A 55195-nucleotide genomic window follows, 5' to 3' on the forward strand; every position below is an offset into this window, starting at 1 on the left:
CCCGGCAGCCGTGGCGTAGAGCGGGTGCCGAAAGCCATCGAATTAGGCTAGAATGCACGGCCTCTAAGCACACCCCTTCCTGAGGCTGTCCCGACGATGTTGATCCTGCGCGGCGCTCCTGCCCTTTCTGCCTTTCGCCACGGTAAATTACTCGAGCAACTGAGCCAGAAAGTCCCCGCTGTTACTGGTTTGTATGCCGAATTTGCCCACTTCGCCGATGTTGATGGCGAACTGACCGCCGACCAGCAGCAGGTGCTGGGCCGTCTGCTCAAGTACGGCCCGAGTGTGCCGGTACAGGAGCCGACCGGTCGCCTGTTCCTGGTCGTGCCGCGCCTGGGCACCATTTCGCCGTGGGCCAGCAAGGCCAGCGACATCGCCCACAACTGCGGCCTGCAGTCGATCCAGCGCCTTGAGCGCGGCATCGCTTACTACGTGGCCGGCACCCTGAGCGATGCTGACGCTGCATTGATCGCCGCCGAGCTGCACGACCGCATGACCCAGCGCGTGCTGGGCCAGCTTGAGCAGGCGGCCGACATGTTCAGCCACGCCCAGCCCAAGCCGATGACCTCGGTCGACATCCTGGCCGGTGGCCGCGACGCCCTGGCCAAGGCCAACATCGACCTGGGCCTGGCCCTGGCCGAAGACGAGATCGACTACCTGGTCAACGCTTTCCAGGGCCTGAAGCGCAACCCGAACGACATCGAACTGATGATGTTCGCCCAGGCCAACTCCGAGCACTGCCGTCACAAGATCTTCAACGCCAGTTGGGACATCGACGGCCAGGCTCAGGAAAAAAGCCTGTTCGGCATGATCAAGAACACCTACCAGATGCACAACGAAGGCGTGCTGTCCGCCTACAAGGACAACGCTTCGGTCATCGTCGGTAACGTGGCCGGCCGCTTCTTCCCGAACCCTGAAACCCGCCAGTACGGTGCGGTGCAGGAGCCGGTGCACATCCTGATGAAGGTGGAAACCCACAACCACCCGACCGCCATCGCCCCGTTCTCTGGTGCCTCCACCGGCTCCGGTGGTGAAATCCGCGACGAAGGTGCTACCGGCCGTGGCGCCAAGCCCAAGGCTGGCCTCACCGGCTTCACCGTGTCCAACCTGCGCATCCCGGGCTTCGAGCAGCCATGGGAGCAGCCTTACGGTAAGCCTGAGCGCATCGTCGACGCCCTCGACATCATGATCGAAGGCCCTCTGGGTGGCGCGGCGTTCAACAACGAATTCGGTCGCCCGGCCCTGACCGGTTACTTCCGTACCTTCGAGCAGGCCATCAACACCCCGCACGGCGAAGAAGTGCGCGGTTACCACAAGCCGATCATGCTCGCCGGTGGTATGGGCAACATCCGTGAAGACCACGTGCAGAAGGGTGAGATCACCGTCGGCGCCAAGCTGATCGTGCTCGGCGGCCCGGCCATGCTGATCGGCCTGGGCGGCGGCGCCGCTTCGTCGGTGGCGACCGGTGCCAGCTCGGCAGACCTGGACTTCGCCTCGGTACAGCGCGAAAACCCTGAAATGGAGCGCCGTTGCCAGGAAGTCATCGACCGCTGCTGGCAGCTGGGCGACGCCAACCCGATCGCCTTCATCCACGACGTTGGCGCCGGCGGTATCTCCAACGCCTTCCCTGAGCTGGTCAACGACGGTGGCCGTGGTGGCCGCTTCGAACTGCGTAACGTGCCCAACGACGAGCCGGGCATGGCCCCGCACGAAATCTGGAGCAACGAATCGCAAGAGCGTTACGTGCTGGCCGTCAGCGCCGTCGATTTCGAGCGCTTCAAGGCCATCTGCGAGCGCGAGCGCTGCCCGTTCGCCGTAGTGGGTGAAGCGACTGAAGAGCAACACCTGACCGTCAGCGACAGCCACTTCGGCAACACCCCGGTGGACATGCCGCTGGACGTGCTGCTGGGCAAGCCCCCACGCATGCACCGTTCGGTTACCCGTGAAGCCGAGCTGGGCGATGACTTCGACCCGAGCAAGCTGGACCTCGACAACGCCGTCCAGCGTGTTCTTAGCCACCCGGCCGTGGCCAGCAAGAGCTTCCTGATCACCATCGGCGACCGCACCATCACCGGCCTGGTTGCCCGCGACCAGATGGTCGGCCCGTGGCAGGTACCGGTGGCCGACTGCGCCGTTACCGCCACCAGCTTCGACGTCTACACCGGTGAAGCCATGGCCATGGGCGAGCGTACTCCGCTGGCGCTGCTGGATGCCCCGGCGTCCGGCCGCATGGCCATCGGCGAAACCCTGACCAACCTGGCCGCTTCGCGCATCGAGAAGCTGTCCGACATCAAACTGTCGGCCAACTGGATGTCCGCCGCCGGCCACCCGGGTGAAGACGCCCGCCTGTACGACACCGTCAAGGCTGTCGGCATGGAGCTGTGCCCGGAGCTGGGTATCACCATTCCGGTCGGCAAAGACTCGATGTCGATGAAGACCAAATGGAGCGATGAGGGCGGCGAGAAGAGCGTTACCTCGCCAATGTCGCTGATCATCACCGGCTTCGCCCCGGTCACCGACATCCGTAAAACCCTGACCCCGCAACTGCGCATGGACAAGGGCGAGACCGACCTGATCCTGATCGACCTGGGCCGTGGTAAGAACCGCATGGGCGCCTCGATCCTGGCCCAGACCTACGGCAAGATCGCTGCCCAGGCACCGGACGTCGACGATGCTGAAGACCTCAAGGCCTTCTTCGCCGTGATCCAGGGCCTGAACGCCGACGGCCACCTGCTGGCCTACCACGACCGTTCCGACGGCGGCCTTGTCACCACCGTGCTGGAAATGGCCTTCGCCGGCCACTGCGGCCTCGACCTGCACCTCGACCCGCTGACCGACAGCAAGGGCGACGTGCCAGCCATCCTCTTCAACGAAGAGCTGGGCGCAGTCATCCAGGTTCGCCAGGATGCCACCCCGGACGTACTCGCACAGTTCAGCGCTGCTGGCCTGGGCGAAGGTTGCGTCGCGGTGATCGGCAAGCCGGTCAACAACGGTGAAGTGTCCATCAGCCTGAACGGCGAAGTGCTGTTCGACGATGACCGCCGCATGCTGCAGCGCCAGTGGGCCGAAACCAGCTACCAGATCCAGCGCCTGCGCGACAACGCCGACTGCGCGGACCAGGAATTCGACCTGTTGCTCGAGGAAGATAACCCGGGCCTGTCGGTGAAGCTGGGCTTCGACGTCAACGACGACATCGCCGCACCGTACATCAAGAAGGGCGTGCGCCCGCAAGTGGCCATCCTGCGCGAGCAGGGTGTCAACGGTCAGGTCGAAATGGCTGCTGCCTTCGACCGCGCCGGTTTTGCCGCCATCGACGTGCACATGAGCGACATCCTCGCTGGCCGTGTCGACTTCGAAGCCTTCAAGGGCCTGGTCGCCTGCGGTGGCTTCTCGTACGGTGACGTACTGGGTGCCGGCGAAGGCTGGGCCAAGTCGGCGCTGTTCAACGCCCGTGCCCGTGACGCCTTCCAGGCCTTCTTCGAGCGTACCGACAGCTTCGCCCTGGGCGTGTGCAACGGTTGCCAGATGATGTCCAACCTGCACGAGCTGATCCCGGGCACCGAGTACTGGCCGCACTTCGTGCGTAACCGCTCGGAGCAGTTCGAAGCGCGTGTGGCCATGGTCGAAGTGCAGAAGTCCAACTCGATCTTCCTGCAGGGCATGGCCGGTTCGCGCATGCCGATCGCCATCGCCCACGGCGAAGGCCACGCCGAGTTCGCCAACGAAGCGGCACTGCTGGAAGCGGACGTTTCCGGTTGCGTGGCCCTGCGCTACGTCGACAACCACGGCAAGGTCACCGAAGCCTATCCAGCCAACCCGAACGGCTCGCCGCGTGGTATCACCGGCCTCACCAGCCGCGACGGCCGCGTGACCATCATGATGCCGCACCCGGAGCGTATGTTCCGCGCCGTGCAGAACTCGTGGCGCCCGGACGAGTGGCAGGAAGATGCCGCGCTGATGCGTATGTTCCGCAACGCACGGGTGTGGGTGAACTAAGGCGTGTACAAGCTCGCCTTCTTCGTCCCCGACAGCCATGTCGAAGTGGTCAAGGCCGCCGTGTTCGCCGCCGGTGGCGGGCGCATCGGTGACTATGACCACTGCGCCTGGCAAACCCTGGGCCAGGGCCAGTTTCGCCCGCTGGACGGCAGCCAGCCGTTCCTCGGGCAAGCCGGCCAGGTCGAGGTGGTGGAAGAGTGGAAGGTGGAGCTGGTGGTGGCTGACGACCTGATATCTCAGGTCGTCGCTGCGCTCAAGCAGAGCCACCCGTACGAGACGCCAGCCTATGAAGCTTGGCGGCTCGCCGAGTTCTAGACCGCATCAAGGCCATTCGCGGGCACGCCCGCGAATAGGCCCTACACGCCAGCCACAATGTCCTTGCCAGGCACCGGCCGCTTCAACCAGCCACAAGCCAGCAACCCCACCTCGAACAATACCCACATCGGCACCGCCAGCATCGTCTGCGAAAATACATCCGGCGGCGTCAATATCATCCCCACCACAAAGCACCCGACAATCACGTAGGGCCTGCTGCGCCGCAACGTGGCCACATCGGCCAACCCCACCCAGACCACGATGAACGTCGCCACCGGGATCTCGAACGCCAGCCCGAACGCCAGGAACAGCGCCAGGATAAAGTCCAGGTACTGGCTGATGTCGGTCATCATCGCCACGCCGTCCGGCGTCACGCTGGCAAAAAAGCCGAACATCATCGGGAACACCAGGAAGAACGCGAAGGCCATGCCGGCATAGAACAGCAGGATGCTCGACACCAGCAACGGCAGGGCAATGCGCCGTTCACGGCGGTACAGCCCCGGCGCCAGAAAGCCCCAAGCCTGGTGCAGCAGCAGCGGCATGGCCACGAACAGCGCACACATCGCGGTCAGTTTGAACGGTGTCAGAAACGGCGAGGTGACGCTGGTAGCGATCATGCTCGCGCCTTCTGGCAAAAAGCGCCGCAGTGGTTCGGAAATGAGCGTGTACAGCGTTTGCGCAAAGGGGAACAGGCCGGCGAACACCAGCGCCACCAACGCAAGGCAACGCACCAGGCGTTTGCGCAGGTCGCGCAGGTGTTCGGTCAACGGCATGCTGGCCGCCGGGTCCATGGCAATACTCATGAGGCGTTTTCCTTGGGCAGGGCGACCGTGGCTGCATCATTGGCCGGCTCCGCGTTCAGGCTTATGCCTTGGCGGATTTCCTGCTCCAGGCGCTGTAATGGGGCGCTGTCGAGGTTCGGCATGTCGATTTCGCGTTCTACCTGCGTGCGCAAGGCGTGCATGGCTCGGCGCGCCTGACCCAGTCCGCGCCCCAGGGTACGCGCCGCCACCGGCAGGCGTTCCGGGCCCAGCACCAGCAACGCGACGATGCCGACCAACAGCAACTCGCTGAAGCCTACCTCGAACATCAGGCCTGACGATCCGCTTGAGGCTGCTGTGTGGCCTGGCCGTTCAGCGGCGCCTGCTGCTGTACCTGAGCCTGGCCAGTGGCATTGACATCGTTGTCACCGCCCATGGACTTGCGAAAACCCTGGATCGCCTCACCCACATCGCTGCCCAGGCCCTTGAGGCGCTTGGTGCCAAACAGCAGGAATACGATCAGCAGTACGATCACCAGTTGCCAGATTCCAATGCCACCCATTGCGACCACTCCTGTAAGGTCATGAAAAGGAAGGCTAATCCTGCCTCGTGTAGATGACGTACACATGACGGACGGGCATTGCCATCTACCTGCAACACACCGCGTGTTGACTGGCGTCTTTATTCTGCGAGCGAGGCACGCACGGATGGGTGGCAGGCAACAGCGGGGGGCGGCCCTGTTGATGGTGATGGTGGTGCTGGCAATGTTGGCGGCGGGTATGGCCTGGCTGGTGGAAGACGGCCGGCGTCAGGTGGATGAAGTGCGCCTGTTGCACCAGCGGGTGCAAGCGCGGGCCATGGAGCAGGCCGGCCTGGCGTACGCCGAGCAAGCCCTGCGCGACCCCGCCTGGCGGCTTAGCCCATTGTTCTGGCAGGCCCTGCGTGGGCAGCCGTTGAACTATGACTTTGGCGCTGGCCAGGCGCAGTTGCGGGTGCGCGACCAGCACACCTGCTTCAACGTCAATGCGCTGCTAGGTGCTGATGGCGAGCGAGCCGAGCGTCAGTTGCGCTATTTGCTAGGCGACGACATGGCGGCTGAGCGGCTGGTCGATGCGCTGGCCGACTGGCTCGACGCCGATAGCGATACCCGCCTGCAAGGCGCCGAAAGCGCCCAGTACCTGCGTCAGCAGCCACCACGCCTGGCGGCCAACCAGCCGATGCTCGACACCAGCGAGCTGAACCTGCTGCTGGAGCCGGACGCCAGTCGGCAGGGCCGCTATCCGATGTTGTGTGCCTTGCCGCAGGTTACCGGTTGGCGCCTGAACGCCAATGCGCTTGGGCTGGAGCATTTGCCGCTGCTGGAGGCGTTGTACGAAGGGCGCTATTCGCGCTCGTTGCTCAGCCGCATCATCAGCGGGCGGCCGGCGTCGGGGTATGTGGATGCAGGTGCCTTGCGTCAGGCGTTGGGGGCGGTGGATGACGAAACGTTCGAACGGCTGAGCGAAGGGTTGCTGCTCAACAGCGGGTATTTCCTGTTGCAGTTGTCGTTCGAGGAAGAGGGGCGGGCGATACGCAGCGAATTCCAGGTGGAGGCGTTGGGGGTGGTGCAATGGCATGCCCGGGTGCCGGCGCAGCAGGTGCGGGTGCGCAGCCGCGAGCCGATGGCTTGGTAGTGCTTGAGATTGCCGGGGCTGCTGTGCCGCGAAAGGGCCGCAAAGCGGCCCCCGTGCACAGGTCGATCAGGCAGTCCCGATCTCCCCGCCATCAATACGCTGAATCACCACCGTCGAAGCCCGCGGCCGTACCGTAGTCCCAGCCGGCGTAGCGTCGGTCGCCTTGTCGGTATATGGCCAGTTCCCCGGGTGCTGAATGTTCACGAACAGCGTCTTGTTGTCCGGCGTAAAGGTAATCCCGGTCACCTCACATTCATTCGGCCCAACGAAGAAGCGGCGCAGGTCCACCTGGTTCTGCGCGTTCACCGGCACCTGCTTGCCGCTGGCGTCTACCAGGTCGGTGGGGATCACTGCCAGCAGCTGGTCGTTGGTGTAATCAGTGAGGGTGCTTTCACCGTTGTCAGTCTCGAACCACAGCACGCCACGGCTATCGAAGCTCATGCCGTCGGGGCTGGCGAACTGGTTCAGTTCGGTCAGGCCGGAACGGTTGATATCGGCAGTACCGGCCGCGTTGGCGCCGAACACGAAGATGTCCCAGGTGAAGCTCAGCTGGTCGTCGCTGTCGTGCCAGCGAATGATGTGGCCATGGCGGTTCGGGCCGCGCGGGTTGGCTGCATCGACCTTTTCCGGGGTGCGCGCGCTGTTGTTGGTCAGGGTCAGGTAAACATCGCCGTTCAGCGGGTTGACCGTGGTCCATTCCGGGCGGTCCATCGGCGTTGCGCCCACGGCATCGCCGGCGCCACGGGTGTTGAGGATGATGCCTGGCAAGTCACCATACAGCGCACCCAGGGTGCTGCCGTTAGTGGTAGCGGTGTTCACATCCAGCAGCAGCCATACGCCGGTGCCGTCGGCATTGAAGCGGGCCACGTAGAGCTTGCCCTGGTCAAGGTACTTGGCACCGGTGGCCAGACGGTCGGCCGGGTTGGCGTCGGCGGCGTCCCACACGGCGGTGGACACCCACTTGTACAGGTACTCGTTGTTCGAGTCGTCACCCATGTACCACACCAGCGGCTTGCCGGCGACCGGCAGGCCTGGGGCGCAGCCCTCGTGGCGGAAGCGGCCCAGTGCGGTGCGCTTGGTGGCCAGGGTGCTGCTGTTGTACGGGTCGATTTCGACGATGTAGCCGTAGGTGCTGGCTTCGTTGCGGTAGTCGTCGGTGGCGCTGGCGCCTTTGACGGTGACGTCGAAACGGGCGAACTCGTCGGCCACCTCGGTGCTGTCACCGGCAGCGGTTTCCCACTTGTACTGGCCGCTGGAGGTGCCCACGCCAATGCGGCGCTGGTCTTCGGGGCGGGTACCCTTGTTGACGAAGATACCTGGCCAGTTCTCTTCACAGGTCAGGTAGGTGCCCCACGGGGTGTAGCCGTTGCCGCAGTTGTTGTTGGTGCCACGGCAATGGGTGCCGGCGGTGGAGTACTTGGTCTTGACGTGGTCGGTGCCACGCAGCGGGCCGGTGATTTCCATGCGCGAGGCGGTGGTGAAGCGGCGGTTCAGCGGGTCGTTGTCGACCACCTGCCAGCGTCCGCTGACTTTCTGCAGGCGCACCACGCCAGCCCCGTGGGCGTTGATTTCCTTGCGCACTTCTTCGACCGGGCGCTTGCCGTTCACGTCGGTGGTGGGGCCGGCCGGGTGCAGGGCGGCGGTGTCGATGTATTCGAAGTTGATCGCCAGCAAGCCGTCTTCCGAGCTGCCGTTGATGGGGAAGAAGTGCATGCCGTCATGGTGCATGCCCATGGCATTGGCCTGATCGGTCGAGGTGTTGCTGCCGTCGGACTTCCACGGGTTGCCATTGCTGTTAATTGGCGTACCCCAAGGCGCCAGCACATAGGCGCTGTAGCCGGCGGCCACCACGCAGGCGTCGGTGCGCGAGCCCGGGATGGACTGGAAGCCCAGCGCCAGTTTCGGGACCTCTGGTTCGGTAACAGGCGGCTCGGTCACCGGTGGCTCGGTGACCGGATCATCGTGATCGGAACCACCACCGTCGAAACAGCCTGTCAGGCCGGTACCGGCGATCATGGCGATGGCGGCGCCCAGGCTGCCGCGCATCACGCTGCGGCGGCTGAGGTAGGCGTCCATGACGTTGGCCATCGGCAGGTTGCCGCTTTGGTTCCGGTCCAGGTTGTCGCCGGTATCTCGACTCATCAGGGTGTCCTTATGTTGGCTGAGTTAGAGGAAACCGCGACTTTAGTGCGCAAATATGATGATTCATTGGCAGAAATGTTAACGGCGTTTTAAAACGGCCCGCTCTTAGAACATTCGCTGACAGATCAATTTGGAATGACTGTCGGAATTCTGCCATCAAACTGTAATGCCAACGCCGCAACATCCGGAGCCCTGAATGAACATGGATAAGGATGGCGGGTTCGATGGCAAGCAGCATGCACAGGCGCGAAGTGATCAGCTGGATGGGTGTCGGGGCCATGGCCCCGCTGCTCGGCGCCTGTTCTGCTTTCCCGGCACAACAGGGCGGTAACGCCCACCTCGACCTGCTGTACGTGGCCGATACCCTCGATGCCCGCCAACCCGGCCAGGCGGTGGTGCCGGCGACTCGCCTGGGGCCGGTCAGCCATCTGGGCCGCGCGCCTTGGATGACCGGCAGCAGCGCCAGCCTGGCCTACCCGCAACTGGCGCCGTTGCTCGATGCCAGCCAGGCGAGTGCAGCCCAGCTGGGCGGTTTTGCCGTGCTGGCGGCGCTGCTGGAACAGCTGCGGGGGGAGGCCGGTGCAGGTAACAGCCTGACCCTGGAAAACGGCCAGGGCTGGAATGGCAGTGGCCTGGCCTACCTGACTCAAGGCGAGAGCGGCGTTCAAGGCAGCCAGTTGCTGGGCAGTGAGGTGCGTGTCAGCAGCGATGAACGCGTGCTGTGGCCGCAGCGTAGCCATGGGCTGTATCGCCAGGCTAGCGCCATTACCTTGGGCGCCGGGCTGGCGGACGCGCAACGTCAGGCACTGGGGCTGGAGGCCTTGCACGTCTTCGAGCGCGGCGGTGCTCGCATTGCCGTGGTCGGCGTGACCGACCCTTACGCCCAGGACCAGAAAGCCTCCCTGAAACTGTGGTACCAATCATTACAACCCGTGTTCGAGCAAGCCCGGCGCGAAGCCGACCTGGTGGTGGCCATGGCCGACGTCGGCACAGGCCCTGGCTTGTGGCTGGCCGAGCGGGTGCCGCAAATCGACGTGTTGTTGTGCGCCCGTGGCCAGGACCTGTGGCCGGCGCCGGTCGAGGTCACCCAGGCCAGTGGCCGGCGCGTGCCGGTGTTGTTCGCCGGCTGTCGGGGCAGCGGCGCCTTCCGCCTGCGTTGTCAGCGAATGGCTGGCGCATGGCAATTCGATGGGCGTTTCTTCCCGGCGTTCGAACAGCAACTGTCACCCGCCGCGCAACTGCGGGTGGGGCAGCTGCAGGCTACCTTGCGCCAGCAACGCGCCGGCCATGCGGCCTGGCTAGACCAACCGCTGGCCCGTGCGCCACAGGCTTTGTGGCGCCGCGACACCCGTGGCGGCAGTTGGGACCGCTTGCTGCATCAAGCGTTGGCCGATGACAGCAGCATGCCCGTGCTGCTGCCGGGCCTGCGCTATGACTACCCGCTGCCCGCGGGTGCCCCCATTACCCGCGAACACCTGATCAGCCTGACCGGTGGCTACCCGGCCCCGGTGGTCGAAGCGCCGGCCCGGCAGGTGGAGCAAGTACTGGAGAACGCCGCAGAGCAACTGTTCGGCGACCCGCTACTGCTGGACAACAGCCAAGACCTGCCACGCTGGCAGAGCCAGGCCTGGGGGGTCAGCTACAGCCCGCAAGGCAAGCGCATCACCGGGCTGGAGTCGGTGCAGGGCCTGTGCCGCACTTTTGGCCTGCAGTTTCAAAGCCAGGCGGGCGAGCCCCTGTGGCAGCGGGTTGAAGCCTGGCTCGCCCGTCAGGCACCCGGCTGGCAACTAGTGCCGTTGCAATGGCCAGACGTGCGCTATGTGCAGGGGCACCCGGGCTGGCACCCACGGCAGTTGGCTTCGTGACGTTCGCTTCGCGCCTGCTCTCGGGCGCAGGCCTGACCTTGGCAGGCTGGCTGGCCGCCCAGTGCGTGCTGCAACTGAGCCGCCAGCCACAACCGGCGACAGCACCTGCGGTGGCTGTCGGTCCGTTGCCTGGGCTGATGGTCGGTCACTGGCAGGCGCCCATCGACGACGGTGCAATCGCCATTACCCGCCTGCCACTGCAATACCTCGGGGGCCTGAAGGCTGAGCCATTGGCCTCCAGCGTGGTGGTGCTGCGCTACGGCGAGCAAGTACGCACGCTGGCGCGTGGCCAACGCCTGGCGCCGGGGATCGTGCTGCAGGACATCGACAGTGATGGCCTGATTTTCAACAACCAGGGGCGGCGCGAACGCCTGCCCTGGCCGCCACGCCCCGCCGTGACCGGCTTCAAGCGGCAAGGATGAACGATGCCTGTTAGATACTGCGTGGCTGCTGCGTTGAGCCTGGTGCTGTCCTTGGCCTGCGCCGAAGAGCCGGTGTTCGATGACAACGGTACGCCAATGTACGAGGTGAACTTCGTCGACACCGAACTGGGCGAGTTCATCGACAGCGTGTCGCGTATCACCGGCACGACGTTCATCGTCGACCCCCGGGTAAAGGGTAAGGTCACTGTGCGCACCGTCGACCTGCACGACGCCGATGCCATCTACGACATCTTCCTCGCGCAGTTGCGCGCCCAAGGCTATGCCACTGTCGACCTGCCCAACGGCAGCGTGAAGATCGTCCCCGACCAGGCCGCGCGCCTGGAGCCGGTGCCGGTGGAGGCGGGCGGGCAGCAGGGTGAAGGCAGCGACAGCGTGGCCACCCGTGTATTCAATGTGCGCAACGCCGCCAACGAACAGGTGCTGGGTATCCTCAAACCCCTGATCGACCCGCGCGTTGGGGTGATCACCCCGTACCCGGCAGCGCACCAGTTGGTGGTCACCGACTGGCGCAGTAACCTCGACCGCATCGCCAGCCTGCTGCGCCAGCTCGACCGCCCGCAAGAGGCGCCTGGCAATGGCAGCACCCAGGTGATCTACCTGCGCCATGCCAATGCCGGTGAAGTGGTCAAGGTGTTACGCGGACTCAGCCAGGAAGGTGTGGTGCCGGCTGAAGAGGCGGGTGAAGGTGAGGGTAAGGACAGGCCCGCGGTGGCTACCAGTGGTGGCCCGGGCATTCGCCTTGAATACGAAGAAGGCACCAACGCTGTGGTCATGGTCGGCCCAGACAGCGAGCTGGCCGCCTACCGCGCCATCGTCGAGCAGCTGGACATTCGCCGTGCCCAAGTGGTGGTGGAAGCGATCATTGCCGAGGTGTCCGATAGCAGCGCCCAGGAGCTGGGCGTGCAATGGCTGTTTGCCGACGAAAAGTTCGGCGCCGGCATCGTCAACTTCGGCAGCAACGGGGTGAACATCGCCAACATCGCCGGGGCGGCTGCCAGTGGCGACAACGAGGCGCTTGGCGACCTGCTGTCCGCCACTACCGGCGCCACGGCGGGCATCGGCCATTTCGGCGGCGGGTTCAACTTCGCCATGTTGGTCAATGCGCTAAAGGGCAAGAGTGGTTTCAACCTGCTGTCCACACCTACTTTGCTGACCCTGGACAACGCCGAGGCCTCCATCCTGGTCGGCCAGGAGGTGCCCTTTGTCACCGGTTCGGTCACACAGAACAACGCCAATCCGTACCAGACCATCGAACGTAAAGAGGTCGGGGTGAAGCTGCGTATCAAGCCGCAGATCAACGTCGACAATAGCGTGCGCCTGGACATTGTCCAGGAGGTGTCATCGATCGCCGAGTCCAGCGCGGCCAGCGATGTGATCACCAACAAGCGCGAGATCAAGACCAAGGTCATGGTCGAGGACAACGGCCTGGTGATCCTCGGCGGCCTGATCAGCGACGAACTGAGCACCAGCAACCAGCGCGTGCCGCTGCTCGGTGACATCCCTTACCTGGGCCGGCTGTTCCGTTCCGACGCCACCAAGAACACCAAGCAGAACCTGATGGTGTTCATCCGCCCGCGCATCTTGCGGGACGGGCCAAGCCTGGCCGGGCTTAGCGAAGACAAGTACCGCACCTTGCAGCAGACCACGCCGCTGCAACTGCCGGACCTGGCCGAGGGCACCCCTTTGTTGCAGGTATTCCCCGCCAGCCGCGCGCGCCTGGAAGGCGGTGACTGGTGATGCTGCCTTACCGCCAGGCACGGCAAAGCGGGGTGGCCATGGCCCCGGCGGCCGAGGGCTGGCAGCTGTGGCTCCGGCGCGATGCCGACAGCGCCCAGTTGCAGGAGCTGCTGCGTGTACATGGCCAGCCCAGTGCGCTGGAATATCTGGAACCGGCCGTGTTCGACGAGCGCCTGGGCCAGTTGTATGAGGTGGGTGATGCCGCCACTGAAGCGCTGATCGAAGGCATTGGTGACCAGGTCGACCTGGACAGCCTGATGAGCGAGATGCCGCGTATCGAAGACCTGCTGGAAAGCGATGACGAAGCCCCGGTCATCCGTCTTATCAATGGCCTGTTTGGCCAGGCGCTGCGCCTGCGCGCCTCGGACATCCATATCGAAACCTTCGAGCAGAGCCTGGTGGTGCGCCTGCGGGTCGATGGGCACCTGCGTGAAGTGTTGCGCCCACCGCGAGCGCTGTCGGCCATGCTGGTGTCGCGGATCAAGGTCATGGCGCGCCTGGACATCGCCGAAAAGCGCCAGCCCCAGGACGGCCGTATCACCTTGCGTGCAGCAGGCCGTGAAGTGGATGTACGGGTTTCGACCTTGCCCGGCATTCATGGCGAGCGGGTGGTCATGCGCGTGCTCGACAAGCAGGCCAGCCTGCTGGCGCTGGATAACCTGGGCATGCCGCCCGCCGTGTTACAGGGCCTGCGCAGTTGCCTGGCGCGTCCCAACGGCATCGTGCTGTCCACTGGCCCGACCGGCTCGGGCAAGACCACCACCCTGTACGCCAGCCTCAATAGCCTCAACGATGGCAGCCGCAATATCCTCACGGTCGAGGACCCCGTCGAATACGCCATTGCCGGCATTGGCCAGACAGCCATCAACCCGCGTGCCGGGCTGACGTTTGCCAGTGGCCTGCGCGCCATCCTGCGCCAGGACCCGGACGTGATCATGCTCGGTGAAATCCGCGACCAGGAAACCGCGCAGATCGCGGTTCAGGCCAGCCTCACCGGCCATCTGGTGCTGTCCACCCTGCACACCAACAGCGCCGTGGGGGCGGTAACCCGTCTGCGCGACATGGGCATCGAGCCGTTCCTGATCGCCTCGTGCCTGCGTGGTGTGCTGGCCCAGCGCCTGGTACGGCGCTTGTGCCGTTGCGCCGTGTCGTACCCGCTGCAACCTGCCGAGCGTGAGCTGTGGCCAGAACTGGCGGCACTGGGCAGCAGCTACCACGCGGTGGGCTGCGAACAGTGCCAGGGCAGCGGTTATGTCGGGCGCCTGGGCCTGTACGAATTCATCGAGCTGGATGCCGGGTTGATTGGTCTGCTCTACGACGGCGCCAGTGAACTGGCCATGCAGGATTACCTGGCTGAGCGTCGCCAGAGCCTGGTGGCGATGGCCAGTGATTGCCTGGCCCGTGGCGAGACCAGCCTGGCCGAAGTGCTGCGTGTGGTGCAGGGTTAAGGCATGCCGACGTATCGCTACCAGGCCGTCGACCTCGCCGGCAAAGCGCACAAAGCCAGCCTGCAAGCCGACAGCGAGCGCCATGCACGCCAGTTGTTGCGCGAGCAGGGCCTGTTCGCCCGACAGTTGCAGCGCCAGGAAGCCGGAGCCCGGCAAGCCAGGCGCCAGCGTTTAAGCCGCGCCCAGCTCTGTGAACTGACCCGCCAGCTGGCGACCCTTATCGGGGCTGGCATCCCCTTGGTCGATGCGCTGGGTACCCTTGAACGCCAACTGCGCCAGCCCGCCCTGCACAGTGTGCTGGTGGCCCTGCGTGGATCGCTCGCCGAAGGCCTGGGCCTGGCCCGCAGCCTGGCGCGCCAGGGGGCGCCGTTCACGGGTTTGTATTGCGCACTGGTCGAGGCCGGCGAGCGTTCCGGGCGCCTGGCACAGGTGCTTACACGTTTGGCCGACCACCTGGAGCAGGTACAGCGCCAGCAGCACAAAGCCCGTACTGCGCTGATCTACCCCACCGTATTGATGGGTGTGTCACTTGCCGTGGTCGTCGGCCTGATGACCTTCGTCGTGCCCAAACTCACCGAACAATTCGCCCACGCGGGGCAAAGCCTGCCGCTGATCACCTCGCTGCTGATCGGCCTGAGCCAGGGGCTGGTACACGCCGGGCCGTGGTTGTTGGGGGTAGCGTTGATGCTTGGCGTGCTCGGCGGCTGGTTGCTGCGCAAGCCGCATTGGTGCCTGCGCCGCGACCAGTTGCTGCTGCGCCTGCCGCGCATCGGCAGCCTGCTGCAGGTGCTGGAAAGCGCCCGCCTGGCGCGCAGCCTGGCGATTCTCAGTGGCAGTGGCGTGGCCCTGCTCGAAGCCTTGCAAGTAGCCACCGAAACCGTCGGCAACCGGCGCATCCGGCTGGCTATGGAGCAGGTGCGCCAGCAAGTGCAGGGCGGCACCAGCCTGCACCGAGCGCTGGATGCCAGCCAGCAATTCCCGCCGCTACTGGTGAACATGGTCGGCAGCGGCGAGGCCAGCGGCACCCTGGCCGACATGCTCGAACGCGTGGCCGACGACCAGGAGCGCGGCTTTGCCCGCCTGGTGGATACCGCCATGGCGCTGTTCGAACCCCTGATGATCCTGGTGATGGGCGCCGTGGTGCTGTTCATCGTGCTGGCGGTGCTGCTGCCGATCATGCAACTCAACCAGGGCCTGCAACTGTGACGACAAGGAGTTTTGCCATGCTGCATCGACGCAACCGCCAGCGCGGTTTCACCCTCATGGAAATCATGGTGGTGATCTTCATCATCGGCCTGCTGATCGCTGTGGTCGCGCCCAGTGTGCTGGGCAACCAGGACAAGGCCATGAAACAGAAAGTGATGGCCGACCTGGCCACCCTGGAGCAGGCGCTGGACATGTACCGGTTGGATAACCTGCGTTTCCCCAGCAGCGAGCAGGGCCTGGCCGCTCTGGTGAAAAAGCCGAGCCAGGAACCACTGCCACGGGCCTGGCGCAGCGACGGTTATGTGCGCCGCCTGCCGGAAGACCCGTGGGGCACTCCGTACCAGTACCGCATGCCCGGTGAACATGGTCGGGTGGATGTTTACTCGCTGGGCGCGGACGGCCTGCCCGGGGGGGAAGGCCAGGATGCCGACCTGGGTAACTGGGAACTGTAAAGGTGCGCCGTCAGCGGGGCTTCAGCCTGATCGAATTGCTGGTGGTGCTGGCAATCGCCGGCCTGATGACGGGCCTGGCGGTGGCGGGGCTTGGCAGCGGTCAAGCCAATGTCGACCAGGCGTTGCAGCGCCTGGCGGCCGAAACCCGAGCGCAGGCCGCGTTGGCCCGACATACCGGGCAACTGCGCGGGCTGCGCTGGAATGGCCCGCGTCCGGAGTTTGTGCGGCGCGAGGGCAATGCCTGGGTCGTCGAAGCCGTTGCGGTGGGCGACTGGCCCAAGGGCCTGCACCCGGACTGGCCCGCCAGCCCGCAGCCGCGCCTGGTGTTCACGCCGCATGGCTGGGCACAGCCAGGCAGCGTGATCTGGCGCTGGGCCGATGGCAGCCAGCAATGGGCCTGGGGCCGCGATGGTCGCTTGCAGGTGGCGCCATGAAGCAACGTCAGCGTGGCTTCACCTTGCTGGAGGTGACCGTAGCCTTGGCGATCGCTGCTGTGCTGGCGGTGATCACCAGCCAGGTCCTGCGTCAGCGCCTGGCCGTGCAGGACAACCTTCAGCAGCATCGCCTTGGCCTGCTGTGCGCGCGTGAGCTGCAAACCCGCTTCGCTGTCGAGCAGTTCTGGCCTGCCGCCAATCAGGCTAACGGCGAGCTGAGCCAGGGCGGCCAGCCGTGCCATTGGCAATTGCAACTGCGCCGCACCGGCGTGCGCGACCTGCGCCGGGGCGAGCTGCAACTGTTCGCCGACCGTGACCAGCGCCTGCCGCTGGGCCAGTACACCGTGTTTCTGGAGCGCCCATGAAGCGCCGCCAGGCTGGCTTGACCCTGATCGAGCTGATGGTCGCCCTGGCCCTGACAGCCTTGCTCGGCATCATGCTCGCCGCTTTGGTCAACGGCTGGCTCAAGGTCCGCGAACGCCTTCAGGTCACCAGCCAGCAAACCTCGGTGCTGGACTTTTGCCTGGCCTTGGAGCGTCGCTTCGACAGCCCGGTGCTGCGCCGGGTCTATGACCAGCGCCTGCCCTTGGCCAGCCGCTGGCTGGACTGGCAACCGGCAAGCCACCAATTGCAATGGGTCGCCGCCACCGGCCTGCCAGAGGCCGAGGGCGGCTCGCGCCTGCAGCGCCAACGCTTGCGCTTTGAGGCCCGCGATCAACGCCTGCTGCTGGAAAGCTCGGCCGACTTGTACGCGGCCGCTGCCCCGCGCTGGATACAACGCGAGCACCTCGACCGGGTCAGCGTGATGAATGTCCTTTATTACCAGGGCGGCCGCTGGCTGACCTGGCCTTCTGACCAGCCCGCGCATCCCGGCCGTGGTGTGCGCCTGGAATTGCAGCGTGATGGAGCACCCTATGTCTGCACTTTCGCCCTCCCGTGGGGGCGCTCATGAAATTTGAATGGCGGCGACGAACGTCGGCTCAGCCGTGGTTGTTGCTGCGCCCCGGCGTTGTCTGGCACTGGGCACTGATCGACGGCGGCGTCGTGCAGCGCCAAGGGCAGGGTGAGCCACCGGCGAACCTGCAAGCCCGGGTTGCACTGATTCTGCCTGCCGAGGCGTGCAGCTGCTTCCGCGTACCGGCTCCACCGGGGCTCAAGCGTGAAGAGTGGTCGTTGCTGCTTGAGGACTGCTTGCTGCAACCGCCGGACGAAGTGGCCTGTGCCTGCCTGGCCCGAGAACCCGGGTACCTTCGTCTGCTGGTTGTGGCACGCCAGAAACTGGAGGGCTGGCGTGGGCAGTGTGCCGCATGGGGCCTGCAAGTGGAGCGTTGCTGGGCAGAGCTGCAGTTGCTACCTGCGGTAGAAGCAGGCACTGCCTGGCACTGGCAGCGCCCACCCGGCATGTCCTTGTACAAAGGGTTGGGCGAAGACGAACAGGAACACTGGCTGGCGTGGCCGGATGCACTGGAAGAAATGCCGCAGCAACCTTGGGCACACCTGCAAAAGGTGCCACTGAGTGGCGACTGGCCAAGTGCGCTGGCGCCCCTCGCTTCGCTGCCTGGCTTGTTCGAGCGTGGCCGCAAGGCACCTTCATTGCCTGCCGTTTCGCGTCCGCAGCAACGGCTGTTGGCTGCTTGCCTGGTACTGGCGGCTGTATGGAGCAGCCTGTGGTTGAGCCAGCAATGGCGCCAGGCGCAACTCTGGCGCGCCCAGGTCATTGCCGTGACAGGCGAACAGGCCAGCCCACAGCATGCCGCTCAGGCCCTCAAACGCCTGCGTGAAAGTGGGTTGCAACAGCAAGTGCGCACACGCCAGCTCGAAGACTTGCAGGCAACGTTGCAGGCGTGGCTGCGGGATCACCCCGGCTGGCGCCTGCAAGCCGTGCGCTTCGATGGCCAGCGCTGGCGCGTGCGGTTGGCGGGCGAGGGGGCCGCGCCACCTTGGCAAGACATGGCCAGCGCAGCGGGCGCCGCCGTGCAGGTGCTGAGTGGCGAAGTGATCTTCGACTTGGGAGCAGCCGTATGAGCCGCGACTGGATGCAACGTCATCGGTTGAAGTTCGCCTGGTTGTTGATTGCCGTGTTGCTGGCCTTCCTGGCCCTGCGCGGTGGCTTGGCGCAATGGCGCGAACTCAGTCAGTGGCAAGGGTTGGCTGAACAAGCCGCCAGTTTGCAGGGTGGCCCTGACTTGAGCATGGAGCGTTTGAAGCAGTCGGCCAAGGCGCGGCGGGTGGCGCTGGCCGAGGTTGATGAACAAGGCAAAACCTGGCACCTGCGCGGGCAGGTGGCCGATGAGCGGGCGCTGCAAGACTGGTTGCAGGCCCTGCGCACCGAAGGCGTACAGCCGCTGCAATGGGGGCTGGAGCAGGATGGCAAGGTGTTGCGCTTCGATCTGGTGGTGCAGCCATGAGCCGTAAAGCTGCGGCGTGGGTGCTGCTCGTGTTCGCCGTGACACTGCTGGTGGAGCCACCTGCTAGCTGGGTGGCGCGCGGGCTCGGCCTGCCAATGCAGGATGCCCGTGGCAGCCTGTGGCAAGGTCACGCACAACAGTTGGGGCCAGTCGGGCCATTGCGTTGGTCGGTGGCGCCTTGGCGCATGCAGGCCACTGCGCAGCTGGGGTTCCAAGGGCAAGCCTGGCAGCTGCGTGCCGAAGGCTGGCCTTGGCGTTGGCGGCTGGAAGCAGCGGCCATGGGGCCTCAGGCTACGGTGGCGGCTGATTACCGCCTGGCCGGGCAGTGGCAGGGCGCAGTGCAGCTGAGCGGGGTAGGGCGCCGGTGCCTGACCAGCGAAGGCCGCGTAACAGTGAGTGATCTGGCACTGAGCGAACCCTGGTCGCTGGGCCTGGGGCAGGGCTGGCTGGAAATGGACTGCCGCAGTGGCTGGCGCCTGCGTGGCAAACTGGCGCAGCAGGGGCAGCATCAGTTGGCCGTGGATGCTGACCTGCCAGGTCGTCGGGCGCAGCTGGTATTCGAGTTGCAACCGGAGGCTGCTTTGACGCCCTTGTTGCGGGGGGCGCAGTGGCTGGGGCCGCAGGCGTTGGCAGGTCAACGCGACTTGCGCTGGTAAACCTGTCGAAGCGGGTACTTGCTTGTAGGGCTAAGGCCGAATCTCGATCAACGTCCCATCCCGCACCAGGTCCCACACTTCCTGCATGTCACGGTTACGCATGGCAATGCAGCCATCGGTCCAGTCCAGGGTATGGAAGTACCATTCCGGGTATTCGTCGTTGATCGGCGTGCCGTGGATCATGATCATGCTGCCGGCACTCACCCCTTCGCGGGTGGCACGGGCGGCGTCGCTGACGTTCGGGTAATTGATGTGCATGGCCAGGTTGAAGCGGTCGCTTTGCTTGCGCCAGTCCAGCCAGTACAGGCCTTCGGGGGTTTTTTTGTCGCCTTCTCGCTCTTTGGCGCCCTTGGGCTGCTTGCCCAGGGAAATGCGGTAGGTTTTCAGCGGCTCGCCACGGCTGATCAGCTGCAGGCGGCGCTCGGACTTGATCACCAGCACCTTGTCGATCAGCGGTTGCATGGCCTGCTGCGAAGGCGAAGGCGTTTGCGCTGCCGGTACGGGCTTGCGGATGATGGTCTCGGTGAAGGCCGCCTGGGACACCGAGGTAACGCAAAGGCAGAAAAGGGCAAGCAACCAACGCATGTAACGGTATCCCTGAAGGCTTTTCTATGTAGAGGTCGTGGTCGAGACGTTCATCGGCGGCAGGTACTCATGGCCAATGGGGTAGTGATGCCCGATGCGGTCGCGATAGTAGCATTCTAGTGTGCGCGTGACGGTGCGAAAAGCCAGCTCGCCCCACGGTACCTCATGTTCTTCGAACAAGCGCACCTCCAGGCTTTCGACACCCACATCAAAGGCAAGGTCCGCCAGCTCGGCGCGGAAGAACACGTGCACCTGGTTGATGTGCGGCAAATCGAACAGTTGGTACAGGCTCATCGACCCGACCCGGGCGCAGGCTTCCTCGACCGTTTCGCGACGGGCGGCCTGGTCGAGGGTTTCGCCGTTCTCCATGAAGCCGGCGGGCAAGGTCCAATAGCCCCGGCGGGGCTCGATGGCGCGCCGGCACAGCAGCACCTGGCTGCCCCAGGTTGGCAACACGCCAGCAACGATGTTGGGGTTCTGGTAGTGGATGGTCTGGCAAGACTCGCAGACATACCGCAGGCGGCTGTCGCCTTCGGGGATCTGCTGTATGACCGGCTGGCCGCACGCGCTGCAGAATTTCATGTGTAGGTCCTTTTGCTTGGGGCTATCTTGGCGCGCCGGCAAGGCCGCCGCAAGCGCAGGGGCTTGGGTGCTTCGCGGCTTTGGTGCATCATGCAAGGCAGGCCTTGGATACGAGTGTGCGCAATGCTGGACGAGCTACTTCGCCGAATGAGCAACCACCAACCCGCATCATTGGAAACCGACCGGCGGTTCCCTGAAGCGGCGGTTCTTTTGCCCATTACCCGCAGCGAAGCGCCCGAACTGGTCCTTACCTTGCGCGCCAAGGGCCTGTCCACACATGGTGGCGAAGTGGCCTTTCCCGGTGGCCGTCGCGACCCGGAAGACCCGGACCTGGTGTTCACCGCGCTCCGTGAAGCCGAAGAAGAAATCGGCCTGCCGCCGGGGCTGGTGGAAGTGATCGGCCCGCTCAGCCCGCTGATTTCGCTGCATGGCCTTAAAGTGACGCCATTCGTCGGGGTTATTCCCGACTTCGTCGAATACCGCGCCAACGACGCCGAAATCGCGGCAGTATTCACCGTGCCGCTGGAATTCTTCCGCCAGGACCCGCGCGACCATACCCACCGTATCGATTACCAGGGGCGCAGCTGGTATGTGCCCAGCTACCGTTATGGCGAATACAAGATCTGGGGGTTGTCGGCGATCATGATCGTGGAACTGGTCAACGTGTTGTTCGATGCCGGCATCAGCCTGCACCACCCCCCTGAGCGTTACATCGAAAACTGAGCGGGGCCAACCCCGCCGTCTGCGTTCCAGCCTGAGGAGCAAGCATGAAATACCGCCTGGGCGACCTGCGGGTCGAGAGCCACCCCACCAGTTGGGCCGCACCCAACGCCACACTGATTGGCAACGTGCGCCTGCAGGCCGATGCCAGCGTATGGTTTGGCGCGGTACTGCGCGGGGATAACGAGCTGATCGACATTGGCGAGGGCAGCAACGTGCAGGATGGCACGGTGATGCACACCGACATGGGCTCGCCGCTGACCTTGGGCAAGGGCGTGACCGTTGGCCACAACGCCATGCTGCATGGCTGCACGGTGGGCGACTACAGCCTGGTCGGTATCAATGCGGTGATTCTCAACGGCGCGCGCATCGGCAAGCACTGCATCATCGGCGCCAATGCATTGATCGCCGAGGGCAAGGAAATCCCTGATGGGTCGCTGGTAATGGGCTCGCCGGGCAAGGTGGTACGTGAATTGACCGAGCAGCAGAAGCGCATGCTCGAAGCCAGCGCCGCGCACTATGTGCATAATGCCCGGCGTTATGCGCAGGAACTGGTGGTTGATGATGAGTGATGTTGCAGAGCGGCCGGTAGCCTCGCCGTGCGTGAGCATTTGTGCGCTGGACGAGCAGGATATCTGCACCGGGTGTCAGCGTACCGTGGCGGAGATTGGCCGCTGGGGGCGGATGGACAATGACGAGCGGCGGGCGGTGTTGAAGCTCTGCCATGAACGGGCAGTAGCCGCCGGCCTCATCCTGTAGGTTGACGCATAACCTGTGGGCATGCCCGCTCCCACAGGTTATGTGGTGCGGTGCCTGCGGGTTTACCCGCGAAGAAGCCAGCGGTAATCTGTAGGGCTTGCCCACAGACGACTCGCCATGTTCTATCTGATTGCCTACATCAGCAGCGTAGTGCTGATCAACTACGCCTTCTCTAGCGCCCCGCACCTGGACATCATCTGGTCCGCCTGGGGCGGCCTGGTGTTCATCCTGCGTGACATGGTGCAGACCCGCTTCGGCCACGGCGCCTTGGTGGCCATGCTGGTGGCCCTGGTGCTGTCCTACGTCACCTCGGAGCCGGCCATCGCCTTGGCCAGCGCCACCGCGTTCTTCATTTCCGAGCTGATCGACTGGCTGGTGTTCAGCATCACCCGCCGGCCGCTGCGCGACCGCCTGTGGCTGAGCTCGGCCCTGAGCATTCCGGTGGATACCTTCATCTTCTTCGGCATGATCGGCGCCCTGACGCCGGTGATAGTCGGCACCGCCATGGCCTCGAAGTTTGCCGGTGTCACCGCCGTGTGGCTGGCCATAGCATTTCGCGCCCGACGGGCCGCCGTTGCGGGCTGATGGTGTAGAATAACGGTCCTTTTTCAGCGGGCCGTACCAAGCCTGGTGCGGCCCCGGATGCCTTCGAGGACCTGAAATGACCCGTATCGGAACCCCCTTGTCGCCCACCGCGACCCGTGTACTGCTGTGCGGCTGTGGCGAGCTGGGCAAGGAAGTGGTGATCGAACTGCAGCGCCTGGGCGTCGAGGTGATCGCCGTCGACCGCTACGCCAATGCCCCGGCCATGCAGGTGGCGCACCGCAGCCACGTGGTCAACATGCTCGATGGCGTGGCCCTGCGTGCTGTGATCGAAGCCGAAAAACCGCACTACATCGTTCCGGAAATCGAAGCCATCGCCACCGCCACCCTGGTCGAGCTGGAGAACGAAGGCTTCAACGTGGTGCCGACTGCCCGTGCCACCCAGCTCACCATGAACCGCGAAGGCATTCGTCGCCTCGCCGCCGAAGAGCTGGAGCTGCCAACGTCGCCCTACCACTTCGCCGACACCTATGAAGACTTCACCAAGGGCGTGGCCGATGTCGGCTACCCGTGCGTGGTCAAGCCAGTAATGAGTTCGTCGGGCAAGGGCCAGAGCCTGCTGCGCAGCGATGCCGACTTGCAGAAGGCGTGGGATTACGCCCAGGAAGGCGGCCGCGCTGGCAAGGGCCGGGTGATCGTCGAGGGCTTTATCGACTTCGAATACGAAATCACCCTGCTGACCGTGCGCCATGTGGGGGGTACCACCTTCCTGGAGCCGGTTGGTCATCGCCAGGAGAAGGGCGATTATCAGGAATCGTGGCAGCCGCAGGCCATGAGCCCGAAAGCGCTGGCCGAATCGCAACGCGTGGCCAAGGCGGTCACCGATGCCCTGGGCGGTCGTGGTCTGTTTGGCGTTGAGCTGTTCGTGAAGGGCGACCAGGTGTGGTTCAGCGAAGTCTCGCCACGCCCGCATGACACGGGTCTGGTCACCCTGATTTCCCAGGACCTGTCGCAGTTTGCGTTGCATGCCCGCGCCATTCTCGGCTTGCCGATTCCGGTGGTGCGCCAGTTTGGTCCGTCGGCCTCGGCGGTGATCCTGCCGGAAGGGCAGTCGCAGCAGACCAGCTTCGCCAACCTGGGCGCAGCGCTGAGCGAGCCGGATACCGCCATTCGCTTGTTCGGCAAGCCGGAAATCAACGGCACCCGCCGCATGGGCGTGTGCCTGGCGCGTGATGAGTCGGTAGAGCAGGCGCGGGCCAAGGCGACCCGTGCGTCGCAAGCGGTCAAGGTTGAGTTCTGATCCGATTGGGGCCGCAACGCGGCCCCATTTGTTTACAGTTCGGTATTGCGGGTCTCTTTCAGGCACAACACGGCAATCAGGCTGATCACCGCCGCCGCCGACACATACCCTCCCACCCAGCTCAACCCACCCATGCTCACCAGCTTCTGGGCAAAGAACGGTGCCGCCGAGGCCCCGACAATCCCGCCCAGGTTATACGCCGCCGAAGCGCCGGTATACCGCACGTGGGTCGGGAACAGTTCAGGCAGCAGTGCCCCCATTGGCGCAAAGGTCACGCCCATCAGGAACAGTTCGATGGCCAGGAACAGCGCTACGCCCGTGGTCGAACCCGAGGTCAGCAGCGGCTCCATGGTAAAGCCCGACGCTACCGCCAGCAGGCCACCGACGATCAGCACCGGTTTACGCCCGTAACGGTCACTGAGCCAGGCCGACAGCGGCGTGGCCAAGGCCATGAACACCACCGCGAAGCACAGCAGGCCAAGGAACGTCTCGCGGCTGTAGCCCAGTGTGGTCACGCCATAGCTCAGCGAGAACACTGTAGAGATGTAGAACAGCGCGTAGCACACCACCATGGCCGCAGCGCCCAGCAGGGTTGGCACCCAGTACTTGGAGAACAGGTCGACCACCGGCATTTTCACCCGCTCGTGACGGGCAACAGCCTTGGCGAAGACCGGGCTTTCTTCAAGCTTCAGGCGCACATAGAGCCCCACCAGCACCAGCGCGGCGCTGAGCAGGAACGGAATACGCCAGCCCCACTCACGGAACTGCTCGTCGCTGAGCAGCAGGGCCAGGGTCAGGAACAGGCCGTTGGCAGCCAAAAAGCCGATCGACGGCCCAAGTTGCGGGAACATGCCGAACCAGGCGCGCTTGCCTTCCGGGGCGTTCTCGGTGGCCAGCAGCGCTGCGCCACCCCATTCGCCGCCCAGGCCCAGGCCTTGGCCAAAGCGCAGCAGGCAGAGGATGATCGGTGCCCACACGCCAATGCTGTCATAGCCTGGCAGCACGCCAATGGCGGTGGTGGACACACCCATCAGCAGCAGCGAGGCGACCAAGGTTGATTTACGGCCGATGCGGTCGCCGAAATGGCCGAACAGCGCCGAGCCCAATGGGCGGGCAAGGAAGGCAATACCAAAGGTGAGGAACGCCGCCAGCATCTGCGCAGTGCCCGACCCCGACGGGAAGAATACCGGGCCGATCACCAGGGCAGCGGCGGTGGCGTAAACGTAAAAGTCGTAGAACTCGATGGCGGTGCCGATAAAGCTGGCTGTGGCCACCCGTGCCGGCGAGTTGACCGGCGCGGCAGGCGCTTCGGCATAGGTGCTGCTGGTTGTCATTAAGTAGGTCCCTAACAGTCTGGTCCGGCTCCATGGGCTTTGCCCGCGACGGTGTGCAATGCAAAAGGGCAGGCACAGATGCGCGGACGCCGGAGCGTTTTGTTGTTGTGTGCGCCCGACTGACGATAGCCCAAGGGGGATAGGGGCGGGGCGGGCTCTGTTCGGGGTGTTGAAGCAGGGCCGCAGGGCGTGTCAGTGGAGCGGACTGGCCGTGTAGCGCCGGGTGCGGGTAGCAGGCGGGACGGCGGGGCTGGGTAAGCGTGAACCGAGTATAGCTATCGGGTCACGGTCCACACCAGTACCTTGCTGGCACAATTGTCCTCTGTTTCGAGGATTTCCAGGCGATAGCGGCCGATCTTCAGGCAAACGGCGCTTTCCGGGATGCTCTCCAGCGCCTCGGTCACCAGCCCGTTGAGGGTTTTCGGCCCGCCGTCGCAAGGCAGGTGCCAGCCCAGGGTGCGGTTGATTTCGCGTAGCGAAGCGGTGCCATCGATGACGAACGTGCCATCGGGCTGCGGGTGTACATGGGGGTTGTCCAGGCTTTGCTCGTCCTCGAACTCGCCGACGATCTCTTCGAGGATGTCTTCCAGGGTGACAATGCCCAGCACCTCGCCGTACTCGTCCACCACCACGCCCAGCCGGCGCTGTTGCTTGTGAAAGTTCAGCAGCTGCATTTGCAGCGGCGTGCTTTCCGGCACGAAATAGGGTTCGTAGCAGGCGCTGTGCAGCGCCTCCAGGGTCAGCTCGGCCTTGGGCAGCAGGTGGCTGATCAGCTTGGTGTTTAGGATCGCTTCAACCTGGTTGATGTCATTGTGGTAAACCGGCAGGCGGGTATGGCGGCTGACGATCAGCTGCTCGATGATGCGCTCGATCGGCTCGTCGAGGTTGATGCCGTCCACTTCATTGCGCGGTACCAGGATGTCGTTGACGGTGATCTTGTCCAGCGATTGCAGGCCGTCGAGCAGCCCGTGGCGGGGTGTTTCGTGTTCTTCGTCTTCGTCGAAGTCATCGACTTCCTGCGGGTGCAGGGCCACTGCGGTTGGTTGCACGCGGAACGGGCGCAGCAGCAGTTTGGCGAAGCCGTCCAGCAGGCAGGCCAGCGGCTGCAGCAGGGCGAGGGGCGCTTTCAGCAGGCTGGCACCAAGGCTGATGAACGCCTGCGGGTTGCGCCGGGCCAGGCGCCGTGGCAGGTACTCGGCAAATACCAGCAAGGTGAAGGTAGCGGCCAACCCCGCCAGCCAGAAGCCGTGCTCGCCGCTATGACGCTGACCCAGCAGGCAGGCCAGGCCTAGTACCAGCAGCTTGCCAAGGCTGGCACACAGCACCAGGGCCTGGGCCGGCAGGGCGGGCGTGCCGTCTTCGTGGCTGCGCAACGAGCCATTGAGCTGCAGGCGGGCGGCATCCACGGCAGTGAACAGTGCTGACCACAACAGGGCCAGTGCGAGGGTGCCGAATAGCGGTGCGTACGGCAGGGTGTCCATGGGCGGCCGTCAGATATGCAGGATGAATTCGCGAACCAGCTTGCTGCCGAAGTAGGCCAGCATTAGCAGGCAGAAACCGGCCAGCGTCCAGCGGATAGCCTTGTGGCCGCGCCAGCCGAGGCGGGTGCGACCCCACAGCAGTACGCTGAACACCACCCAGGCGACACAGGCCAGCAAGGTCTTGTGCACCAGGTGCTGGGCGAACAGGTTGTCGAGGAACAGCCAGCCAGAGATCAGCGACAGCGACAACAGGCACCAGCCGGCCCAGAGGAAGCCGAACAGCAGGCTTTCCATGGTTTGCAGGGGCGGGAAGTTGCGGATCAGCCCGGACGGGTGCTTGTTCTTCAGCTGGTGGTCCTGCAGCAGCAACAGCAGTGACTGGAATACTGCAATGGTGAACAACCCGTAGGCCAGGATCGACAGGAGGATGTGCGCGAGAATGCCGGGTTCTTCGTTGATCAGCGGCACCGTGCCGGGTGGCGCGAACTGCGCCAGCAGCGCGGTTATCGCACCCAGCGGGAACAGTAGCACCAACAGGTTTTCCACCGGTATGCGCAGGCAGGCCAGCAGGGTCAGGGCAATGACGGCTACGGCGATCAGGCTGGCGGCACTGAAGAAGTCCAGGCTCAGGCCCAGCGGGGTGATCAGCTGGAAGAACAGTGCACCGGCCTGGGCCAGCACCGCGAAGGCACCCAGCAGGCCAAGCAGGCGCTTGTCGGCCTTGCGGCCCTGGGCGAGGTGTGTGCCCTGGTAGATGGCCGCTGCTATATAGAGGCCGGCGGCGATCAGGTTGGGGATGAGGCTGGGTGAGGAGACCATAAGTCCTGGTTGGCGAGCCTTAAAGAGACGGAGTGTGGCATAGATTCCGCTGCTCTAGGAAGACTGGTAGGCCGTGTGGGAGCGGGCTTGCCCGCGAACAGGCCCTGGCAGCCACCGAATATCTCCCAGGCCTCCACCAAGGTGTGCGCCGCCGCCGCACTTCGCTATAATCGCCGCCTTGCTGTGCCCGGCGGGTGTGTATTTCCCCCAGGGCGCCTGACAAACCTCGGCTTTTACTGGGCCTGAAAGGATCACCATGTTCGAAAACCTGACCGACCGCCTGTCACAGACGCTGCGCCATGTCACCGGCAAGGCCAAGCTGACCGAAGACAACATCAAGGACACGCTGCGCGAAGTGCGCATGGCCCTGCTCGAGGCCGACGTTGCCCTGCCGGTGGTCAAGGATTTCGTCAACAGCGTCAAGGAACGTGCGGTCGGCACCGAAGTGTCGCGCAGCCTCACCCCGGGCCAGGCGTTCGTGAAAATCGTCCAGGCCGAGCTGGAAAGCCTGATGGGCGCGGCCAACGAAGACCTCGCGCTGAACGCCGCCCCGCCAGCCGTCGTGCTGATGGCCGGCCTGCAGGGCGCCGGTAAGACCACCACTGCCGGCAAGCTGGCGCGCTTCCTTAAAGAGCGCAAGAAAAAGAGCGTGATGGTGGTTTCTGCCGACGTTTACCGCCCGGCGGCGATCAAGCAGCTGGAAACCCTGGCCAACGACATCGGTGTCACCTTCTTCCCGTCCGACATCAGCCAGAAGCCGGTGGCCATTGCCGAAGCGGCCATCCGCGAAGCCAAGCTGAAGTTCATCGACGTGGTCATCGTCGACACCGCCGGCCGTCTGCACATCGACGCCGACATGATGGACGAGATCAAGGCGCTGCACGCTGCGGTCAAGCCGATCGAGACCCTGTTCGTGGTCGATGCCATGACCGGCCAGGACGCCGCCAACACCGCCAAGGCGTTTGGCGAGGCGCTGCCACTGACCGGCGTGGTGCTGACCAAGGTCGACGGTGATGCCCGTGGCGGTGCTGCGCTGTCGGTGCGTGCCATTACCGGCAAGCCGATCAAGTTCATCGGTATGGGCGAGAAGACCGAGGCCCTCGAGCCGTTCCACCCCGACCGTGTTGCTTCGCGCATCCTCGGCATGGGCGACGTTCTCAGCCTGATCGAGCAGGCCGAGCAGACCATCGACAAGGCCAAGGCCGACAAGCTGGCCAAGAAGCTGAAGAAAGGCAAAGGCTTCGACCTCGAAGACTTCCGTGACCAGCTGCAACAAATGAAGAACATGGGCGGCCTGGGCGGCCTGATGGACAAGCTGCCGAGCATCGGTGGGGTCAACCTGTCGCAGATGGGCAACGCACAAGGCGCGGCCGAGAAGCAGTTCAAGCAGATGGAAGCGATCATCAACTCCATGACCCCGGCCGAGCGCCGCGACCCTGACCTGATCAGCGGTTCGCGCAAGCGCCGTATCGCCCTCGGTTCCGGTACCCAGGTGCAGGACATCGGCCGGCTGATCAAGCAGCACAAGCAGATGCAGAAGATGATGAAGAAATTCTCTGCCAAAGGCGGCATGGCCAAGATGATGCGCGGCCTGGGCGGCATGCTGCCTGGCGGCGGTATGCCGAAGCTGTAAACCTCTATTCCGGGCGCTTGCCTTTTGTCGGGCAGGCGCCCAGAACCCCCGCCTTGGCGGGGCAACGGCCGCGGATTTCGCGGCGCAACCGGCAAATCTGGACGGTGGGGCAGGGCCTTGCCGAAAAAGTCATTTGCAAATGTCCGTGTATTCCCCGAGAATATGCGGCCTTTTGGGCACCCGTGTGCCTATTTGGCATTCAGATTTGCAGTACAAACTGCAACACCGACTATAGGAACGATGTTCACATGGTAACCATTCGTCTGGCCCGTGGCGGCTCGAAAAAGCGCCCATTCTACCACCTGACCGTGACCAACTCGCGTAACGCCCGTGACGGCCGTTTCGTTGAGCGCGTTGGCTTCTTCAACCCGATCGCATCGGGCGCCGAAGTCAAGCTGTCGGTCAACCAAGAGCGCGTCACCTACTGGCTGAGCCAGGGCGCACAGCCGTCTGAGCGCGTTGCTCAGCTGCTGAAGGACGCTGCCAAGGCCGCTGCCTGAACAGTATGAACGCGACGCCAGAAAAGGCTGATGACCTCATCGTCGTCGGCAAGATTTTTTCGGTTCACGGCGTTCGCGGCGAGGTGAAGGTGTATTCCTTTACCGATCCGATTGAAAACCTGTTGGATTATCCACGCTGGACGCTTCGGCACGAAGGCAAGGTAAAGCAGGTCGAGCTGGTCAGCGGTCGTGGCTCCCAAAAGGGCCTGGTCGTGAAGCTTAAAGGCCTCGAGGATCGTGATGAAGCCCGTCTTCTGAGCGGTTATGAAATCTGCATTTCGCGGAGCCTTTTGCCCAACCTGGCTGCCGACGAGTACTACTGGTACCAGTTGGAAGGCCTGAAGGTCATCAACCAGGACGAACAACTGTTCGGCAAGGTCGATCACCTGTTGGAGACCGGTGCGAACGATGTAATGGTGGTCAAGCCCTGCGCAGGCAGCCTGGATGATCGCGAGCGTCTGTTGCCCTATACGGCGCAATGCGTGCTCAACATCGACCTGGAAGCAGGCGTGATGCGGGTTGAATGGGACGCGGACTTCTAAACGATGGGTAACCTTCGCGTAGACGTCATCACGTTGTTCCCCGAGATGTTCTCGGCCATCACGGAGTACGGCATTACCAGCCGCGCGGTGAAACAGGGGTTGCTTCAGGTGACTTGCTGGAACCCGCGGGACTACACCACAGATCGTCACCACACGGTAGATGATCGGCCGTTTGGCGGTGGTCCGGGCATGGTGATGAAAATCAAGCCTCTGGAAGACGCCCTGGTTAGCGCCAGGCAAGCGACCGGAGCAGCGGCGAAGGTGATCTACCTTTCGCCTCAAGGCCGCAAGCTGACTCAGCAGGCGGTCAAAGGCCTGGCCGAACAGGAATCGTTGATCCTGATCGCCGGTCGTTATGAAGGCATCGACGAGCGCTTTATCGAGGCTCATGTCGATGAGGAGTGGTCGATTGGCGACTATGTGCTTTCCGGTGGCGAGCTGCCGGCCATGGTACTGATCGATGCGGTTACACGGCTGCTGCCCGGAGCTTTAGGGCATGTGGACTCGGCGGAAGAAGATTCCTTCACCGACGGTCTGCTGGATTGCCCGCACTACACCCGACCTGAGGTGTATGCGGATCAGCGTGTTCCCGACGTGTTGCTAAGTGGCAACCATGCACATATCCGGCGTTGGAGGATGAAGCAGTCCCTTGGTAGGACCTTCGAACGACGCGCCGATCTTCTGGAAAGTCGCTCGCTTTCTGGAGAAGAGAAGAAGCTGCTCGAGGAATACCTCCGCGAGCGGGACGATAGTTAAACGTATCGATGGTGGATCGCGTATCCATCTTAGGAGCACAGCATGACCAACAAGATCATCCAGCAGCTCGAAGCCGAGCAGATGAGCAAGGAAATCCCGACCTTCGCACCAGGCGACACCGTTGTCGTTCAGGTTAAAGTGAAGGAAGGTGAGCGTTCCCGTCTGCAGGCGTTCGAAGGCGTTGTTATCGCCAAGCGTAACCGCGGTCTGAACAGCGCCTTCACCGTGCGCAAGATCTCCAGCGGCGTTGGCGTAGAGCGTACCTTCCAGACCTACAGCCCGCAAATCGACAGCCTGGCCGTGAAACGTCGTGGTGACGTGCGTAAAGCCAAGCTGTACTACCTGCGCGACCTGTCCGGCAAAGCCGCTCGCATCAAGGAAAAACTGTCCTGAGGACAGTTTGCCCGGTGGCCGAGGCCGCCTAGCGAGAAAAAAGCAGCCTTCGGGCTGCTTTTTTGCGTTTTGAACCTTTGAAAGATGTGAATGCCATGACTACCCGAGACCAGGAAATCCAGCGCCGTACCGAGCTGTCGGTGACTCGCGTGACCAAGGCGGTGTTCCCAAACACCACCAACCACCACAACACCCTGTTCGGCGGCACCGCCCTGGCCTGGATGGACGAAGTGTCGTTCATCGCCGCCACGCGCTTCTGCCGCCTGCCGCTGGTGACCGTGTCCACCGATCGCATCGACTTCAAGCACCCGATTCCGGCGGGCTCGATCGTCGAACTGGTAGGCACGGTAATCAAGGTCGGCAATACCAGCTTGCAGGTGCAGGTGGACGTGTTTGTCGAGAACATGTACCTGGACGGCCGCGAACGGGCCATTCACGGTGTGTTCAGCTTTGTCGCCATTGACGAGGACAAGCGCCCGGTGCCGGTGCTCCCGGGCGCCTGAGTGTCAGGGCTCCGGGGCTGGCTCGATCAACGCCACCAGGGTCCATCCCGGTTGCGGCTGTAGCGGGTTGTCGGGGCTGGCTACATGTACCCAGCCATGCCCGTCGCGGGCGAACAGCAAGTGCGCACGCTTGCCATGCAGTGCCTGGTAGGCATCCCAGCCAAAGCCTTCGGTCAGGTTGGTGCTGTACAGTTCGGCGCCCTGATGCAGCCGGTTGGCCAGTTGCAGATAGGTCATTGGGCTGGCTCCCAGTAGATGCCCCCGATGCTCTTCGGCAGCTCGGTGCTTGTCGCTGCGTTGCTTCTCCAGGCCGCTGGCCAGCACGAACAGCCGGCCGTTACCGAAGTCATGGCGGAACCTTGCGCAGGCCAGGGCGTTGATTTCGCCAGCGGGAGACAGCCCCAGCAAGTGCCCGAGGCCGACCAGGTCCAGGTGTGCGTCGGCATGTTGCGAGGCGGGGTTGCCAAAGTAGGTCGGTAGCCCGTCCATGCGCGCGGCGCGAATGTTTTCCCAGCTGGAGTCTGTCAGCAAAACCCGACAGCCCAATTGCTGCAGGGCTTTGGCGATGGCCCGGGCCGGCTCGTTGGCACCGACCACCAGAAAACCACTGGGCGCCGGTTCGGCGACCTTGAGCAGGCGTGCCAGCGGCCTGGCCGTGGCGCTTTGCAGTACCACCGTGCCGATGATCACGGCGAAGGTCAGCGGCACCAGCAGCAAGGCGTCCGGGTGTCCGGCCTGATGCAGGCGGATGGCGAAAATCGCTGAAACGGCGGCGGCAACGATGCCGCGTGGCGCAATCCAGGCCAGCAGTGCCCGTTCCCGCCAACTGAGCGGTGAGCCCAGTGTGGCCAGCCACACGTTCAGTGGGCGTGCCAGCAGCTGGATCACCAGCAACAACGCCAGTACCGCCGGGCCGAGGCCCAGCAGGGCATGCAGGTCAAGGCGCGCAGCCAGCAGGATGAACAGGCCGGAAATCAGCAGTACGCTGAGGTTCTCCTTGAAGTGCAGGATCTGCCGCACATCCACCCCGCGCATGTTGGCCAGCCACATGCCCATCACGGTCACTGCCAATAGCCCGGACTCATGCACGATCTGGTTGGCGGCGATGAAAATACCCAGCACCGCCGCCAGTGATGCGAGGTTGTGCAGGTATTCCGGCAGCCATTGTTCGCGCATGATCTGCCCCAGCAGCCAACCCCCGGCCGCACCCAGGGCGCTACCGCAGAAAATGACCCCCGCGAAGGTAGTGAGGCTCTGGAACAGGCCATTGCCGTCTGCACTGGCGATGATGAAGCTGTACACCACCACGGCCAGCAGCGCACCGATCGGGTCGATCATGATCCCTTCCCAGCGCAGGATGTTGGCGATGGTCGACTTTGGCCGCACCACGCGCAGCATCGGCACGATCACAGTGGGGCCTGTCACAAGGGTCAAGGTGCCGAACAGAATCGCCAACGGCCAGTCGAACCCCAGCAGCCAGTGGGTCGCCAGGGCGATGACCAGCCAGGTGACCAGTGCGCCCACGGTGACCAGGCGATGCACCACGCTGCCGATTTCGCGCCACTGCGACAGGTGCAGGGTGAGGCTACCTTCGAACAGGATCAGCGCCACTGCCAGCGACACCAGCGGCATCAGTAGCGGGCCGAACAACGCCTCGGGGTCGAGCCAGCCCAGTGCCGGGCCGGCAATGATCCCGGTCAGCAGCAGAAACAGAATCGCCGGTAGCTTCAGGCGCCAGGCCAGCCACTGGCAGGCCAGTGCAGCGGCGCCGATGCCGCCGACGCTAAGTAGTATCTGCTCTTCGCTCATGTGGGCTCCCTATGCCTGCGCTGTTATGAAAGACTAAGCATCAATCCGCCGTTTGCCACCGAGTTTTCATGTCCGCCCTCGACCATCCCCTGATCGACCAGTTTCTTGATGCCCTGTGGCTCGAAAAAGGCCTGTCCGACAACACCCGCGTGTCCTACCGCAGCGACCTGGCCCTGTTCAACGGCTGGCTACAGGAACATTCGGTTTCCCTGCCGGATGCCGGCCGTGACCTGATCCTCGACCACTTGGCCTGGCGCCTCGACCAAGGCTACAAGCCACGCTCCACGGCGCGCTTCCTTTCCGGCCTGCGCGGCTTCTTCCGCTACCTGCTGCGGGAAAAACTGGTGGCCATCGACCCGACCCTGCAGGTCGAAATGCCGCAGCTGGGCAAGCCGCTGCCCAAGTCGCTCTCCGAAGCCGACGTCGAGGCCTTGCTGCAAGCCCCGGACCTGGGCGAAGCCATCGGTCAGCGCGACCGCGCCATGCTCGAAGTGCTGTATGCCTGCGGCCTGCGCGTCACCGAACTGGTCAGCCTGACCCTCGATCAGGTCAATCTGCGCCAAGGTGTACTGCGTGTGATGGGCAAGGGCAGCAAGGAGCGCCTGGTGCCGATGGGGGAAGAGGCGGTCGTGTGGCTGGAGCGCTATCAACGTGACGGTCGCGCCGAACTGCTCAATGGCCGCCCCAGCGACGTGCTGTTCCCCAGCCTGCGTGGCGAGCAGATGACCCGGCAGACCTTCTGGCACCGCATCAAGCACCATGCCCGGGTTGCCGGCATCGACAAGCCGCTGTCGCCGCATACCCTGCGCCACGCCTTCGCCACCCACCTGCTCAACCATGGCGCCGACCTGCGCGTGGTGCAGATGCTGCTTGGCCACAGCGACCTGTCCACCACGCAGATCTACACCCACGTCGCCAAGGCCCGTCTGCAGCAGTTGCACGCCCAGCACCACCCGCGTGGATGAATGTTTTTCATGTTCCGCCGACTGGTCCTTGCAAGGCCCTTCACTGGCGGTGTGATGTGGTAGGCTTGGGCGGTTTGCACCAAGGGCCGCACGGCCACCGCGTATTTTCCGCAGGTGGCGCCCTCCGGCCCCTGTCCGCCTTCAGGAGTTCCCATGCGCGTGACCCAGTTTTTCGCCGCCGCCGCGTTGGCGCTGGCCAGTACGTTTGCCGTAGCTGCGGCAACCGATAACAATGCCGGTGCCGAGCAGGCCATCCGTAAATCGTTGCAAAACCTTGAGCTGGAAGTGCCCGTGGAAAGCGTGGCCAGCAGCCCGCTCAACGGCCTCTATGAAGTGAAGCTGCAGGGCGGCCGCGTGCTGTACGCCAGCGCCGACGGCCAGTTCGTGATGCAGGGCTACCTGTTCCAGATCCAGGACGGCAAGCCGGTGAACCTCACCGAAAAAACCGAGCGCCAAGGCATCGCCAAGCTCATCAACGGCATTCCAGCCGCCGAGATGGTGGTTTATCCTGCCAAGGGTGAGACCAAGTCGCACATTACCGTATTCACCGACACCACCTGCCCGTACTGCCACAAGCTGCACGCCGAAGTGCCCGAGCTGAACCGCCGCGGTATCGAAGTGCGCTACGTCGCCTTCCCGCGTCAGGGCCTCGGCTCGCCGGGTGACCAGCAGTTGCAGGCGGTGTGGTGCTCCAGCGACCGCCGTGGGGCGATGGACAAGATGGTCGAAGGCGAAGAAATCAAGGCTGCCAAGTGCACCAACCCGGTCAGCAAGCAGTTCCAGCTGGGCCAGTCGATCGGCGTCAACGGCACGCCGGCCATCGTGCTTGAAAGCGGCCAGGTCATTCCGGGCTACCAGCCGGCACCGCAGGTCGCCAAGCTGGCACTGGCCAAGTAATCCAATTCAGTACGCCGTCGTCATGGGGTGACGGCATGTTTCACGGTCGGCAAACGTGCCGGCCGTTCAATGGGGAGTTCACAGTGAAACCGGTCAAAGTAGGCATCTGTGGGTTGGGGACCGTCGGTGGCGGAACCTTCAATGTACTTCAGCGCAACGCCGAGGAGATTGCCCGCCGTGCCGGGCGCGGTATTGAAGTGGCACAGATCGCCATGCGCTCGCAGAACCCGAACTGCCAGATTACCGGTACCCCCATTACCGCTGACGTGTTCGAAGTTGCGAGCAACCCGGAGATCGACATTGTCATCGAGCTGATCGGTGGCTACACCATCGCCCGCGACCTGGTACTCAAGGCCATTGAAAACGGCAAGCACGTGGTCACCGCCAACAAGGCGCTGATTGCCGTGCACGGCAACGAAATCTTCGCCAAGGCCCGCGAGAAGGGCGTCATCGTCGCCTTCGAGGCGGCCGTGGCTGGCGGCATCCCGGTGATCAAGGCCATCCGCGAGGGCCTGTCGGCCAACCGCATCAACTGGCTGGCCGGTATCATCAACGGCACCGGCAACTTCATCCTCACCGAAATGCGCGAGAAGGGCCGTGCCTTCCCGGACGTGCTGGCCGAAGCCCAGGCGCTGGGTTACGCCGAAGCCGACCCGACCTTCGACGTCGAGGGCATCGACGCTGCGCACAAACTGACCATCCTGGCGTCCATCGCCTTCGGCATCCCGCTGCAGTTCGACAAGGCCTACACCGAAGGCATCACCCAGCTGACCACTGCTGACGTGAACTATGCCGAGGCCCTGGGCTACCGCATCAAGCACCTGGGTGTGGCGCGTCGTACTGCCGAAGGCATCGAGCTGCGCGTACACCCCACGCTGATCCCGGCTGACCGCCTGATCGCCAACGTCAACGGCGTGATGAACGCCGTGATGGTCAACGGTGACGCCGCCGGTTCCACCCTGTACTACGGCGCGGGCGCCGGCATGGAGCCTACCGCTTCGTCGGTGGTCGGTGACCTGGTGGATGTGGTGCGTGCCATGACCTCCGACCCGGAAAACCGCGTGCCGCACCTGGCCTTCCAGCCAGACGCGCTGTCGGCCCACCCGATCCTGCCGATCGAAGCCTGTGAGAGCGCCTACTACCTGCGCATCCAGGCCAAGGATCACCCGGGCGTACTGGCCCAGGTGGCCAGCATCCTGTCGGAGCGTGGCATCAACATCGAGTCGATCATGCAGAAGGAAGCCGAGGAGCAGGACGGCCTGGTACCGATGATCCTGTTGACCCACGGCGTGGTCGAGCAGCGTATCAACGATGCCATCGTCGCACTGGAAGCCCTGCAGGACGTGGTCGGCAAGGTCGTGCGCATCCGCGTCGAACAGCTCAATTAATTTTGTTCTCGGGCCGCCGGCGCGGCCCGGGCCTTAGCATCGAAGGTTTGCACCCATGCGCTATATCAGTACCCGCGGCCAGGCACCGGCCCTGAATTTCGAAGACGTGTTGCTGGCTGGCCTGGCCAGTGACGGCGGCCTGTACGTACCCGAGAACCTGCCACGCTTCACCCAGGAAGAAATCGCCTCGTGGGCCGGCCTGCCGTATCACGAACTGGCCTTCCGTGTGATGCGTCCGTTCGTCGAAGGCAGCATCGCCGACGCCGATTTCAAGAAAATCCTTGAAGAAACCTACGGCGAGTTCGCCCACGCCGCAGTCGCCCCGCTGCGTCAGCTGAACAGCAACGAGTGGGTGCTGGAGCTGTTCCACGGCCCGACCCTGGCGTTCAAGGACTTCGCCCTACAACTGCTCGGCCGCCTGCTCGACCACGTACTGGCCAAGCGCAACGAGCGCGTGGTGATCATCGGCGCCACCAGCGGTGACACCGGTTCCGCCGCCATCGAAGGCTGCCGTCGTTGCGACAACGTCGACATCTTCATCCTGCACCCGCACCAGCGCGTGTCGGAAGTGCAGCGCCGCCAGATGACCACCATCTTCGGCGACAACATCCACAACATCGCCATCGAAGGCAACTTCGACGACTGCCAGGAAATGGTCAAGGCCAGCTTCGCTGACCAGTCGTTCCTCAAGGGCACCCGCCTGGTAGCGGTCAACTCGATCAACTGGGCGCGCATCATGGCCCAGATCGTCTACTACTTCCATGCAGCCCTGCAGTTGGGTGGCCCGGCGCGTTCGGTCGCGTTCTCGGTACCTACCGGCAACTTTGGCGACATCTTCGCCGGTTACCTGGCCCGCAACATGGGCCTGCCGGTCAGCCAGCTGATCGTCGCCACCAACCGCAACGACATCCTGCACCGCTTCATGAGCGGCAACCAGTATGTGAAGGAAACCCTGCACGCGACCCTGTCGCCGTCGATGGACATCATGGTTTCGTCCAACTTCGAACGCCTGCTGTTCGACCTGCACGGCCGCAACGGTGGCGCCATCGCCGAACTGATGGCCAACTTCAAGCAGGGCGGTGGTTTCAGCGTCGAGCAAGACCGCTGGACCGAAGCGCGCAAGCTGTTCGACTCGCTGGCCGTCAGCGACGAGCAAACCTGCGAGACCATTGCCGACGTGTTCGCCGCCACGGGTGAAGTGCTCGACCCGCATACCGCAATCGGCGTCAAAGCCGCTCGCGAGTGCCGTCGCAGCCTGGACACGCCAATGGTGGTGCTGGGTACCGCACACCCGGTCAAGTTCCCGGACGCGGTGGAGAAGGCAGGTGTTGGCAAGGCGCTGGAGCTGCCAGCACACCTCAGCGACCTGTTCAGCCGTGAAGAGCGTTGCACGGTACTGGCCAATGACCTGAAGGCCGTTCAGGCGTTTGTCGGCCAGCACGGTAATCGCGGCAAACCGCTGTAATCGTGTTTCTTTCTGGGGCTGCAGCGCGGCCCCAGAAGCTCGGAACTTTCCGTCGATCGCTTCAGAAATCCCCTATTCAGGCACGCTAAGGCATAGCCTAGATTGGCCGGTCCTCTCACCAGGAGCGGCTCATGCACCACACCTACGTGTTGATTCACCAGGCTCGCCCGTCCCACCAGATCCTTTTGCATCAGGCCCTCAATGCCCAGGGCGTTTTCGACGTGCGCATCAGCGCAAACACCACTCACCTCAACGCCTGCCTCGGCGCTGAGCGTCGCCCTGATTTATTGATCCTTGACCACGCCATGCCAACCCAGGCTGGCCTCGCCTTGCTCGCCCAGCAGCACCGGGCGCGTGCGCTGTTGTTCGTTGGTCAGCCCATCCCCAGGCGCCATAACCTTGCCCAGGCAGCCAGAAGCCGAGGGCTGTGGGTGCTCGCCGAGCTGCCCTGGCCGCTGTCGATGCCGCGCCTGCAGCATGCCCTGCAAACACTGCAGGCCCGCCCGAGGCAGCGTATTCAAACTGTCATCTCAGCCCCGCATGCTCACTGAAGCGGGCGCGGTTTGACGAACTTTCTGCAGCGCCTGCTGGTCAGTTCCTTTAGATCCCACCACGCAGCGAGTGATCCGGATGGAAAGAATCTGCAGCCTGCTCAACGACGCCCTGACCCCCTATCAGACCCACCTCGGCATCACCGATGCCAATGGCAATCGTCAGCTGACCGTTCATGACCGCCTCGCCGGCATCATCCTGCGACGCACGGTCAGCGAGCGCCAGTTGCAGGAGCAACGCCTGTTGATCGATCTGGTGGATGGCCTGCACCGTGACCTGCAGATTGCCGAAGGGCGCTTACAGCCCTGTGTGATCGCGGCATTGCAGCAGCGTCAACAACCGCAGGGAACCTTTGCCTGAGTGGTTTATCAGATATTGTAGGGGCAGCCAGCCAGTGCTTTGCTCCGGCGCTGGCAAGGCTGTCACGGGAAGTCCCCAAGGACTTTCGCTTGGCCCCGGGCGTCTTCCCCAGCGTCCGGGGTTTCTTTTTTCAGGTGATCAAGGGGCTTCGAAGAAGCGCTTGCTGTCTTCCAGGTAGTCTTCCTGCAACGACGGGTCCAGCCAGTGCGCATACAAGCCAGGCAGCACGTCACGGCGCAAAGCAGGCAATAGCTGGTTGATATGCGCTACCACTTTGCGGCCCGACGGATTGTCAGAGCAGGCGACATGGAGAAACTGATAGCGCTCCACCCCCTGGACAGGATGAAACTGATAGTCGGCCAGTGAGCCGCCTTGCTGCTGAAGCAAGTAACGAACTTCATGCCAGTAGCCGAGCACCAAGCGTAGGCGCCCCAGTTTTTGCATTTGCAGCAGGTTAGCTGTGGCGTCGTTGCCATAGTGCCGGCTAAGCGCAGTATCAGGTAGCTGCTGCAGAATGGCGTCGATCTGCGTGCCATAGCTACGTTCGGCAACAATGCCCAGTTTCACCGGCGCATTGCTCAGCAGGCCATGCAGGTCCACTTCCTGGTTGTCGAGGTAGGGCGCTACCAGTGCCTGGTTTTCCTTGCGCAGCACCAGGCCACCACTGAGCACACCCAGCGTTGGCATGGAAAAAAGCGCATATTTGGCCCGTTCCGGGGTCCACAGCAGGGTCGGGTCGCAGGTGAATGTGTTTCGGTCTTGCAGCATCTGGATGCCGCGCGCACGGTTGACCCGCACGATGGTGTGGTCGTACTCCGGCATCTGCCTGGTCAGCAGCGGCAATAGCTGGTCGATCACCCCTTGGCCTTTTTCCGGGCCTTCGAAAATGGTGAAGGGTGGCAGGTCGCGCACCAGCCAGAAGATGCGCTCCTTGGCGCTGGAAGGTTGCATGAGCAATGCGGGCAGTAGCCCGCATAGCAGGATCAGGTGGCGTAGCCAGTAGGCAGCGCGCATCGGCAAGGGCAGCGGCAGGCGTCAGACCGCGCCGGCCTGGCGCAGTCCGGCAATGGCCGCTGCGTCATAGCCCAGGCGGGTGAGCAGTGCCTCGGTGTGTTCGCCCAGCGCCGGGCCGACCCACTCGGTGGAGCCAGGTGTATCCGACAGCTTGGGCACGATGCCCGGCATGCGGAACGGCTTGCCATCCGGCAACTTGGCCTGCAGGAACATCTCTCGCGCCAGGTATTGCGGGTCGTTGAACATGTCCTCGGCCGAGTAGATGCGGCTGGCAGGTACCTCTGCCGTGGTCAGCACCTGCATCAGTTGGTCCAGCGGCAGGCTGTTGGCCCAGCGGTCAATCACCCCGTAGAGCTCGTCACGGCGCAGGTCGCGCCCATCATTGGTGGCCAGGGTAGGGTCATCCGCCAGGTCGGTGCGGCCAATCGCCAGCATGAAACGTTTGAAGATGGCATCGCCGTTGGCGCCAATCTGCACATGCTTGCCGTCGGCGCTGGTATGGATGGAGGAGGGTGTGATGCCCGGCATGATGTTGCCGGTGCGCTCGCGGATAAACCCGAACACATCGAATTCCGGCACCATGCTTTCCATCATGGCGAAGATCGCTTCATACAGCGCCACGTCCACAACCTGGCCCAGGCCGCCATTGACCTCACGGTGGCGCAGCGCCATTAACGCGCCAATCACCCCCCACAGGGCAGCAATCGAGTCACCGATGGAAATGCCCGTGCGCACCGGCGGGCGGTCGTCGAAGCCGGTAATGTAGCGCAGGCCACCCATCGACTCGCCCACCGCGCCGAAGCCGGGCTGGTCTTTCATCGGCCCGGTCTGGCCAAAGCCCGACAGGCGTACCATGACCAGGCGCGGATTAAGGGCATGCAGCATATCCCAGCCCAGGCCGAGCTTTTCGAGCACGCCCGGGCGGAAGTTTTCGATCAGAATGTCGGCTTCGGCCAGCAGCTTTTTCAGCACCTCGCGGCCTTCGGGGTGCTTGAGGTTAAGCGTGAGCGACTGCTTGTTGCGCGCCTGCACGAACCACCACAGCGAAGTGCCCTCATACAGCTTTCGCCACTTGCGCAGCGGGTCGCCCCCATCCGGAGACTCAACCTTGATCACTTCGGCACCGAATTCGGCGCAGATGCGCGAGGCGAACGGCCCGGCAATCAGCGTGCCGAGTTCCACAACTTTAAGGCCGGCGAGGGGTTTGCTGGGCGTCGACATGGGGCATCCGTGGCAGCTGGGCAGAGCCGTGGTTTTATCACACGTCGGTTTCGCCGGGTACTGCTGCGGCGCATGGACGGTGCGGATGGGTTAGACTGTGCCACTTTTCTTTTGCACGAAGCCCCACGACCATGGCCCAGCCGTCCACCACCTACAAGTTCGAATTGAATCTCACCGACCTTGATCGCAACGTCTACGAAAGCGTCAAGCAGACCATCGCTCGTCACCCGTCGGAAACCGAAGAGCGCATGGCAGTTCGTTTGTTGGCGTACGCGCTTTGGTACAACGAGAACTTGTCGTTTGGCCGTGGCCTGTCGGATGTCGATGAGCCGGCGCTTTGGGAAAAGAGCCTGGACGACCGCGTACTGCACTGGATCGAAGTCGGCCAACCCGATGCCGACCGCCTGACCTGGTGCTCGCGCCGTACCGAGCGCACCAGCCTGCTGGCCTACGGCAGCCTGCGCGTGTGGGAAGGTAAAGTGGTGAGCGCGGTCAAGAACCTGAAGAACCTGAGCATTGCCGCCGTGCCACAGGAAGTGCTGGAAACCCTGGCCACCGACATGCCGCGCAGCATCAAGTGGGACGTGATGATCAGCGAAGGCACGGTGTTCGTGACTGACGACCGTGGCCAGCATGAAGTGCAACTGCAGTGGCTGCTCGGTGAGCGTGGCTGAAGCAACCCATGCGTATCGAACCTCGCCCCCTGCCCCCGACCCTGCCATTCCTCGGTAACCTGCCTCCCTTGCTGACCCGCCTGTACGCCGCGCGTGGCGTGCAAAGCGAGGCCGAGCTGGACAAAAGCCTGGCGCGTCTGCTGCCGTATCAGCAGCTCAAGGGCATCGAGGCCGGTGTTGACCTGCTGGTCGAGGCCCTCGACCAGCGCCAGCGTATCCTGATTGTGGGTGACTTCGATGCCGATGGTGCCACCGCCAGCACTGTCGGGGTGCTGGGCTTGCGCCTGCTGGGCGCGGCCCATGTCGATTACCTGGTGCCCAACCGGTTCGAGTACGGCTACGGCCTGACCCCGGAAATCGTCGAGGTGGCGCTGCAGCGTCAGCCGCAATTGCTGATTACCGTGGACAACGGCATTTCCAGCGTCGAGGGTGTGGCCGCTGCCAAGGCTGCCGGGCTCAAGGTACTGGTAACCGACCACCACCTGCCGGGTCAGCAACTGCCTGACGCCGATGCCATCATCAACCCCAACCAGCCGGGCTGTACGTTCCCGAGCAAGGCGCTGGCCGGGGTCGGGGTGATCTTCTATGTGCTGATGGCCCTGCGCGCCCGCTTGCGCAGCCTGGGGCGCTACGAGACGCAACCGCAGCCGAACATCGGCGAACTGCTCGACCTGGTCGCGCTGGGCAGCGTCGCCGATGTGGTACCGCTGGATGCCAACAACCGCATCCTGGTGCATCAGGGCCTCGAGCGTATTCGTGCTGGCCGTGCCCGGCCAGGGCTGAAAGCCATTCTGGAAGTGGCCCGCCGTGACCACCGGCGCATCACCTCGACCGACCTGGGTTTCATCCTTGGCCCTCGGTTGAACGCTGCCGGTCGCCTGGACGACATGAGCCTGGGCATCGAGTGCCTGCTGTGCGAAGACGCGGCCCTGGCTCAGGACATGGCTCAGCAGCTGGACGACCTGAACCAGGACCGCAAGTCCATCGAGCAGGGCATGCAGCGCGAAGCCCTGGCCCAGCTCAAGGACCTGCCGGTCGAGTCCATGCCTTATGGCCTGTGCTTGTTCGATGCAGATTGGCACCAAGGCGTGATCGGTATTCTGGCTTCGCGCCTGAAAGAACGTTATCACCGGCCGACTATCGCGTTTGCCGATGCCGGCGAGGGCATGCTCAAAGGTTCGGCGCGCTCGGTGCCGGGGTTCCACATCCGCGACGCGCTGGATGCCGTAGCGGCCCGCCACCCCGAGCTGATCAGCAAGTTCGGTGGCCACGCCATGGCTGCGGGGCTGTCGTTGCCCGAGGGTAATTTCCCCGCATTTGCCGAAGCATTCGACGAAGAAGTGCGGCGCCAGTTGCGTGAGGAAGACCTCACCGGCCGGTTGCTGTCCGATGGCAGCCTGGCCGTGGAAGAGTTCCACCTCGACCTGGCCAAGGCCCTGCGCCATGCCGGGCCTTGGGGGCAGCACTTCCCCGAGCCGCTGTTCCATGGCGTGTTCCAGCTGGTGGAGCAGCGTGTGGTGGGCGAACGGCACCTGAAGGTGGTGCTCAAGAGCGAGTGCGGTTCGGTGCGGCTGGACGGTATTGCCTTCGGCATCGACCGCGAAGTGTGGCCGAACCCGACCGTGCGCTGGGTCGAGCTGGCCTACAAGCTGGATGTGAACGAGTTTCGTGGCAACGAAAGTGTGCAGTTGATGATTGCCCACATGGAGCCGCGCTGAGCGCACCGACAAATCCGAGGGAACCTACCCCCCACCCATTCTGGTCTAGTCTGAAGTTATGACCGGACCTGGGCCAGGGATGCGCAATTGAGTGTCCGGGCCGGATCACCATTGGAGTCCTTGGGAGGTGCCCTCATGAGCCTGCTGCTCGAGCCTTACACCCTGCGTCAGCTGACCCTGCCCAACCGCATCGCTGTGTCACCGATGTGCCAGTATTCCGCCGTCGATGGCCTGGCCAACGACTGGCACCTTGTTCATTTGGGCAGCCGCGCCGTAGGTGGTGCGGGCCTGGTTATCACTGAAGCCGTTGCGGTAACCGCCGATGGCCGCATCACCGCTGAAGACCTTGGCCTGTGGGACGACGCACAGATCGCCCCGCTGCAACGTATTACCCGCTTCATTACCGCACAGGGTGCCGTGCCTGGTATCCAGCTGGCCCACGCCGGGCGCAAGGCCAGTACCTATCGTCCATGGCTGGGCAAGCAGGGCAGCGTTAAGCTCGAAGACGGTGGCTGGCAGCCAGTAGGGCCATCGAAGATCGCGTTCGACCCACAACACACGCCGCCACATGAATTGAACCACGAAGAGATCCAGAGTGTGATCGCTGCCTTCGTCGCCTCGACCGAGCGCGCCTTGAAGGCCGGTTTCAAGGTGGTCGAAATCCACGCCGCCCATGGCTACCTGTTGCATCAGTTCCTGTCCCCGTTGAGTAACCAGCGCCGCGACGAGTACGGCAGCTGCTTCGAGAACCGCATCCGCCTGACCCTGCAGGTGGTCGAGGCCGTGCGCAAGATCTGGCCGGCCGAATTGCCGCTGTTGGTGCGGGTATCGGCAACCGATTGGGTCGAAGACGGCTGGAACCCCGATGAAACCGTCGAACTGGCCCGCCGACTGCGCGGGTTGGGGGTTGACCTGATCGACGTATCTTCCGGCGGCACCTCGGTAAACGCCGAGATCCCCACCGGCCCCGGCTACCAGACCCGCTTCGCCGAACGCGTGCGCAAGGAATCGGAAATCGCCACCGGCACTGTGGGCATGATCACCGAACCGGCCCAGGCCGAGCACATTTTGCGCACCGGCCAGGCCGACATTATCTTCCTCGCCCGCGAACTGCTGCGCGACCCGTACTGGCCGCTGCATGCCGATGATGATCTGGGCGGTAACAAAGCTACCTGGCCCGCGCAGTACCAACGTGCGACCAGCCGGGCCAACCCGATTCACGAGTCGGACTTGCGCGACTGACTCAAGCTTTGCGCGGTCCCTGTAGGAGCGGCCTTGTGTCGCGAAAGGGCTGCGAAGCGGCCCCAGGTTTTCAGCTTCGCCGCTGAAATTGCCGGGGCCGCTTCGCGGCCCTTTCGCGACACAAGGCCGCTCCTACAACGATCGGGTATGCTCAGTGGGCTAGTGCTTGATCATCACATGCCGCACGCAGGTGTAATCCTCCAGCCCATACATCGACATATCCTTCCCATACCCCGAATGCTTCTGCCCGCCATGGGGCATTTCGCTCACCAGCATGAAGTGGGTGTTCACCCAGGTGCAGCCATACTGCAAGCGCGCCGCCAGGCGATGGGCGCGGCCGGTGTCGCGGGTCCATACCGATGAGGCCAGGCCGTAGTTGGAGTCGTTGGCCCATGCCAGCGCCTGCGCTTCGTCGGTGAAGCGCGTGACCGACACCACCGGGCCGAACACTTCGTTGCGCACGATCTCGTCATCCTGCTGGGCATCGGCCAGTACGGTCGGCTCGAAGAAGAAGCCCTCGCCATCGATCGCCTTGCCCCCCGTCACCAGGCGAATGTGCGGCTGGGCGATGGCGCGCTGTACCAGGCCGGCTACCTTGTCGCGGTGCTGGGCACTGATCAGTGGCCCCAGTTCGGTGTCCTCGGCATCTTGCAGGCCAGGTTTGAGGCTCGCGACGGCTTCACCCAGGCGCTCGACAAAGCGCTCGTAGATCCCGTCCTGCACATACAGGCGGCAGGCGGCGGTGCAGTCCTGGCCGGCGTTGTAGAAGCCGAAGGTGCGGATGCCATCGACGGCAGCATCGATGTCGGCATCGTCGAACACCAGCACCGGGGCCTTGCCGCCCAGTTCCATGTGCATCCGTTTCACGCTGTCGGCGGTGGCGCTGATGATGTGCGCGCCGGTAGGGATCGAGCCGGTCAGCGACACCATGCGCACCTTGGGGTGATTAACCAGCGGGTTGCCCACCGTCTGGCCGCGGCCGAACAGGATGTTCAGTACGCCCGGTGGCAGCAGGTCCTGAGACAGTTCACCCAAGCGCAGGGCGGTCAGTGGGGTCAATTCGGAAGGCTTGATCACCACGGTGTTGCCAGCGGCCAGAGCGGGGGCGATCTTCCAGGCCAGCATCATCAACGGGTAGTTCCACGGGGCAATCGAAGCCACCACGCCCAGCGGGTCGCGGCGAATCATCGAGGTGTGGCCTGGTAGGTACTCGCCGGCCGCCAAACCGCCCAGGCAGCGCGCGGCACCGGCAAAATAGCGGAACACGTCGGCAATGGCCGGGATTTCGTCATTCAACGCGGCACTCAGCGGCTTGCCGCAGTTCTGCGATTCCAGCCGGGCCAGTTCATCGCCATGGGCTTCGATGGCATCCGCCAGCGCCAGCAAGGCTTGCGAGCGGTCCTTGGGGCTGGTTTGCGACCAGCTGTCGAAGGCCTGGTCGGCGGCGCGCACGGCGCTGTCCACCTGGGCTTCGGTGGCTTCGTTGATCTGCGCCAGCGCAGTGCCCAGCGCTGGGTTCAGTACGGTCCAGGCCGGGCCTTCGCCAGCGACCAGCCGGCCATTGATCAGCATCTGCGTTTGCATCGGGAACTCCTCCAGGGTCATTTGCCACTGCCCGCGACGCTTTCGCCGCCACGGGTCAGGTAATAGGCGCCAAGGATCGGCAGCATGGTCACCAGCATCACCAGCATGGCGACCATGTTGGTCACCGGCACGTCGCGTGGGCGGCTGAGCTGGTTGAGCAACCAGATCGGCAGCGTGCGCTCGTGGCCGGCGGTGAAGGTGGTGACGATGATTTCATCGAACGACAGGGCAAAGGCCAGCATGCCACCGGCCAGCAGCGCCGAGCCGAGGTTGGGCAGGATGATGTAGCGGAAGGTTTGCCAGCCATCGGCGCCCAGGTCCATCGAGGCTTCGATCAGGCTTTGCGAGGTGCGCCGCAGGCGGGCGATCACGTTGTTGTAGACGATGACCACGCAGAACGTGGCGTGGCCGACCACAATGGTGAATACACCGGGCTCTATGCCCAGCGTCTTGAACGCCGAGAGCAGGGCGATACCGGTGATGATGCCGGGCAGGGCGATGGGCAGGATGAGCATCAGCGAAATGCTTTCCTTGCCGAAAAAGTTGCGCCGGTACAACGCCGCCGAGGCCAAGGTGCCGAGCACCAGGGCGATCAGCGTGGCCAGGCAGGCCACCTGCAGCGACAGCTTGATCGCCTCCAGCACATCGGGCCGGGCGAAGGCCACGGCGAACCACTTCAGGGTAAAGCCCTTGGGCGGGAAGCTGAATGCCGCGTCTTCGGTGTTGAACGCATACAGGAAGATGATCAGGATCGGAAAATGCAAAAACAGCAACCCGCCCCAGGCCGCCAGGCGCAACCCCGTTGACGCTTTTTCAGAGTGCATCGAAGGCCCCCAGGCGCTTGACGATGGACAGATACACCGCAATCAGCACGATCGGCACCAGGGTGAACGCGGCGGCCATCGGCATGTTGCCGATCGCCCCTTGCTGGGCATAGACCATGCTGCCGATGAAATAGCCGGGCGGGCCGACCAGTTGCGGCACGATGAAGTCGCCCAGGGTGAGCGAGAACGTGAAGATCGAGCCGGCCGCAATGCCCGGAATCGACAGCGGCAAGATCACCTGGACGAAGGTTTGCCCAGGCCGTGCGCCGAGGTCTGCCGAGGCTTGCAGCAGTGAAGGTGGCAGGCGCTCCAGCGAGGCCTGGATCGGCAGAATCATGAATGGCAGCCAGATGTACACGAACACCATGAAGCGCCCCAGGTGCGACGTCGACAGCGTGCTGCCACCCACACCCGGCACGGCCAGCACCGCTTGCAGCAGCCCGTCCAGGTGCAGCTGCTGGACAAACCACTGCGCCACGCCGCCCTTGGCCAGCAGTAGGGTCCAGGCATAGGTCTTGACGATGTAGCTGGCCCACATCGGCATCATCACCGCGATGTAGAAAAACGCCTTGGTCTTGCCGCTGGTGTAGCGCGCCATGTAGTAGGCGATGGGGAAGGCCAGCACCGCGCTGGCCAACGACACGGCCACGGCCATGCCCAGGGTGCGCAGGATGATGTCGAAGTTCGACGGGTTGAACAGCGCGGCGAAGTTGCCCAGGGTGAGGTCCGGGGTCACCGCCATGGTGAAGTCGTCAAAGGTATAGAAGCCCTGCCACAGCAGGTTCAGCAATGAGCCCAGGTAGATCGCGCCAAACCAGGTCAGCGGCGGTACCAACAGCAGCGCCAGGTACAGGTTGGGGCGCCGGTACAGCAGGTTGGACAGGCTACGCAGTGCACTCATGTCAGCGGGCCTCGGTTTCCTGCAGCACCGTCATGGCCTCGCGGGGCCAGTGCGCCAGTACCTGTTGCCCGGGCTGCCAGGCCTGGCCCTGTGCTTGCCAGCGGTCGTTGGCCTGGCTGACTGCCAGCAGCTGGCCGTTGTCCAGTTGCAACTCATAGCGAGTGGCGCTGCCTTGGTACTGGACATCGCGCAGTACGCCGTTGACCTGCACCTCATGGCTGGTCACCACAGGGTCGCCCAGGCGGATGTGCTCGGGGCGGATGGAGAAGGGTGCCGAGCTGCCGTTAAGCGCCATGGCCAGCTCGCCACGCACCACGTTGGAGGTGCCGACGAACTCGGCAACGAACGTGGTGGCAGGCTTCATGTACAGGTTGCGCGGTGTGTCGACCTGTTCGATGCGGCCGCGGTTGAACACTGCAACCCGGTCGGACATCGACAGCGCTTCGGTCTGGTCGTGGGTGACGAAGATGAAGGTGATGCCCAATTGGCGCTGCAGCTTTTTCAGCTCGCCCTGCATCTGCTCGCGCAACTTCAGGTCCAGCGCGCCCAGCGGCTCGTCCAGTAGCAGCACCCGCGGCCGGTTGACCAGTGCCCGAGCCAAAGCCACGCGCTGGCGCTGGCCGCCGGACAGCTGCGCCGGCTTGCGTGCGCCGTAACCGGCCAGGGCCACCATGGCCAGGGCCTCTTCGGCGCGGTTGTGGCGTTCGGCCTTGGCTACGCCTTTTACCTTCAGGCCATAGGCGATGTTGTCCAGCACGTTCATGTGCGGGAACAGGGCGTAGTCCTGGAACACGGTGTTGACGTCACGCTGGTAGGGCGGCACGCCAGCGGCCTCGACACCGTGGATACGGATCGAGCCGCTGGTGGGTTGTTCAAAGCCGGCGATCAGGCGCAGGCAGGTGGTCTTGCCCGAGCCGGAAGGGCCGAGCATGGAGAAGAACTCCCCATCAATGATGTCGATACTGACGTGGTCGACGGCCTTGACCTCGCCGAAGGTGCGGGAAACCTGGGTGAACTGGACGGCTAGGGGCATGCGTGGGCTCCGGACATCAATGTTTCTCCTGTACTGGCCTCTTCGCGGGCTTGCCCGCGAAGAGGCCAGTACAGGCATTCAGGCAACCTCAGCGACCACCCATGATCGCAATGTAATCCTGGGTCCAGCGGCTATAAGGCACGAACTTGCCCCCCTGGGCCTGCGGGGTTTTCCAGAAGGCGATCTTGTCGAAGTTGTCGAACCCGTTGGTCTTGCACCCCTCGGCGCCCAGCAGCTCGCTACCGGTACACGCTGCCGGTACCGCCGGCAACGAGCCGAACCAGGCCGCCACGTCACCCTGCACCTTCGGCTGCAGCGACCAGTCCATCCATTTGTAGGCGCAGTTGGGGTGCTTGGCCTCGCTGTGCAGCATGGTGGTGTCGGCCCAGCCGGTCGCACCTTCCTTGGGAATGGTCGAGGCCACTGGCTGGTTCTCGGCCTTCAGGCCATTGACCATGTAGCCCCAGGAGCTGGAGGCGACCACGCCTTCGTTCTTCACATCGCTCATCTGTACCGTGGCGTCATGCCAGTAACGGTGGATCAGCGGTTGCTGCTGGCGCAGCAGCTCCAGCACGGCCTTGTACTGTGCCTCGTTCAGCTCGTACGGGTCCTTGATGCCCAGCTCCGGCTTGGCCGATTTCAGGTACAGCGCCGCGTCGGCGATGTAGATCGGCCCGTCGTAGGCCTGCACGCGGCCTTTGTTCGGCTTGCCGTCGGGCAGGTTCTGCGGCTCGAACACCACGCCCCAGCTGGTGGGGGGCTGCTTGAAGGTATTGGTGTTGTACAGGAGCACGTTCGGCCCCCACTGGTACGGGGTGCCATAAACCTGCTTGTCGACCACGTACCAGCCACCGTTCTGCAAGCGAGGGTCGAGGTTTTTCCAGTTGGGGATCAGTGCGGTGTTGATCGGTTGCACGCGTTTGCCCACGATCAGCCGCAGCGAAGCATCGCCCGAGGCAGTGACCAGGTCGTAGCCGCCCTTGGTCATCAGGCTGACCATTTCGTCCGAGGTGGCGGCCGTTTTCACGCTGACCTTGCAGCCGGTTTCCTTCTCGAAACCGGTCACCCAGTCGTAGGCTTTGTCGCTTTCACCGCGCTCGATGTAGCCGGGCCAGGCGACGATATCCAGGCGCCCCTCGCCAGGCCCCAGGGCCTTGGGCGGTTCGGCAGCCTGCAGGCTGGCGCTGGCCAGCACGGCGCCCGTCATGGCGCCGAGCAATGCGGTCTTGTGCACTGACATGGTGTTCCCTCTTCTTGGAGATCTTGGTCGGGGCAGTCATCAAGCAAGCCGTGAAGCAATTGTTATAAGCGTAGTGCGGTTGCGCGAGGTATTGGCGATATCGAGTCTAGTTGGCTTTTTGCCAGCCAATGCAACATCCCGAAGCAAATCCACGATGGCGTGTACTGCGCCAAGCCTTACTCTGGCGATTGAATTTCCTTACGTGGAGACACGCGAATGAACACCCGGGGCTTGCTTGATCAACTCCTCAAATCCGGCCAGCAACTGCTCGAAAAGCAAGGGGGCGCCAGCAAGGCTGGCGGCGCTGCCGGTGGGCTTGGCGGGCTGTTGTCCGGAGCCGGTGGCGGCCTGTTGGGTGGCGGGGCACTGGGCCTGTTGCTGGGTAGCAAGAAGGCCCGCAAGTACGGCGGCAAAGCCCTGACCTACGGTGGCCTGGCCGCGCTGGGGGTGCTGGCCTATAAAGCCTACGGCAACTGGCAGGCCAACCAGCGGGTGGCCACAGCCGAACCGCAAACCGTCGACCGCCTGCCGCCCGCTCAGGCCGAGCAGCACAGCCAGGCCGTGTTGCGGGCGCTGGTGGCGGCCGCCAAGTCCGATGGCCACATCGACGAGCGCGAGCGGGCGCTGATCGAAGGTGAATTCACCCGCCTGGACAGCGACCGCGAACTGCAGCACTGGCTGCATGCCGAACTGAACAAACCGCTGGACCCGGCCGAAGTGGCCCGCGCTGCGCAAACGCCAGAGATGGCGGCCGAGATGTACCTGGCCAGCGTGTTGATGGTCGATCAGGAAAACTTCATGGAGCGTGCCTACCTGGATGAACTGGCCCGCCAACTGCGCCTGGACCCGGCGCTGCGCCAGGAGCTGGAGAGCCAGGCACGGATAGCCGCAGGCCAGTGATTGAGCGCACTGGGGCTGCAAAGCAGCCCCAGTGGCATGTCCATCAGTAGGGATGCCTGTTTACCCCTCATTTCACCCGCAAATCTGTAAGGCCTCTGGGCTATACTTCGGCGATTTTCCCGCTCGTTGTGAATTCCTGAGGGCTGAATGTGAAGAACTGGACCTTGCGCCAACGGATCCTGGCAAGTTTCGCCGTGATCATCGCCATCATGCTGCTGATGATCGTGGCCGCCTACTCGCGGTTGGTCGCCATCGAAACCGCCGAAGAGGCCGTGGGGACCGACAGCATTCCCGGGGTCTACTACAGCTCGATGATCCGCAGTGCCTGGGTCGACAGCTATGTCACCAGCCAGCAACTGGTGGGGCTGTCCAACCACCGCGAAATCACTTCGGCCGACATGGAGCTGTTCAAAAGCTTTGAAGACAGGCTCAAGCAACACATGGCCAGCTACCAGGCCACCATTCAAGAAAAAGACGACCAGACCCGCTTCGACGCCTTCGTTCAGCTCGAAGAGACCTACATGAAGCTGATAGGCCAGGTACTGGATGCTTATCGCCAGCACAATTACGACGAAGCCCAGCGACTGATTACCGATGTACTCACCCCTGCCTGGGTGGACGGGCGCAAGCACCTGAATGAAGTGATCGAGAACAACCGGGCTTCTGCCGACGCGGCCACCAACGAAATCGTCAGCGCCGTGAGCACGGCCAAAGGCAGCATGGTGGTTTCGCTGCTGCTGGCAATCGTCGCCGCTGGCATTTGCGGCCTGCTGCTGATGCGTGCCATCACCGCCCCCATGCAGCGCATCGTCCATGCCCTCGACAAGCTGCGCTCCGGCGACCTGAGCATGCGCCTGAGCCTGGACCGCAAAGACGAGTTCGGCGCCATCGAAAGCGGTTTCAACGAAATGGCCGAGGCACTGGCCAACCTGGTGGCCCAGGCCCAGCGCTCGTCGGTGCAGGTAACCACTTCGGTCACTGAAATCGCCGCTACATCCAAACAACAGCAGGCCACCGCTACCGAGACGGCCGCCACCACCACGGAAATTGGCGCTACCTCGCGGGAGATTGCCGCCACCTCGCGTGACCTGGTGCGCACCATGACCGAAGTCACCTCGGCTGCCGACCAGGCTTCCAGCCTTGCAGGCTCCGGCCAGCAGGGCCTGGCGCGCATGGAGGAGACCATGCACCAGGTGATGGGCGCTGCCGATCTGGTCAATGCCAAGCTCGGCATCCTCAATGAAAAGGCCAGCAACATCACCCAGATGGTGGTGACCATCGTCAAGGTCGCCGACCAGACCAACCTGCTGTCGCTCAACGCTGCCATCGAAGCGGAAAAAGCCGGCGAGTACGGCCGTGGCTTTGCCGTGGTGGCCACTGAAGTGCGCCGCCTGGCCGACCAGACCGCCGTGGCCACCTACGACATCGAGCAGATGGTGCGCGAGATCCAGTCGGCGGTATCGGCCGGGGTCATGGGCATGGACAAGTTCTCCGAAGAGGTGCGCCGCGGCATGTTCGAGGTGCAACAGGTGGGCGAGCAGCTCAGCCAGATCATTCACCAGGTGCAGGCTTTGGCGCCGCGTGTGCTGATGGTCAACGAAGGCATGCAGGCCCAGGCGACCGGTGCCGAGCAGATCAACCAGGCGCTGGCCCAGCTCAGCGATGCCAGCACCCAGACTGTCGAGTCGCTGCGCCAGGCCAGTTTTGCCATCGATGAGCTGAGCCAGGTGGCCGCCGGCCTGCGTGGCGGCGTGTCGCGCTTCAAAGTCTGACCGCGATGAACCACTTGCAACCGCACGCCGCACGGGCGGACAACGCCAAAGGGGCGCTGTACCTGCAGTTTCGTATCGGGGAACAGCGTTTTGCCCTGAGCGTGCACGAGGTCATCGAGGTGTTGCCGCGCCAGCCGCTCAAACCGATAGCCCAGGCGCCAGGCTGGGTCGCGGGCATCCTTTCCCATCGTGGGCAACTGGTACCGGTGATCGACCTTGCTGCGCTGAGTTTTGGCCAGCCAGCGGCACACCGCACCAGTACCCGTCTGGTGTTGGTGCATTATCGGGGTGGCCTGCAACTGGGGCTGATCCTGGAGCAGGCCACCGAGACGTTGCGCTGCCACCCCGACGAGTTCCAGCCCTATGGTGTGGACAGCGGCGAAGCCCCTTACCTGGGGCCTGTACGCCAGGATGACCAAGGCCTGCTGCAACGCATCGAGGTCAACGATCTGTTGCCAGATGCCGTGCACCAACTGCTGTACACGGTTGAGCCCGCAGGGATGCCGACATGAACGAACGTTTCTTCCGTTTCTTGCGCGAGCGCATTGGCCTGGATGTCGAATCGGTGGGTGCGCCCATGGTCGAGCGCACGCTGCGCCAGCGTTGCGTGGCCATGAACGCCATCGACCTGGATGATTACTGGCTGCGCCTGCAGCAGTCGGCCGATGAACAACAGGCGTTGATCGAAGCGGTGATCGTCCCGGAAACCTGGTTCTTCCGCTACCCGGAATCCTTCACAGCCCTGGCCAGCCTGGCACACAAACGCCTGGCCGAATTGGCCGGGGCACGGCCACTGCGCCTGCTCAGCCTGCCATGCTCGACAGGCGAGGAGCCCTATTCCCTGGCCATGGCCCTGCTCGACGCCGGCATCGCGCCGGGGGCGTTCCTGATCGACGGCATGGACATCAGCCCCAATTCGGTGGCCAAGGCCGGGCAGGCCGTATACGGGCGCAACGCCTTCCGGGGCAGCGACCTGGGCTTTCGCGAGCGCTACTTCGATGCCCTCGACGAAGGCCATCGCCTGCATGAGCGGGTGCAGCAGCAAGTGAGCCTGCAAGTGGGCAATGTGCTCGACCCCGCGTTGGCCACCCGCGATGGCCTATACGACTTCGTGTTCTGTCGCAACCTGTTGATCTACTTTGACGTGGCGACCCAGCAGCGTGTGTTCGAAGTGCTCAAGCGTCTGCTGCATCCCCAGGGCGTGTTGTTCATCGGCCCGGCCGAAGGCAGCTTGCTGGCGCGGATGGGGATGCGCCCGCTGGGCATTGCCCAATCGTTCGCCTACGTGCGCCAAGAAGGCAGTAGCACCCCACAGGCCGCGGCCCCGGCACAACCTGCACGGCGTACCGTGCTACCGCAGGCCCCGGTGGGTTATCCACCCCCCGTCGCGCCATTGCCGCGTCCGTTACGGGCAGTACCGGTGGTCGCAAGACCCGCGCCGGCACGCGAACCCAAACGCGAGGACGCAAACGAACTGCTGGCCAGTATCGCCCGGCTTGCCAATGCTGGCGCCAGCGAACAGGCGCGTGCCGAATGCCAGCGCTACCTGGGCCAGTACGCGCCGTCGGCACAGGTTTACTACTGGCTGGGGTTGCTCAGTGATACCGACGGCGATGCGCAACAGGCACTGACCCATTACCGCAAGGCGCT

General features: G+C 63.8%; 56 protein-coding genes (1 of these 56 cut by a window edge). 39 read left to right on the plus strand and 17 right to left on the minus strand.

Going from position 1 to position 55195, the window contains the following annotated elements:
• Nucleotides 1–96 precede the first annotated feature (96 nt).
• Complete coding sequence (purL, locus tag PM2_RS01570) at nt 97–3996, plus strand: phosphoribosylformylglycinamidine synthase (protein WP_016713029.1); 3900 nt, start codon at nt 97–99, stop codon at nt 3994–3996.
• A gap of 3 nt (nt 3997–3999) precedes the next feature.
• Nucleotides 4000–4311: a YqfO family protein gene (locus tag PM2_RS01575; protein WP_016713028.1), complete on the plus strand. Its 312-nt coding sequence runs from the start codon at nt 4000–4002 to the stop codon at nt 4309–4311.
• A 41-nt stretch (nt 4312–4352) separates the two neighbouring features.
• On the opposite strand, the gene tatC is transcribed toward PM2_RS01575, so the two are convergent.
• Genes tatC through tatA form a run of 3 tightly spaced genes read right to left on the minus strand, consistent with a single transcriptional unit; the run spans nt 4353 to nt 5634 of the window.
• Nucleotides 4353–5114, minus strand: a complete 762-nt coding sequence (gene tatC / locus PM2_RS01580; RefSeq protein WP_016713027.1) for a twin-arginine translocase subunit TatC — start codon at nt 5112–5114, stop codon at nt 4353–4355.
• Complete coding sequence (tatB, locus tag PM2_RS01585) at nt 5111–5401, minus strand: Sec-independent protein translocase protein TatB (RefSeq protein ID WP_028698967.1); 291 nt, start codon at nt 5399–5401, stop codon at nt 5111–5113. The genes tatC and tatB overlap by 4 nt, the downstream gene beginning before the upstream one ends.
• On the minus strand, nt 5401–5634 hold the full coding sequence (tatA, locus tag PM2_RS01590; RefSeq protein ID WP_016713025.1) for a twin-arginine translocase TatA/TatE family subunit: 234 nt from the start codon (nt 5632–5634) through the stop codon (nt 5401–5403). The genes tatB and tatA overlap by 1 nt, the downstream gene beginning before the upstream one ends.
• A gap of 145 nt (nt 5635–5779) precedes the next feature.
• On the opposite strand from tatA, the gene gspK reads away from it, so the two are divergent.
• Nucleotides 5780–6745: a type II secretion system minor pseudopilin GspK gene (gene gspK / locus PM2_RS01595; RefSeq protein ID WP_016713024.1), complete on the plus strand. Its 966-nt coding sequence runs from the start codon at nt 5780–5782 to the stop codon at nt 6743–6745.
• Between the two features lie 66 nt (nt 6746–6811).
• On the opposite strand, the gene PM2_RS01600 is transcribed toward gspK, so the two are convergent.
• Nucleotides 6812–8887 carry a PhoX family protein gene (locus PM2_RS01600; RefSeq protein ID WP_016713023.1) on the minus strand — a complete coding sequence of 692 codons (2076 nt, stop codon included), beginning with the start codon at nt 8885–8887 and terminating at the stop codon, nt 6812–6814.
• Between the two features lie 224 nt (nt 8888–9111).
• Here PM2_RS01600 and PM2_RS01605 point away from each other — a divergent pair, with 224 nt between their 5' ends.
• Genes PM2_RS01605 through PM2_RS01660 form a run of 12 tightly spaced genes read left to right on the plus strand, consistent with a single transcriptional unit; the run spans nt 9112 to nt 19536 of the window.
• Nucleotides 9112–10752 carry a bifunctional UDP-sugar hydrolase/5'-nucleotidase gene (locus PM2_RS01605; RefSeq protein ID WP_028698968.1) on the plus strand — a complete coding sequence of 547 codons (1641 nt, stop codon included), beginning with the start codon at nt 9112–9114 and terminating at the stop codon, nt 10750–10752.
• Nucleotides 10749–11174: a pilus assembly protein PilZ gene (locus tag PM2_RS01610; RefSeq protein ID WP_016713021.1), complete on the plus strand. Its 426-nt coding sequence runs from the start codon at nt 10749–10751 to the stop codon at nt 11172–11174. Before PM2_RS01605 ends, PM2_RS01610 begins: the two co-directional genes overlap by 4 nt.
• A 3-nt stretch (nt 11175–11177) precedes the next feature.
• Nucleotides 11178–12932 (plus strand): type II secretion system secretin GspD, encoded by a 1755-nt coding sequence (gene gspD / locus PM2_RS01615; protein ID WP_174442267.1) that lies wholly within the window; start codon nt 11178–11180, stop codon nt 12930–12932.
• Nucleotides 12932–14380 (plus strand): GspE/PulE family protein, encoded by a 1449-nt coding sequence (locus tag PM2_RS01620; protein ID WP_016713019.1) that lies wholly within the window; start codon nt 12932–12934, stop codon nt 14378–14380. Before gspD ends, PM2_RS01620 begins: the two co-directional genes overlap by 1 nt.
• 3 nt (nt 14381–14383) lie before the next feature.
• On the plus strand, nt 14384–15586 hold the full coding sequence (gene gspF / locus PM2_RS01625; RefSeq protein ID WP_028698969.1) for a type II secretion system inner membrane protein GspF: 1203 nt from the start codon (nt 14384–14386) through the stop codon (nt 15584–15586).
• A 17-nt stretch (nt 15587–15603) separates the two neighbouring features.
• Nucleotides 15604–16038 carry a type II secretion system major pseudopilin GspG gene (gspG, locus tag PM2_RS01630; RefSeq protein WP_016713017.1) on the plus strand — a complete coding sequence of 145 codons (435 nt, stop codon included), beginning with the start codon at nt 15604–15606 and terminating at the stop codon, nt 16036–16038.
• Nucleotides 16039–16040: 2 nt separating this feature from the next.
• A complete protein-coding gene (gspH, locus tag PM2_RS01635; protein WP_016713016.1) occupies nt 16041–16472 on the plus strand; it encodes a type II secretion system minor pseudopilin GspH in 432 nt (143 codons plus the stop codon).
• A complete protein-coding gene (locus PM2_RS01640) occupies nt 16469–16837 on the plus strand; it encodes a type II secretion system protein GspI (protein WP_016713015.1) in 369 nt (122 codons plus the stop codon). Before gspH ends, PM2_RS01640 begins: the two co-directional genes overlap by 4 nt.
• Nucleotides 16834–17424 carry a prepilin-type N-terminal cleavage/methylation domain-containing protein gene (locus PM2_RS01645; RefSeq protein ID WP_016713014.1) on the plus strand — a complete coding sequence of 197 codons (591 nt, stop codon included), beginning with the start codon at nt 16834–16836 and terminating at the stop codon, nt 17422–17424. The genes PM2_RS01640 and PM2_RS01645 overlap by 4 nt, the downstream gene beginning before the upstream one ends.
• Nucleotides 17421–18497 carry a type II secretion system protein GspL gene (gene gspL, locus PM2_RS01650; RefSeq protein WP_028698970.1) on the plus strand — a complete coding sequence of 359 codons (1077 nt, stop codon included), beginning with the start codon at nt 17421–17423 and terminating at the stop codon, nt 18495–18497. Before PM2_RS01645 ends, gspL begins: the two co-directional genes overlap by 4 nt.
• Nucleotides 18494–18880 carry a type II secretion system protein GspM gene (gene gspM / locus PM2_RS01655; RefSeq protein ID WP_016713012.1) on the plus strand — a complete coding sequence of 129 codons (387 nt, stop codon included), beginning with the start codon at nt 18494–18496 and terminating at the stop codon, nt 18878–18880. The genes gspL and gspM overlap by 4 nt, the downstream gene beginning before the upstream one ends.
• Nucleotides 18877–19536, plus strand: a complete 660-nt coding sequence (locus PM2_RS01660; protein ID WP_028698971.1) for a general secretion pathway protein GspN — start codon at nt 18877–18879, stop codon at nt 19534–19536. Before gspM ends, PM2_RS01660 begins: the two co-directional genes overlap by 4 nt.
• A gap of 30 nt (nt 19537–19566) precedes the next feature.
• Here PM2_RS01660 and PM2_RS01665 read toward each other — a convergent pair whose 3' ends face one another.
• Both PM2_RS01665 and PM2_RS01670 read right to left on the minus strand, forming a co-directional pair.
• Nucleotides 19567–20121 (minus strand): L,D-transpeptidase family protein, encoded by a 555-nt coding sequence (locus PM2_RS01665; protein WP_016713010.1) that lies wholly within the window; start codon nt 20119–20121, stop codon nt 19567–19569.
• A gap of 24 nt (nt 20122–20145) precedes the next feature.
• Complete coding sequence (locus PM2_RS01670) at nt 20146–20703, minus strand: NUDIX hydrolase (protein ID WP_028698972.1); 558 nt, start codon at nt 20701–20703, stop codon at nt 20146–20148.
• A 123-nt stretch (nt 20704–20826) separates the two neighbouring features.
• On the opposite strand from PM2_RS01670, the gene PM2_RS01675 reads away from it, so the two are divergent.
• From PM2_RS01675 to purT, 5 genes are all read left to right on the plus strand, one after another.
• A complete protein-coding gene (locus tag PM2_RS01675; RefSeq protein WP_016713008.1) occupies nt 20827–21426 on the plus strand; it encodes a CoA pyrophosphatase in 600 nt (199 codons plus the stop codon).
• 44 nt (nt 21427–21470) lie between these two features.
• Nucleotides 21471–21995, plus strand: a complete 525-nt coding sequence (locus PM2_RS01680) for a gamma carbonic anhydrase family protein (RefSeq protein ID WP_016713007.1) — start codon at nt 21471–21473, stop codon at nt 21993–21995.
• Entirely contained in the window at nt 21985–22182 is a 198-nt protein-coding gene (locus tag PM2_RS01685; RefSeq protein WP_016713006.1) for a DUF1289 domain-containing protein, read from the plus strand. The genes PM2_RS01680 and PM2_RS01685 overlap by 11 nt, the downstream gene beginning before the upstream one ends.
• 117 nt (nt 22183–22299) lie before the next feature.
• Entirely contained in the window at nt 22300–22767 is a 468-nt protein-coding gene (locus PM2_RS01690; RefSeq protein WP_028698973.1) for a 7-cyano-7-deazaguanine/7-aminomethyl-7-deazaguanine transporter, read from the plus strand.
• Nucleotides 22768–22843: 76 nt separating this feature from the next.
• A complete protein-coding gene (purT, locus tag PM2_RS01695; protein WP_016713004.1) occupies nt 22844–24025 on the plus strand; it encodes a formate-dependent phosphoribosylglycinamide formyltransferase in 1182 nt (393 codons plus the stop codon).
• A gap of 32 nt (nt 24026–24057) precedes the next feature.
• Here the strand turns inward: purT and PM2_RS01700 are convergent, their stop codons facing one another.
• From PM2_RS01700 to PM2_RS01710, 3 genes are all read right to left on the minus strand, one after another.
• Nucleotides 24058–25359, minus strand: coding sequence for an MFS transporter (locus PM2_RS01700; RefSeq protein WP_016713003.1), 1302 nt, complete (start codon nt 25357–25359; stop codon nt 24058–24060).
• Nucleotides 25360–25634: 275 nt separating this feature from the next.
• Nucleotides 25635–26840, minus strand: a complete 1206-nt coding sequence (locus PM2_RS01705; RefSeq protein WP_016713002.1) for a transporter associated domain-containing protein — start codon at nt 26838–26840, stop codon at nt 25635–25637.
• A 9-nt stretch (nt 26841–26849) separates the two neighbouring features.
• Nucleotides 26850–27659 (minus strand): cytochrome C assembly family protein, encoded by an 810-nt coding sequence (locus tag PM2_RS01710; RefSeq protein ID WP_016713001.1) that lies wholly within the window; start codon nt 27657–27659, stop codon nt 26850–26852.
• Between the two features lie 256 nt (nt 27660–27915).
• On the opposite strand from PM2_RS01710, the gene ffh reads away from it, so the two are divergent.
• The 6 genes from ffh (at nt 27916) to PM2_RS01740 (ending at nt 31986) form a co-directional block, all read left to right on the plus strand.
• Nucleotides 27916–29292, plus strand: a complete 1377-nt coding sequence (gene ffh, locus PM2_RS01715; protein ID WP_012270758.1) for a signal recognition particle protein — start codon at nt 27916–27918, stop codon at nt 29290–29292.
• Between the two features lie 248 nt (nt 29293–29540).
• Nucleotides 29541–29792, plus strand: coding sequence for a 30S ribosomal protein S16 (gene rpsP / locus PM2_RS01720; protein WP_008094480.1), 252 nt, complete (start codon nt 29541–29543; stop codon nt 29790–29792).
• A 5-nt stretch (nt 29793–29797) separates the two neighbouring features.
• Complete coding sequence (rimM, locus tag PM2_RS01725) at nt 29798–30334, plus strand: ribosome maturation factor RimM (RefSeq protein WP_016712999.1); 537 nt, start codon at nt 29798–29800, stop codon at nt 30332–30334.
• 3 nt (nt 30335–30337) lie between these two features.
• Nucleotides 30338–31090 carry a tRNA (guanosine(37)-N1)-methyltransferase TrmD gene (trmD, locus tag PM2_RS01730; RefSeq protein ID WP_003252146.1) on the plus strand — a complete coding sequence of 251 codons (753 nt, stop codon included), beginning with the start codon at nt 30338–30340 and terminating at the stop codon, nt 31088–31090.
• A gap of 42 nt (nt 31091–31132) precedes the next feature.
• On the plus strand, nt 31133–31483 hold the full coding sequence (gene rplS, locus PM2_RS01735) for a 50S ribosomal protein L19 (protein WP_003252148.1): 351 nt from the start codon (nt 31133–31135) through the stop codon (nt 31481–31483).
• Between the two features lie 95 nt (nt 31484–31578).
• Entirely contained in the window at nt 31579–31986 is a 408-nt protein-coding gene (locus PM2_RS01740; protein WP_010952562.1) for an acyl-CoA thioesterase, read from the plus strand.
• 3 nt (nt 31987–31989) lie between these two features.
• On the opposite strand, the gene PM2_RS01745 is transcribed toward PM2_RS01740, so the two are convergent.
• A complete protein-coding gene (locus PM2_RS01745) occupies nt 31990–33795 on the minus strand; it encodes a cation:proton antiporter (protein WP_016712998.1) in 1806 nt (601 codons plus the stop codon).
• A 68-nt stretch (nt 33796–33863) separates the two neighbouring features.
• Between PM2_RS01745 and xerD the strand changes: the two genes are divergently transcribed.
• The 6 genes from xerD (at nt 33864) to PM2_RS01775 (ending at nt 39422) form a co-directional block, all read left to right on the plus strand.
• The gene (gene xerD, locus PM2_RS01750; protein WP_016712997.1) at nt 33864–34760 is read left to right on the plus strand and encodes a site-specific tyrosine recombinase XerD; all 897 of its coding nucleotides are present in this window, start codon (nt 33864–33866) and stop codon (nt 34758–34760) included.
• Nucleotides 34761–34913: 153 nt separating this feature from the next.
• Nucleotides 34914–35657, plus strand: a complete 744-nt coding sequence (locus tag PM2_RS01755; protein WP_016712996.1) for a thioredoxin fold domain-containing protein — start codon at nt 34914–34916, stop codon at nt 35655–35657.
• Between the two features lie 83 nt (nt 35658–35740).
• Nucleotides 35741–37045 carry a homoserine dehydrogenase gene (locus PM2_RS01760; RefSeq protein ID WP_016712995.1) on the plus strand — a complete coding sequence of 435 codons (1305 nt, stop codon included), beginning with the start codon at nt 35741–35743 and terminating at the stop codon, nt 37043–37045.
• A 55-nt stretch (nt 37046–37100) separates the two neighbouring features.
• The gene (thrC, locus tag PM2_RS01765) at nt 37101–38510 is read left to right on the plus strand and encodes a threonine synthase (protein WP_028698974.1); all 1410 of its coding nucleotides are present in this window, start codon (nt 37101–37103) and stop codon (nt 38508–38510) included.
• Between the two features lie 131 nt (nt 38511–38641).
• A complete protein-coding gene (locus PM2_RS01770; RefSeq protein WP_016712993.1) occupies nt 38642–39061 on the plus strand; it encodes a response regulator in 420 nt (139 codons plus the stop codon).
• A 79-nt stretch (nt 39062–39140) separates the two neighbouring features.
• Nucleotides 39141–39422, plus strand: coding sequence for a DUF3509 domain-containing protein (locus tag PM2_RS01775; protein ID WP_016712992.1), 282 nt, complete (start codon nt 39141–39143; stop codon nt 39420–39422).
• A gap of 138 nt (nt 39423–39560) precedes the next feature.
• Here PM2_RS01775 and PM2_RS01780 read toward each other — a convergent pair whose 3' ends face one another.
• Nucleotides 39561–40436, minus strand: coding sequence for a TIGR02285 family protein (locus PM2_RS01780; protein ID WP_028698975.1), 876 nt, complete (start codon nt 40434–40436; stop codon nt 39561–39563).
• Nucleotides 40437–40457: 21 nt separating this feature from the next.
• Nucleotides 40458–41657, minus strand: coding sequence for a CaiB/BaiF CoA transferase family protein (locus tag PM2_RS01785; RefSeq protein WP_016712990.1), 1200 nt, complete (start codon nt 41655–41657; stop codon nt 40458–40460).
• Nucleotides 41658–41788: 131 nt separating this feature from the next.
• Here PM2_RS01785 and PM2_RS01790 point away from each other — a divergent pair, with 131 nt between their 5' ends.
• From PM2_RS01790 to PM2_RS01800, 3 genes are all read left to right on the plus strand, one after another.
• Complete coding sequence (locus tag PM2_RS01790) at nt 41789–42331, plus strand: YaeQ family protein (RefSeq protein ID WP_003252169.1); 543 nt, start codon at nt 41789–41791, stop codon at nt 42329–42331.
• An 8-nt stretch (nt 42332–42339) separates the two neighbouring features.
• Nucleotides 42340–44049: a single-stranded-DNA-specific exonuclease RecJ gene (recJ, locus tag PM2_RS01795; protein WP_016712989.1), complete on the plus strand. Its 1710-nt coding sequence runs from the start codon at nt 42340–42342 to the stop codon at nt 44047–44049.
• 135 nt (nt 44050–44184) lie between these two features.
• A complete protein-coding gene (locus PM2_RS01800) occupies nt 44185–45291 on the plus strand; it encodes an NADH:flavin oxidoreductase/NADH oxidase (RefSeq protein WP_016712988.1) in 1107 nt (368 codons plus the stop codon).
• 159 nt (nt 45292–45450) lie between these two features.
• Here PM2_RS01800 and PM2_RS01805 read toward each other — a convergent pair whose 3' ends face one another.
• From PM2_RS01805 to ydcS, 5 genes are all read right to left on the minus strand, one after another.
• Complete coding sequence (locus tag PM2_RS01805; RefSeq protein WP_016712987.1) at nt 45451–46875, minus strand: gamma-aminobutyraldehyde dehydrogenase; 1425 nt, start codon at nt 46873–46875, stop codon at nt 45451–45453.
• 17 nt (nt 46876–46892) lie between these two features.
• Entirely contained in the window at nt 46893–47699 is an 807-nt protein-coding gene (locus PM2_RS01810; protein ID WP_016712986.1) for an ABC transporter permease, read from the minus strand.
• The gene (locus PM2_RS01815; protein ID WP_016712985.1) at nt 47689–48600 is read right to left on the minus strand and encodes an ABC transporter permease; all 912 of its coding nucleotides are present in this window, start codon (nt 48598–48600) and stop codon (nt 47689–47691) included. Before PM2_RS01815 ends, PM2_RS01810 begins: the two co-directional genes overlap by 11 nt.
• Nucleotide 48601: 1 nt before the next feature.
• The gene (locus tag PM2_RS01820; RefSeq protein ID WP_016712984.1) at nt 48602–49633 is read right to left on the minus strand and encodes an ABC transporter ATP-binding protein; all 1032 of its coding nucleotides are present in this window, start codon (nt 49631–49633) and stop codon (nt 48602–48604) included.
• Between the two features lie 88 nt (nt 49634–49721).
• Nucleotides 49722–50873, minus strand: a complete 1152-nt coding sequence (gene ydcS / locus PM2_RS01825) for a putative ABC transporter substrate-binding protein YdcS (RefSeq protein ID WP_016712983.1) — start codon at nt 50871–50873, stop codon at nt 49722–49724.
• 216 nt (nt 50874–51089) lie between these two features.
• Between ydcS and PM2_RS01830 the strand changes: the two genes are divergently transcribed.
• The 4 genes from PM2_RS01830 to PM2_RS01845 all read left to right on the plus strand — a co-directional run.
• On the plus strand, nt 51090–51773 hold the full coding sequence (locus tag PM2_RS01830) for a tellurite resistance TerB family protein (protein WP_016712982.1): 684 nt from the start codon (nt 51090–51092) through the stop codon (nt 51771–51773).
• 149 nt (nt 51774–51922) lie between these two features.
• Nucleotides 51923–53545, plus strand: coding sequence for a methyl-accepting chemotaxis protein (locus PM2_RS01835; RefSeq protein ID WP_016712981.1), 1623 nt, complete (start codon nt 51923–51925; stop codon nt 53543–53545).
• A gap of 5 nt (nt 53546–53550) precedes the next feature.
• The gene (locus PM2_RS01840) at nt 53551–54057 is read left to right on the plus strand and encodes a chemotaxis protein CheW (protein ID WP_028698976.1); all 507 of its coding nucleotides are present in this window, start codon (nt 53551–53553) and stop codon (nt 54055–54057) included.
• On the plus strand, nt 54054–55195 hold the 5' portion of the coding sequence (locus tag PM2_RS01845) for a CheR family methyltransferase (protein WP_028698977.1). It continues 130 nt past the right edge of the window; the window shows 1142 of its 1272 coding nt (coding positions 1–1142); its start codon is at nt 54054–54056; its stop codon lies beyond the right edge, outside the window. The genes PM2_RS01840 and PM2_RS01845 overlap by 4 nt, the downstream gene beginning before the upstream one ends.

It is taken from the genome of Pseudomonas monteilii NBRC 103158 = DSM 14164 (assembly GCF_000730605.1).
Lineage (GTDB): Bacteria > Pseudomonadota > Gammaproteobacteria > Pseudomonadales > Pseudomonadaceae > Aquipseudomonas > Aquipseudomonas monteilii.

Excerpts from the sequence above, each read along its gene's own strand:
- purL (WP_016713029.1), top strand. The coding sequence starts at position 97 with ATGTTGATCCTGCGCGGCGCTCCTGCCCTTTCTGCCTTTCGCCACGGT.
- tatC (WP_016713027.1), bottom strand. The coding sequence starts at position 5,114 with ATGAGTATTGCCATGGACCCGGCGGCCAGCATGCCGTTGACCGAACAC.
- tatB (WP_028698967.1), bottom strand. The coding sequence starts at position 5,401 with ATGTTCGAGGTAGGCTTCAGCGAGTTGCTGTTGGTCGGCATCGTCGCG.
- tatA (WP_016713025.1), bottom strand. The coding sequence starts at position 5,634 with ATGGGTGGCATTGGAATCTGGCAACTGGTGATCGTACTGCTGATCGTA.
- gspK (WP_016713024.1), top strand. The coding sequence starts at position 5,780 with ATGGGTGGCAGGCAACAGCGGGGGGCGGCCCTGTTGATGGTGATGGTG.
- PM2_RS01600 (WP_016713023.1), bottom strand. The coding sequence starts at position 8,887 with ATGAGTCGAGATACCGGCGACAACCTGGACCGGAACCAAAGCGGCAAC.
- PM2_RS01605 (WP_028698968.1), top strand. The coding sequence starts at position 9,112 with ATGGCAAGCAGCATGCACAGGCGCGAAGTGATCAGCTGGATGGGTGTC.
- gspD (WP_174442267.1), top strand. The coding sequence starts at position 11,178 with ATGCCTGTTAGATACTGCGTGGCTGCTGCGTTGAGCCTGGTGCTGTCC.
- PM2_RS01620 (WP_016713019.1), top strand. The coding sequence starts at position 12,932 with ATGCTGCCTTACCGCCAGGCACGGCAAAGCGGGGTGGCCATGGCCCCG.
- gspF (WP_028698969.1), top strand. The coding sequence starts at position 14,384 with ATGCCGACGTATCGCTACCAGGCCGTCGACCTCGCCGGCAAAGCGCAC.
- gspG (WP_016713017.1), top strand. The coding sequence starts at position 15,604 with ATGCTGCATCGACGCAACCGCCAGCGCGGTTTCACCCTCATGGAAATC.
- PM2_RS01640 (WP_016713015.1), top strand. The coding sequence starts at position 16,469 with ATGAAGCAACGTCAGCGTGGCTTCACCTTGCTGGAGGTGACCGTAGCC.
- PM2_RS01645 (WP_016713014.1), top strand. The coding sequence starts at position 16,834 with ATGAAGCGCCGCCAGGCTGGCTTGACCCTGATCGAGCTGATGGTCGCC.
- gspL (WP_028698970.1), top strand. The coding sequence starts at position 17,421 with ATGAAATTTGAATGGCGGCGACGAACGTCGGCTCAGCCGTGGTTGTTG.
- gspM (WP_016713012.1), top strand. The coding sequence starts at position 18,494 with ATGAGCCGCGACTGGATGCAACGTCATCGGTTGAAGTTCGCCTGGTTG.
- PM2_RS01660 (WP_028698971.1), top strand. The coding sequence starts at position 18,877 with ATGAGCCGTAAAGCTGCGGCGTGGGTGCTGCTCGTGTTCGCCGTGACA.
- PM2_RS01665 (WP_016713010.1), bottom strand. The coding sequence starts at position 20,121 with ATGCGTTGGTTGCTTGCCCTTTTCTGCCTTTGCGTTACCTCGGTGTCC.
- PM2_RS01670 (WP_028698972.1), bottom strand. The coding sequence starts at position 20,703 with ATGAAATTCTGCAGCGCGTGCGGCCAGCCGGTCATACAGCAGATCCCC.
- PM2_RS01675 (WP_016713008.1), top strand. The coding sequence starts at position 20,827 with ATGCTGGACGAGCTACTTCGCCGAATGAGCAACCACCAACCCGCATCA.
- PM2_RS01680 (WP_016713007.1), top strand. The coding sequence starts at position 21,471 with ATGAAATACCGCCTGGGCGACCTGCGGGTCGAGAGCCACCCCACCAGT.
- PM2_RS01685 (WP_016713006.1), top strand. The coding sequence starts at position 21,985 with ATGATGAGTGATGTTGCAGAGCGGCCGGTAGCCTCGCCGTGCGTGAGC.
- PM2_RS01690 (WP_028698973.1), top strand. The coding sequence starts at position 22,300 with ATGTTCTATCTGATTGCCTACATCAGCAGCGTAGTGCTGATCAACTAC.
- purT (WP_016713004.1), top strand. The coding sequence starts at position 22,844 with ATGACCCGTATCGGAACCCCCTTGTCGCCCACCGCGACCCGTGTACTG.
- PM2_RS01700 (WP_016713003.1), bottom strand. The coding sequence starts at position 25,359 with ATGACAACCAGCAGCACCTATGCCGAAGCGCCTGCCGCGCCGGTCAAC.
- PM2_RS01705 (WP_016713002.1), bottom strand. The coding sequence starts at position 26,840 with ATGGACACCCTGCCGTACGCACCGCTATTCGGCACCCTCGCACTGGCC.
- PM2_RS01710 (WP_016713001.1), bottom strand. The coding sequence starts at position 27,659 with ATGGTCTCCTCACCCAGCCTCATCCCCAACCTGATCGCCGCCGGCCTC.
- ffh (WP_012270758.1), top strand. The coding sequence starts at position 27,916 with ATGTTCGAAAACCTGACCGACCGCCTGTCACAGACGCTGCGCCATGTC.
- rpsP (WP_008094480.1), top strand. The coding sequence starts at position 29,541 with ATGGTAACCATTCGTCTGGCCCGTGGCGGCTCGAAAAAGCGCCCATTC.
- rimM (WP_016712999.1), top strand. The coding sequence starts at position 29,798 with ATGAACGCGACGCCAGAAAAGGCTGATGACCTCATCGTCGTCGGCAAG.
- trmD (WP_003252146.1), top strand. The coding sequence starts at position 30,338 with ATGGGTAACCTTCGCGTAGACGTCATCACGTTGTTCCCCGAGATGTTC.
- rplS (WP_003252148.1), top strand. The coding sequence starts at position 31,133 with ATGACCAACAAGATCATCCAGCAGCTCGAAGCCGAGCAGATGAGCAAG.
- PM2_RS01740 (WP_010952562.1), top strand. The coding sequence starts at position 31,579 with ATGACTACCCGAGACCAGGAAATCCAGCGCCGTACCGAGCTGTCGGTG.
- PM2_RS01745 (WP_016712998.1), bottom strand. The coding sequence starts at position 33,795 with ATGAGCGAAGAGCAGATACTACTTAGCGTCGGCGGCATCGGCGCCGCT.
- xerD (WP_016712997.1), top strand. The coding sequence starts at position 33,864 with ATGTCCGCCCTCGACCATCCCCTGATCGACCAGTTTCTTGATGCCCTG.
- PM2_RS01755 (WP_016712996.1), top strand. The coding sequence starts at position 34,914 with ATGCGCGTGACCCAGTTTTTCGCCGCCGCCGCGTTGGCGCTGGCCAGT.
- thrC (WP_028698974.1), top strand. The coding sequence starts at position 37,101 with ATGCGCTATATCAGTACCCGCGGCCAGGCACCGGCCCTGAATTTCGAA.
- PM2_RS01770 (WP_016712993.1), top strand. The coding sequence starts at position 38,642 with ATGCACCACACCTACGTGTTGATTCACCAGGCTCGCCCGTCCCACCAG.
- PM2_RS01775 (WP_016712992.1), top strand. The coding sequence starts at position 39,141 with ATGGAAAGAATCTGCAGCCTGCTCAACGACGCCCTGACCCCCTATCAG.
- PM2_RS01780 (WP_028698975.1), bottom strand. The coding sequence starts at position 40,436 with ATGCGCGCTGCCTACTGGCTACGCCACCTGATCCTGCTATGCGGGCTA.
- PM2_RS01785 (WP_016712990.1), bottom strand. The coding sequence starts at position 41,657 with ATGTCGACGCCCAGCAAACCCCTCGCCGGCCTTAAAGTTGTGGAACTC.
- PM2_RS01790 (WP_003252169.1), top strand. The coding sequence starts at position 41,789 with ATGGCCCAGCCGTCCACCACCTACAAGTTCGAATTGAATCTCACCGAC.
- recJ (WP_016712989.1), top strand. The coding sequence starts at position 42,340 with ATGCGTATCGAACCTCGCCCCCTGCCCCCGACCCTGCCATTCCTCGGT.
- PM2_RS01800 (WP_016712988.1), top strand. The coding sequence starts at position 44,185 with ATGAGCCTGCTGCTCGAGCCTTACACCCTGCGTCAGCTGACCCTGCCC.
- PM2_RS01805 (WP_016712987.1), bottom strand. The coding sequence starts at position 46,875 with ATGCAAACGCAGATGCTGATCAATGGCCGGCTGGTCGCTGGCGAAGGC.
- PM2_RS01810 (WP_016712986.1), bottom strand. The coding sequence starts at position 47,699 with ATGCACTCTGAAAAAGCGTCAACGGGGTTGCGCCTGGCGGCCTGGGGC.
- PM2_RS01815 (WP_016712985.1), bottom strand. The coding sequence starts at position 48,600 with ATGAGTGCACTGCGTAGCCTGTCCAACCTGCTGTACCGGCGCCCCAAC.
- PM2_RS01820 (WP_016712984.1), bottom strand. The coding sequence starts at position 49,633 with ATGCCCCTAGCCGTCCAGTTCACCCAGGTTTCCCGCACCTTCGGCGAG.
- ydcS (WP_016712983.1), bottom strand. The coding sequence starts at position 50,873 with ATGTCAGTGCACAAGACCGCATTGCTCGGCGCCATGACGGGCGCCGTG.
- PM2_RS01830 (WP_016712982.1), top strand. The coding sequence starts at position 51,090 with ATGAACACCCGGGGCTTGCTTGATCAACTCCTCAAATCCGGCCAGCAA.
- PM2_RS01840 (WP_028698976.1), top strand. The coding sequence starts at position 53,551 with ATGAACCACTTGCAACCGCACGCCGCACGGGCGGACAACGCCAAAGGG.